At 59.4% G+C, this 57,671-nt stretch carries 51 protein-coding genes; 33 read left to right on the top strand and 18 right to left on the bottom strand.

Annotation, left to right across the window (positions count from 1 at the left end; genetic code table 11):
• Positions 1-468 precede the first annotated feature (468 nt).
• Both DNI29_RS21775 and DNI29_RS21770 read left to right on the top strand, forming a co-directional pair.
• Positions 469-2,256: a M14 family metallopeptidase gene (locus DNI29_RS21775; RefSeq protein ID WP_110980261.1), complete on the top strand. Its 1,788-nt coding sequence runs from the start codon at positions 469-471 to the stop codon at positions 2,254-2,256.
• 398 nt (positions 2,257-2,654) lie between these two features.
• Positions 2,655-4,601, top strand: coding sequence for a KUP/HAK/KT family potassium transporter (locus tag DNI29_RS21770; protein ID WP_110980260.1), 1,947 nt, complete (start codon positions 2,655-2,657; stop codon positions 4,599-4,601).
• 368 nt (positions 4,602-4,969) lie between these two features.
• Here the strand turns inward: DNI29_RS21770 and DNI29_RS21765 are convergent, their stop codons facing one another.
• On the bottom strand, positions 4,970-5,416 hold the full coding sequence (locus DNI29_RS21765) for a hypothetical protein (protein ID WP_110980259.1): 447 nt from the start codon (positions 5,414-5,416) through the stop codon (positions 4,970-4,972).
• Positions 5,417-5,787: 371 nt separating this feature from the next.
• Between DNI29_RS21765 and DNI29_RS24765 the strand changes: the two genes are divergently transcribed.
• Positions 5,788-6,018: a Kazal-type serine protease inhibitor family protein gene (locus tag DNI29_RS24765; RefSeq protein ID WP_202910561.1), complete on the top strand. Its 231-nt coding sequence runs from the start codon at positions 5,788-5,790 to the stop codon at positions 6,016-6,018.
• A gap of 333 nt (positions 6,019-6,351) precedes the next feature.
• On the opposite strand, the gene DNI29_RS24305 is transcribed toward DNI29_RS24765, so the two are convergent.
• The 5 genes from DNI29_RS24305 to DNI29_RS21740 form a co-directional block, all read right to left on the bottom strand.
• A complete protein-coding gene (locus tag DNI29_RS24305) occupies positions 6,352-6,627 on the bottom strand; it encodes a hypothetical protein (RefSeq protein ID WP_123823371.1) in 276 nt (91 codons plus the stop codon).
• 22 nt (positions 6,628-6,649) lie between these two features.
• Complete coding sequence (locus tag DNI29_RS21755; protein WP_123823370.1) at positions 6,650-7,270, bottom strand: hypothetical protein; 621 nt, start codon at positions 7,268-7,270, stop codon at positions 6,650-6,652.
• 3 nt (positions 7,271-7,273) lie between these two features.
• Complete coding sequence (locus DNI29_RS21750) at positions 7,274-7,819, bottom strand: RNA polymerase sigma factor (RefSeq protein WP_238388179.1); 546 nt, start codon at positions 7,817-7,819, stop codon at positions 7,274-7,276.
• A gap of 693 nt (positions 7,820-8,512) precedes the next feature.
• Complete coding sequence (locus DNI29_RS21745) at positions 8,513-9,610, bottom strand: glycoside hydrolase family 18 protein (protein WP_202910560.1); 1,098 nt, start codon at positions 9,608-9,610, stop codon at positions 8,513-8,515.
• Between the two features lie 103 nt (positions 9,611-9,713).
• Positions 9,714-10,103, bottom strand: a complete 390-nt coding sequence (locus DNI29_RS21740; protein ID WP_162303702.1) for a carboxypeptidase regulatory-like domain-containing protein — start codon at positions 10,101-10,103, stop codon at positions 9,714-9,716.
• A gap of 686 nt (positions 10,104-10,789) precedes the next feature.
• On the opposite strand from DNI29_RS21740, the gene DNI29_RS21735 reads away from it, so the two are divergent.
• Entirely contained in the window at positions 10,790-11,239 is a 450-nt protein-coding gene (locus tag DNI29_RS21735; protein ID WP_123823368.1) for a hypothetical protein, read from the top strand.
• 569 nt (positions 11,240-11,808) lie between these two features.
• Here DNI29_RS21735 and DNI29_RS21730 read toward each other — a convergent pair.
• The 4 genes from DNI29_RS21730 to DNI29_RS21715 all read right to left on the bottom strand — a co-directional run bounded on the left by DNI29_RS21730 (position 11,809) and on the right by DNI29_RS21715 (position 16,192).
• Positions 11,809-13,059 (bottom strand): 5-(carboxyamino)imidazole ribonucleotide synthase, encoded by a 1,251-nt coding sequence (locus tag DNI29_RS21730; protein WP_202910559.1) that lies wholly within the window; start codon positions 13,057-13,059, stop codon positions 11,809-11,811.
• The gene (purE, locus tag DNI29_RS21725; protein ID WP_110980255.1) at positions 13,056-13,589 is read right to left on the bottom strand and encodes a 5-(carboxyamino)imidazole ribonucleotide mutase; all 534 of its coding nucleotides are present in this window, start codon (positions 13,587-13,589) and stop codon (positions 13,056-13,058) included. The genes DNI29_RS21730 and purE overlap by 4 nt, the downstream gene beginning before the upstream one ends.
• A 249-nt stretch (positions 13,590-13,838) precedes the next feature.
• Positions 13,839-15,116 (bottom strand): dihydroorotase, encoded by a 1,278-nt coding sequence (locus DNI29_RS21720; RefSeq protein ID WP_110980254.1) that lies wholly within the window; start codon positions 15,114-15,116, stop codon positions 13,839-13,841.
• Between the two features lie 92 nt (positions 15,117-15,208).
• Entirely contained in the window at positions 15,209-16,192 is a 984-nt protein-coding gene (locus tag DNI29_RS21715; protein ID WP_110980253.1) for an aspartate carbamoyltransferase catalytic subunit, read from the bottom strand.
• A gap of 930 nt (positions 16,193-17,122) precedes the next feature.
• Between DNI29_RS21715 and DNI29_RS21710 the strand changes: the two genes are divergently transcribed.
• The 12 genes from DNI29_RS21710 (at position 17,123) to DNI29_RS21650 (ending at position 32,859) form a co-directional block, all read left to right on the top strand.
• On the top strand, positions 17,123-18,748 hold the full coding sequence (locus DNI29_RS21710; protein ID WP_110980252.1) for a MutS-related protein: 1,626 nt from the start codon (positions 17,123-17,125) through the stop codon (positions 18,746-18,748).
• Positions 18,749-19,011: 263 nt separating this feature from the next.
• Positions 19,012-19,341 carry a starch-binding protein gene (locus DNI29_RS21705; RefSeq protein ID WP_123823367.1) on the top strand — a complete coding sequence of 110 codons (330 nt, stop codon included), beginning with the start codon at positions 19,012-19,014 and terminating at the stop codon, positions 19,339-19,341.
• Positions 19,342-19,659: 318 nt separating this feature from the next.
• The gene (locus DNI29_RS21700) at positions 19,660-22,353 is read left to right on the top strand and encodes an MGH1-like glycoside hydrolase domain-containing protein (RefSeq protein ID WP_238388178.1); all 2,694 of its coding nucleotides are present in this window, start codon (positions 19,660-19,662) and stop codon (positions 22,351-22,353) included.
• Between the two features lie 1,078 nt (positions 22,354-23,431).
• Complete coding sequence (locus DNI29_RS21695) at positions 23,432-24,088, top strand: hypothetical protein (protein WP_123823366.1); 657 nt, start codon at positions 23,432-23,434, stop codon at positions 24,086-24,088.
• A 554-nt stretch (positions 24,089-24,642) separates the two neighbouring features.
• Entirely contained in the window at positions 24,643-25,275 is a 633-nt protein-coding gene (locus tag DNI29_RS21685; RefSeq protein WP_110980247.1) for a hypothetical protein, read from the top strand.
• A gap of 469 nt (positions 25,276-25,744) precedes the next feature.
• Positions 25,745-26,368 carry a hypothetical protein gene (locus DNI29_RS21680; protein WP_110980246.1) on the top strand — a complete coding sequence of 208 codons (624 nt, stop codon included), beginning with the start codon at positions 25,745-25,747 and terminating at the stop codon, positions 26,366-26,368.
• 287 nt (positions 26,369-26,655) lie between these two features.
• Positions 26,656-27,558 carry a helix-turn-helix domain-containing protein gene (locus DNI29_RS21675; RefSeq protein WP_110980245.1) on the top strand — a complete coding sequence of 301 codons (903 nt, stop codon included), beginning with the start codon at positions 26,656-26,658 and terminating at the stop codon, positions 27,556-27,558.
• A gap of 92 nt (positions 27,559-27,650) precedes the next feature.
• Entirely contained in the window at positions 27,651-28,472 is an 822-nt protein-coding gene (locus DNI29_RS21670) for an SDR family oxidoreductase (RefSeq protein ID WP_110980244.1), read from the top strand.
• A 476-nt stretch (positions 28,473-28,948) separates the two neighbouring features.
• Complete coding sequence (locus DNI29_RS21665) at positions 28,949-30,064, top strand: sensor histidine kinase (protein WP_110980243.1); 1,116 nt, start codon at positions 28,949-28,951, stop codon at positions 30,062-30,064.
• Complete coding sequence (locus DNI29_RS21660) at positions 30,061-30,858, top strand: LytR/AlgR family response regulator transcription factor (protein ID WP_110980242.1); 798 nt, start codon at positions 30,061-30,063, stop codon at positions 30,856-30,858. Before DNI29_RS21665 ends, DNI29_RS21660 begins: the two co-directional genes overlap by 4 nt.
• Positions 30,859-30,984: 126 nt before the next feature.
• Positions 30,985-31,440 (top strand): DUF305 domain-containing protein, encoded by a 456-nt coding sequence (locus DNI29_RS21655; protein ID WP_110980241.1) that lies wholly within the window; start codon positions 30,985-30,987, stop codon positions 31,438-31,440.
• A gap of 12 nt (positions 31,441-31,452) precedes the next feature.
• Positions 31,453-32,859 (top strand): YncE family protein, encoded by a 1,407-nt coding sequence (locus DNI29_RS21650; RefSeq protein WP_110980240.1) that lies wholly within the window; start codon positions 31,453-31,455, stop codon positions 32,857-32,859.
• 285 nt (positions 32,860-33,144) lie between these two features.
• Here DNI29_RS21650 and DNI29_RS21645 read toward each other — a convergent pair whose 3' ends face one another.
• A complete protein-coding gene (locus DNI29_RS21645) occupies positions 33,145-33,561 on the bottom strand; it encodes a winged helix-turn-helix transcriptional regulator (RefSeq protein ID WP_110980239.1) in 417 nt (138 codons plus the stop codon).
• A gap of 169 nt (positions 33,562-33,730) precedes the next feature.
• On the opposite strand from DNI29_RS21645, the gene DNI29_RS21640 reads away from it, so the two are divergent.
• From DNI29_RS21640 to DNI29_RS21630, 3 genes are all read left to right on the top strand, one after another.
• Complete coding sequence (locus DNI29_RS21640) at positions 33,731-34,594, top strand: SDR family oxidoreductase (RefSeq protein ID WP_110980238.1); 864 nt, start codon at positions 33,731-33,733, stop codon at positions 34,592-34,594.
• A 330-nt stretch (positions 34,595-34,924) separates the two neighbouring features.
• Entirely contained in the window at positions 34,925-35,479 is a 555-nt protein-coding gene (locus DNI29_RS21635) for a cupin domain-containing protein (RefSeq protein ID WP_110980237.1), read from the top strand.
• A gap of 23 nt (positions 35,480-35,502) precedes the next feature.
• Complete coding sequence (locus DNI29_RS21630; RefSeq protein ID WP_110980236.1) at positions 35,503-36,381, top strand: MBL fold metallo-hydrolase; 879 nt, start codon at positions 35,503-35,505, stop codon at positions 36,379-36,381.
• Positions 36,382-36,459: 78 nt separating this feature from the next.
• On the opposite strand, the gene nhaA is transcribed toward DNI29_RS21630, so the two are convergent.
• Positions 36,460-37,812 (bottom strand): Na+/H+ antiporter NhaA, encoded by a 1,353-nt coding sequence (gene nhaA / locus DNI29_RS21625; RefSeq protein WP_110980235.1) that lies wholly within the window; start codon positions 37,810-37,812, stop codon positions 36,460-36,462.
• 144 nt (positions 37,813-37,956) lie between these two features.
• Here nhaA and DNI29_RS21620 point away from each other — a divergent pair, with 144 nt between their 5' ends.
• Positions 37,957-39,426, top strand: a complete 1,470-nt coding sequence (locus DNI29_RS21620) for a chloride channel protein (protein WP_110980329.1) — start codon at positions 37,957-37,959, stop codon at positions 39,424-39,426.
• A gap of 8 nt (positions 39,427-39,434) precedes the next feature.
• Here DNI29_RS21620 and DNI29_RS21615 read toward each other — a convergent pair whose 3' ends face one another.
• Complete coding sequence (locus tag DNI29_RS21615) at positions 39,435-40,802, bottom strand: DUF389 domain-containing protein (RefSeq protein ID WP_162303701.1); 1,368 nt, start codon at positions 40,800-40,802, stop codon at positions 39,435-39,437.
• A gap of 242 nt (positions 40,803-41,044) precedes the next feature.
• Between DNI29_RS21615 and DNI29_RS24760 the strand changes: the two genes are divergently transcribed.
• The 4 genes from DNI29_RS24760 (at position 41,045) to DNI29_RS25010 (ending at position 43,498) form a co-directional block, all read left to right on the top strand.
• Positions 41,045-41,410: a hypothetical protein gene (locus DNI29_RS24760; RefSeq protein ID WP_110980233.1), complete on the top strand. Its 366-nt coding sequence runs from the start codon at positions 41,045-41,047 to the stop codon at positions 41,408-41,410.
• 163 nt (positions 41,411-41,573) lie between these two features.
• Positions 41,574-42,896, top strand: a complete 1,323-nt coding sequence (locus DNI29_RS21605) for a DUF2254 domain-containing protein (RefSeq protein WP_110980232.1) — start codon at positions 41,574-41,576, stop codon at positions 42,894-42,896.
• A gap of 72 nt (positions 42,897-42,968) precedes the next feature.
• The gene (locus DNI29_RS25015) at positions 42,969-43,199 is read left to right on the top strand and encodes a DUF421 domain-containing protein (protein WP_238388177.1); all 231 of its coding nucleotides are present in this window, start codon (positions 42,969-42,971) and stop codon (positions 43,197-43,199) included.
• On the top strand, positions 43,181-43,498 hold the full coding sequence (locus tag DNI29_RS25010; RefSeq protein WP_238388176.1) for a DUF421 domain-containing protein: 318 nt from the start codon (positions 43,181-43,183) through the stop codon (positions 43,496-43,498). The genes DNI29_RS25015 and DNI29_RS25010 overlap by 19 nt, the downstream gene beginning before the upstream one ends.
• A 58-nt stretch (positions 43,499-43,556) precedes the next feature.
• Here the strand turns inward: DNI29_RS25010 and DNI29_RS21595 are convergent, their stop codons facing one another.
• Positions 43,557-44,555, bottom strand: coding sequence for a mechanosensitive ion channel family protein (locus DNI29_RS21595; RefSeq protein ID WP_238388175.1), 999 nt, complete (start codon positions 44,553-44,555; stop codon positions 43,557-43,559).
• A gap of 450 nt (positions 44,556-45,005) precedes the next feature.
• Between DNI29_RS21595 and DNI29_RS21590 the strand changes: the two genes are divergently transcribed.
• The 4 genes from DNI29_RS21590 to DNI29_RS21575 all read left to right on the top strand — a co-directional run bounded on the left by DNI29_RS21590 (position 45,006) and on the right by DNI29_RS21575 (position 49,590).
• Positions 45,006-46,670, top strand: coding sequence for a BCCT family transporter (locus DNI29_RS21590; RefSeq protein ID WP_110980230.1), 1,665 nt, complete (start codon positions 45,006-45,008; stop codon positions 46,668-46,670).
• A complete protein-coding gene (locus DNI29_RS21585) occupies positions 46,667-47,542 on the top strand; it encodes a universal stress protein (protein WP_110980229.1) in 876 nt (291 codons plus the stop codon). Before DNI29_RS21590 ends, DNI29_RS21585 begins: the two co-directional genes overlap by 4 nt.
• 529 nt (positions 47,543-48,071) lie before the next feature.
• Positions 48,072-48,977, top strand: a complete 906-nt coding sequence (locus tag DNI29_RS21580; RefSeq protein WP_110980228.1) for an alpha/beta fold hydrolase — start codon at positions 48,072-48,074, stop codon at positions 48,975-48,977.
• 106 nt (positions 48,978-49,083) lie between these two features.
• Positions 49,084-49,590, top strand: a complete 507-nt coding sequence (locus DNI29_RS21575) for a YdeI/OmpD-associated family protein (RefSeq protein ID WP_110980227.1) — start codon at positions 49,084-49,086, stop codon at positions 49,588-49,590.
• A 73-nt stretch (positions 49,591-49,663) separates the two neighbouring features.
• On the opposite strand, the gene DNI29_RS21570 is transcribed toward DNI29_RS21575, so the two are convergent.
• Complete coding sequence (locus DNI29_RS21570) at positions 49,664-50,842, bottom strand: FAD-dependent oxidoreductase (RefSeq protein WP_110980226.1); 1,179 nt, start codon at positions 50,840-50,842, stop codon at positions 49,664-49,666.
• Between the two features lie 97 nt (positions 50,843-50,939).
• Between DNI29_RS21570 and DNI29_RS21565 the strand changes: the two genes are divergently transcribed.
• The 3 genes from DNI29_RS21565 (at position 50,940) to DNI29_RS21555 (ending at position 54,117) form a co-directional block, all read left to right on the top strand.
• On the top strand, positions 50,940-51,896 hold the full coding sequence (locus DNI29_RS21565; protein WP_110980225.1) for a helix-turn-helix transcriptional regulator: 957 nt from the start codon (positions 50,940-50,942) through the stop codon (positions 51,894-51,896).
• 1,204 nt (positions 51,897-53,100) lie between these two features.
• Entirely contained in the window at positions 53,101-53,346 is a 246-nt protein-coding gene (locus DNI29_RS21560) for a hypothetical protein (protein WP_123823365.1), read from the top strand.
• A 246-nt stretch (positions 53,347-53,592) separates the two neighbouring features.
• Positions 53,593-54,117, top strand: a complete 525-nt coding sequence (locus DNI29_RS21555) for a hypothetical protein (protein WP_238388174.1) — start codon at positions 53,593-53,595, stop codon at positions 54,115-54,117.
• A gap of 10 nt (positions 54,118-54,127) precedes the next feature.
• On the opposite strand, the gene DNI29_RS24300 is transcribed toward DNI29_RS21555, so the two are convergent.
• The gene (locus DNI29_RS24300) at positions 54,128-54,337 is read right to left on the bottom strand and encodes a hypothetical protein (protein ID WP_123823364.1); all 210 of its coding nucleotides are present in this window, start codon (positions 54,335-54,337) and stop codon (positions 54,128-54,130) included.
• A 57-nt stretch (positions 54,338-54,394) separates the two neighbouring features.
• Between DNI29_RS24300 and DNI29_RS24295 the strand changes: the two genes are divergently transcribed.
• The gene (locus DNI29_RS24295; protein WP_123823363.1) at positions 54,395-54,808 is read left to right on the top strand and encodes a hypothetical protein; all 414 of its coding nucleotides are present in this window, start codon (positions 54,395-54,397) and stop codon (positions 54,806-54,808) included.
• Between the two features lie 109 nt (positions 54,809-54,917).
• Here DNI29_RS24295 and DNI29_RS21545 read toward each other — a convergent pair whose 3' ends face one another.
• Both DNI29_RS21545 and DNI29_RS21540 read right to left on the bottom strand, forming a co-directional pair.
• Positions 54,918-56,030, bottom strand: coding sequence for a serine hydrolase domain-containing protein (locus DNI29_RS21545; protein ID WP_162303700.1), 1,113 nt, complete (start codon positions 56,028-56,030; stop codon positions 54,918-54,920).
• Positions 56,031-56,358: 328 nt separating this feature from the next.
• Positions 56,359-56,544: a hypothetical protein gene (locus DNI29_RS21540; RefSeq protein ID WP_110980220.1), complete on the bottom strand. Its 186-nt coding sequence runs from the start codon at positions 56,542-56,544 to the stop codon at positions 56,359-56,361.
• A 231-nt stretch (positions 56,545-56,775) separates the two neighbouring features.
• On the opposite strand from DNI29_RS21540, the gene DNI29_RS21535 reads away from it, so the two are divergent.
• Positions 56,776-57,318, top strand: a complete 543-nt coding sequence (locus tag DNI29_RS21535; RefSeq protein WP_110980219.1) for a hypothetical protein — start codon at positions 56,776-56,778, stop codon at positions 57,316-57,318.
• Positions 57,319-57,671: the final 353 nt, after the last annotated feature.

Genomic DNA, 57,671 nt, shown 5'->3' with positions numbered 1-57,671 from the left:
GCCTACCATCCAAGGTTTCCACGCGGCCCGGTACCATAGGCTTCTCCATAGACCAAGCAGGACTAATACGGCTACAATACATGGTGCTACGGAAGTATCAACTTAGTTTGTTAAATGCAACTATGATGCAAATTTCTTTGATCCTGGTTAGCTTTGCGAGTAGTTGACTAGTCTTATGGGCGTGCCGACTACCATTGGCTCCCGGTTGAGTAGTCGTGATGGTAGCATTAACAGTAGTACCTGGAAGTTGGGTAGCTAATCATCGCCTGTTGCACGCTGGATACCAAGGCAGTCAAATGCGCAAATAGCAATGCGCGCCGCTGTACTCCCCAGAGAGTTCTGTTTCAGTGGAGGCAATAACCACTTCAACAGTCCTCCGTCACGGAGGCTTATACTCGAAGTAGTCTACACCGGGTGACTACTCAACCATTCACTCGTAACCTTTTTCTTTTGTTTAGAAAGACCATAATGCCCAGTATCGTTTGTAGGGTAAGTATCGTGGCAGCACTGGTCTGCTCCGGTTCTACGAGCCTGAGGGCCCAGGATGTCCTTACGCTACCTCCTACCCTGCCGTGGTCCGGCAAGAGCGAACGATTGATTGTTAAGTCAGATCATGCCTGGATCACGCCGGCAGAAGCAGCTGGCTTTCAAACCACCCCACGCTACGCCGAGGTCCGGTCCTGGCTGGAACGGCTCGACGCGGCTTCCCCCCTTATCACCCTGCAGACCTTCGGCCGCACGGGGGAAGGCCGCGACCTGCTGTACGTGCGCGCTAGCAAGGGCGGCGCGTCCAAGCCGGTCGTGCTGGTGCAGGCGGGCATCCACTCGGGCGAGATTGATGGCAAGGATGCCGGGCTGATGCTGCTGCGCGACATAGCATTGCGCGGCAAGGATGACCTGCTGGACCGGGTTGATCTGGTGTTCGTGCCCATTTATAACATCGACGGTCACGAGCAGATGAGTCCGTGGAACTTTGTGCATGTGCGTGGCCCGGCCGAGAAAGGGCGGGATGCCAACGCCCGCAACATTGACCTGAACCGGGACTACGGAAAGGCGGATGCGCCGGAAACGCGCGCAATGATCGGGCTGCTCCGCGCGCTGGATCCCCTGCTCTATATTGATTGCCACGTCAGCGAAGGCTTCGATATGCAGTACGACGTGACCTTCACTTACGCGGGCTGGGGCACGTATGCGCGCCACCGGGCTACCGCCGACTGGCTGCAAGGTCGCTTTGGCCCGGCCGTCATGCAGGCGCTTACCAAGGCGGGGCATACGCCCACGATATACCCCAGCCCGATCGATACGCGCGAGCCAACTAAAGGTATTCGCTACAGCCCCGAAGGCCCGCGCTACTCCACCGGTTACGGCGATTTCATCAGTGTGCCGACCGTGCTGGTCGAGAACCACATGCTCAAGCCCTACCGCCAGCGGGTGCTGGGCACCTACGTACTGCTGGAAGCGGCCCTGAAACTTGCGGCGCAGGATGCCGGCCGTATTGCCGCGGCCAAGGCCGCGGATCGGGCGAGCCGTCCGGTGGAGCTGCTCACCCGCTGGACCCCGGCTCCTCAGCCCATCGGCTGGATCGAGCAGTTCAAGGGAATAGCCTTCGACACCTATCTGTCGCCGGCATCGGGTCGGCTGGAGCAGCACTGGCTTGGCCGGCCAATTACGTTTCGCATGCCCATCATCGGCCAGCAGCCTACCGAGACGGTGCGCTTACCCAAGGCCTGGTGGGTGCCCGCTGCGCAAACGGAGGTACTTGACCGCCTGCGCCTGCACGGCATCACGTTTGAGACGCTAGCGGCTCCGCGTACGCTGCAAGTGGATCAGGTGCGGCTGGTGGCACCCCGGCTGTTGCAGCCTAATGAAGGCCGCGTACCGATGACGGCCACCTTCCGGCACCAGCTGGCGGAGCAGACGATGCCGGCAGGCAGCGTGCGTGTGCCCGCCGATCAGCCCAATGGGCTGCTGGCCGCCGCGCTGCTGGAGCCGGAATGCCAGGACTCGTTCCTGGCCTGGGGATTCTTTCCCGAGATGCTGGCCCCCGCGCCCAGCACCGATGCCTTCGTGCTGGCCGCACTGGGCGAGCGCCTGCTGGCAACTGATCCGGCACTGAAGGCAGAATTTGAGGCCAAGCTCCGCGCCGATTCCGCCTTTGCCGCCGACCCGGACGCGCGGCTTGCCTGGCTCTACGAGCACGCCGGGCCAGGCCACCCCTACCCCTTGCGCTACCCCATTGCTCGCGAGCTGAATTAAAGAAGAGGGAGCGACCCAGTTGATCTTTACTGCTCCCGCCAGGCTAACCGGCGAAGCAGATGCGAATGTCTGGGACGCGAGTCTACACTAGATGAACTCACTGATCAGGCGGCGAGGGAAATCAGTGTCTGCTTCCGTACGATGCGTACACAGCGCCAACTACTTCTTTTGACGGTTCGGTTTCGCTCCCTTAGCTGAACATTAGGTTCAGCTAAGGGAGCGAATTCAGCTAAAGCAGCTTGCAGTTGCCCAAAAGCTGCATGATCAGGCTATTATGCGGCAATACCCAGCCAGCGCGGGTGGACCCGATAGCTCAACGCTAGGCGTCAACTCACCCTGGGCTATCAGGAAAGGCAATTGTCCGTAAACTGGGCCATTGTTCACTTTCGTTTGCCTGCATGTCTCATTCGCCTGCTTCAACTTTACATACCCACCTCACCGCCGCCGGCACGCTCGTCGCCCTGGGCATCGTCTACGGTGACATTGGCACTTCCCCGCTCTATACAGTCCGTGGGGTATTCGTAACGCAGCCCATCACCGAAACCGTGGTGCTGGGTACGATTAGCAGTATTATCTGGACGCTCACTTTGCTCACCACCGTGAAGTATGTGTTCATTGCGTTGCGCGCCGACAACCACGGCGAGGGCGGCATTCTGGCCCTGTACGCCCGGCTGCGACGGTTACCGGTGCGCTACCTCTACCTGCCAGCCATTATTGGGGCAGCAGCCCTGCTGGCCGACGGCATCATTACTCCGCCCATTTCGGTCGCTTCGGCCATTGAGGGGCTACGCATGGTATGGCCAGGACTGAACACGGTGCCCATCGTGCTGGCCATTCTGGCCGCCTTGTTCGCGTTTCAGCAGTTCGGCACCCAGGTTATCGGTCGGCTCTTCGGGCCGGTCATGCTGGTGTTTTTTTCCATGCTGGCCGTGCTGGGTGTTTCGCACCTGGTGCAGGAGCCGAGCATTCTGCGCGCTTTGAGCCCGCACTACGCCTTGGTGATGCTCACGCAGGTGCCGGGCGCGTTCTGGCTGTTGGGCTCCATCTTCCTGTGCAGCACCGGCGCGGAGGCCCTGTATGCTGACATGGGTCACGTAGGCCGCAAGAACATCTACCTGTCCTGGGGTTTCGTCAAGACCTGCCTTGTGCTCAATTACCTGGGTCAGGGGGCCTGGCTGCTGCAGCACCAGGGTGCCCCACTGGGCGAACAAAACCTGTTTTTCCTGCTCATCCCGAAGTGGGCCTTGCTGCCGGCTATCGGTCTGTGCACACTGGCTACCATAATTGCCTCGCAGGCGCTGATTTCGGGCTCCTTTACGCTGGTTATCGAGGCCCTGCGGCTGCGGTTCTGGCCCAAGGTGCTCGTCAACTACCCCACCGAGCTGCGCGGCCAAGCCTACGTGCCTTCCTTGAACTGGCTGCTGTGCGCCGGCTGCGTGGGCGTGGTGCTTTACTTCCGTGAGTCAGGCAACATGGAGGCGGCCTTCGGACTGGCCGTGACAGTAACGATGCTGATGACTACGGCCCTGCTGGCTTACTACCTGCGCATGCGGCGCGTCGGCTGGCTGTGGATCGTGGGACTGATTGGGCTGTACGTGGTGATTGAGGGCTCCTTCCTGACGGCCAACCTGGCCAAGTTCACCCACGGCGGCTGGCTGTCGGTACTGCTGGCGGGCGTGCTGCTGCTGGTGATGCTGAGCTGGATTGTGGGCCAGCGCATCCGCAACGAACTGACTGAGTTTACCCCGCTGGCCGACTACCTACCCCTGCTCAAGCAGCTCAGCAACGACGATTCCGTGCCGCGCTACGCCACCCACCTAGTGTATTTGACCAAATCAGAAAATCCGCGGCAGGTGGAAAACGGTATCATCCACAGCATCTTTAAGCGCCGCCCCAAGCGGGCCGACGTGTACTACCTCGTGCACGTGCACACCACCGACGACCCCTATACCCGTCGCTACCACGTGGAGCACATCCTGCCCGACGAGTTGGTGCGCATCGACTTCTACCTTGGCTTCCGCGTCGACCACGCCCTGAACTACATGTTCCGGCAGGTTGTCACGGAGCTGGTGCAGAACCAGGAAGTTGACATCACCTCGCGCTATGAAAGTCTACGCGGGCAGGAAATGGCCGGCGACTTTCAGTTTGTCATTCTCAACAAAACCCTTCCCTACGAATACCTGCTGCGCGGCTGGCAGCGGCTGGCTCTGCGCCTGCACGGGTGGCTGAAAGGACTCGGCGCTTCTGAAACGGAAAGCTTCGGTCTCGATAACAGCACGTACACCATTGAAAACGTGCCCCTGCATATGCCGCCGCGTCCTGAGCTGCATCTACAGCGCGATTAACACCTAAGGGCGGCGATTTTTTACTTGAAAAGGCATTGGCTGCTCTTTGGCTAGGGGCGCAAGCAGCAAAGCATTGCGGTTGCCCAGATTCAGCAAGCGGGCAGGGGCGCAGCTGTTCTTGGGCTTCAGGCAAGAATCTGCCGCTACCAGTGAAGCAACTTGTCCCATGGGCTCCATACGGAAGGCTTGCTAGTGAGTAGCTAAGTAAATTATTAACAAATCCTGCTACAACAGAGTCCTGCAACTTCAATTAAAAGCCCCGATACACAGCGTGTCGGGGCTTTTGGTTTATAAGTGCTCCTCCACAGCGCGCCCCGCCCCAACTATAGAGGTACCTGGCTATAAGAAATGCAGTCAAAGACGACTGCTTAACGGGTATAGGTCGCGTCGTACTCACTGTAGCCGGTACTGAAGCCGGGATTGATGGCGGCTTTGCCGGGATGATGCAGGACGAGGCGGCGGGTGGAAATCTCCTTGATGACCTCAGGCCGGCCGTAATTCACATAGCGGATGGTATCCCCCTGCAGGGAGTAGCGGCGCACCACCCACTGTCCTGGCGTGGGACCCGGACCCGGACCAATGCTGATGTCGCTGTAGTAGGCAATCGTACTGTCCGTTACGATCAGCTTATTGTTAGGGCCAGACGGACTCGTCTGCTCACCGCGCAGGCGGCCGTCCAGGTCGTAGTGATAAAACGTTACGCTTTGTTGGTACCAATCGCCCGGTAGCAGCGCAGCAGCAGTAGTAGGGGCGGCGTTATCTTTTTGGCAGCTTATCAGGCTACCTAAAATCAAGAGCAGGGATAGGGTCCGCATAGCCGAGGGTGAGGAAAGCCAGAAGCAGCTGCTTTTTAGATTCTTTCGGGTTTAAAATGGTTGCATGCCAGCAACAGCCTGGTACGGAATAAACTACACTCGCCGCCAAGGCAGTATCGTGGCGTCCGCGGCGCCCAGTCCACGCAGCCACGCATACCTCCCCGCATAAAAAGCCTCAACCATTCAACTGAGGCTTTTTGCTGTAGATAATCGGATGATGGACTATCCCTCTCAAGGCCACAGAGAAGTCAGGCTGCAGACCCTATAAGGAGTACTAACTCCTGTCACAAAAGGCGAAAGTATGTCCTAGACTTGCCTCCCCAGCTTAGCTAGTATTGGGGATTGTTCCACTTTCAATCCTTTCCACTGCTATGAAACAACTTGCTCTGTTTGCTCTCCTGTTGGTAACGGGAGCCTGCTCGAAGGACCAGGTTACCCCCGCACCGGTCACTGCCACCAGCCAGGCCGCTGCCGTGCGTCCACCCTATCAATGTCTGGATGTGTACGATCCGGTGTGTAGCAACGGTGTGACGTATTCCAATGCCTGCTATGCTCATCGGGCTGGCGTGACCACCTACACGAAAGGAGCATGCGGTAATTAGTCAGGAATAACTGGCCGTAAACAAGAAAGCCCCGACCATTTGGCCGAGGCTTTTTTGTTTGCTTCCCCTACTGCTGCAGTAACCCCTCGGGTAGTACAATCTCCTGGGAATTGCTAATCGAATCAGGCGCGTCTTTGTAGAAGCATATGTTGGTACACTTCCGCGTAGTAGGTAGGTAATCGCGTGGGCAACTCTAACGGGCAGGGTTGATAACGGCTCTTTCGATGCACTATCTACACGTTCCCCAAGGGGCTACTAGTACTGTCTGGCGCTGCCTTATTCCCCGTCTTCTCGCTCCACTATCCTTGTTTCCACGCATGCCGGTGGTTTACGCTAGGTCTTTCCGCGACTCGAAAGTCCCGCGTCGCGGTTATCGAAACCAATCACCAGATAGCCCCGACGGGCTAATGAATGGCAAAAGGAAGTGGGCCATGCTGTCAGTTTTCTGTTGGTCCCGGCAGTCAGTAAGATGGCTTCCTGGTTTGGGGCCAGGATGATGCCATTGGCATTGACGACTCCCTGTTGCGGCTGGGGCAGCCGATTCGTCTGCTGCCGGCTGCCGCAACCACACAGGCTTGCGGCCAGGCCCAGGAGGAGCCAGGTTTTCATGTCCGCAGACGGTGCTATAGGGTTATTGACTGAATTCCATCAACAGATCTTTCAACTCCTGCAGAGGTTGCTCGAAGTGGATGCGGTTTTCCCGCTGAATGGCCCATCCACATGCCAGCAGAACAAGTAGGTAGCTCAAGAGCCCCCCCGTTGGATGTTGCGGGATGGCTCCCGGCACGTAGAGTCGGAAAAGCAACCACACTCCTAGCGCGCTAGAAAGCGGAATCAGTAGGTATTCATAGCCGCGCTTGAACCGGTAGAAGGTCCGCAGGCTCTCATATTGCTGCTGGACACCTGCTCGTAGGGAAGCGCCTGCTGCCAGCCGGGCCGGGCTGGCCCGGGCAATTCGCTTGAATTGCCGCAACAGCACGATCGTGAAGGGTAGGTAGAGCAACGCTCCTCCTAAGCAAAGCACCTGTACCGCTAGCACGCCCCACAAGCGGACAAACACATGACTTAGCAGCCCGTACACGATAAGTTGGAGCGTTAGTGAGGCCCAGAAATAGCGCATGGCTCGGTTGACCTGCCGGGCACTCCTGGCTTTGGTAATAGATAGAAGTTGGACCTGCTCCATCCGCAGTCCTTCCGTTAGGCCCGGTATACCCATCGCCCAGGCGTGCTTCAATTCATCCATTGTTGACATTGGTTAGGGAGTGGTAGGGTTGACAGGTAGACGCGACTTCAATTCTTTTTTAATCCGGACCAGCCGGACACTCACGTTGGTTTGCGACAGGCCCGTGATGGTGGCAATTTCCTCGTAGCTCAAGTCATCCAGGTAGAGGAGCACAATGGCTTTGTTCAGGGGCGAGAGCATCGCAATGGCATCAAATAGCTGCCGGATAGCCTGCTCACGGTCATCGGGCGGCGGGGCAGGAATTTGTTCGTGCCAGCCCATCAGGGGTTCAGTTTCTCGTTTGCGCGCCGTGCGCCGGGCTATCAAGGCTGTGTTCAGGCATACGCGGTACATCCAGGTAGAAAACTTTGCCTGTCCCGTGAAAGACGGATACGACCGCCAGAGTTGATAAATCATCTCCTGCAGCAAATCGGCCCGCTCGTCCAACTCGGGCTGATAGGCCTGCGCTATCCTGTAGGCAATGCCCAGGTGCTGGTTGAGTTGGGCAAGAAAGAGTTGCTCGGTGGCCATGATGCTGGTTTGCAGGGGGCTTTTCTCAGTTAGTTGCCAACCAGACAAAAAAACTACAGCAGCCGGCATCGCCACCGCAAGAAAGGTGCGTCACTCTTTCTCCTATCCTTAGGTCTTGTTAGTGTCCTAGGCTATTTTTCATTGTACCCACGGCTACTGAGGGGGTATCTCTCGGGTGTGTCCCCGCGTTAGCGGCTGTCGGCGCAGGCTATCCGAAGCGGTTAAGCACCCGGGGACCGTCATGAAACCCTAGTACCAGGAGTCCTAAATAAGTAGCAAGAATGCTTACCTAGCCACAGTGTACTGTCGAAGTCACGCGTTACCAATACTTGTGTTGTCGAGGCATCGTCATCCGTCGTCGTCGACAAGCGGTATTTTTAAGCCACTAGCATCTTTTAGACAAGCGCCTACTCTCCAACCGACTAGCATGCTTTGCGTAACGGAATACTCCAGCTAGGTGAGTGCGCTAACACGTGCTTTAACGGGTGAACTGTGCTTTCTGCTCTCCTCGAACAAAGTGGGAGCCGCAAACCGTATCAACTCGTGCCCATCCGGTTCGGTTCGGTAAGCCTCCAGGTAACCAAGGCGATACCCTTGCGGGCGGCCTGCCTTTCTTTTGTTTCCTGCTGCCATAGCCTGATCCGGTGGTAAGCCAAGCATTTTCATGTTGCGTTTACCCCGGAACCAACGGGCCGCCCGGCAGCACCAGTCATCAGACAAAACGGGTCACCCTGGCGTAAGCTAGTGAGCCGCCTGGTGCAGGCTCTCCAGCAAACCCTGCCGGGGCTTATCCCCGGTCAGTTCCCAAAACATGATGCCGCCAAGCTGCTTTTTGCGGGCATACCGGGTCTTCAGCCGAATCGACTGTGCATCGTCGAACGTGGCGAACTCCTGCCGCTGCGCGCTGTAGGCATAGGGAGCCTGCGCTAGCTCATCCCAGTAGAAAGAGAAGCCCCGGGCTGCCGATAAACTGTCAGCAAAATCCTTGTAGTTGACGGCCTGCTTGAACGTCCCGGCTTGCTGCAAGCCCTGGTGGCGGCCGGCCACGCCGCGGAAGATTCGGGCGTAAAAGGCCGCGCCAATGACAATCTTTCCCGGGGCTACCCCTACCGAGTCAAGAAAACGCACCCCGTCGTCTACCGAAGGCACCTGCCGCGGGGTAGAATACAGCGGTGTGTGGTGACCCGTAGTGGTGCTGTAGCCGTTGACCAAGTCATAGCTCATCAGGTTCACGCGGTCGACCAGCGGCATCACGGCCTGCCACTCAACGGCCTGTTGCAGGTACTCGGGGAAGCCCCCGGCGGCAAAGCTAATCTCGTAGGCGCTGCCCAGCGTGGCGCGCAGCGCCTGTACCAGCAAAGTAAAGTTGTGGCGGTCTTCGGGGGCGAAGCGGTGACCGGGAGGGCCAGCTACGGCCGGGTACTCCCAGTCCAAGTCGATGCCGTCGGTGTGGGTGGCAGTCAGTATTTCTTTCACGGAGGTGGCAAAGGCACTGCGGCCCTGTGCCGTAGCAAACACCTGCGAGCAGGTCTCACAGCCGCCCCAGCCGCCCAGCGACAGCAGCACTTTCAGCTGCGGGTGCTGCTGCTTGAGGGCAACTAGTGCGGCTACCGTAGCTTGGTCCTGCGGAGTATCGAAGGCGAGCCTCGCGCCTTGCAGGTGCAGAAAGCTGTAGATAATGTGCGTAAGTTTTTCCGTCGGGTATTGCCGAAAACCGGTAGCGTTGCCTGCGTAGTACGCAATAATCGCCAGGCCGGGCTTCGGGGCTGGGCGGGCGGGTAGAATCGACCTGCTTCCGGTCATGACCAGCAGCAGTGCTACATACAGAATGGTTCGCATGGCAATGATACTCAATGCGTATGGGAAAGCTTTCCCAATGTACGGGGTCAGCTCCATCCACTCAACACCTGCTCCCAATAAGATGTGTGCCTACTCCCCCTGTTCAACGGCGCACCAGTGGGTAGAGCCTAATCAGTATCGGGCCTTGCCCATTTGTCACGGTTTCCGCCCGGACAAACCGCGCGGCTTCCACCTGCAAGGTGTACGGGCCAGGCGTAGTCGGCCGCAGTAAAAACTTGCCGTCAGCATTGGTGCTAGTTATCACGGAAGTACCCTTCAGCCACAGGGTTGCCCCGGCAATGGGCACCTGGCTCACGCTCACTACTTGGCCCGTGAGGACCAGATCCTGGGCGGGTCGTGTGGTACTGTCCGCCAGTTGGCCCTGCCCCTTTGCCAGACCCGCTAGCAGCAGCAGGCTACTACCCAGTCCGGCCCTTGCCCACCACCCCGCTGTTGCCTGGTACAAAAAGGCCTTGGGAGGTACCCTCTCCATCGTGGCTGCGGGCGAAGAAGGAGTGATTGAACTTTGCCGCAAGGGCTTGCGGTACGGAGCTAGCAATGAGAACAACAAGCCAGGCTTCATGAGCAACAGGGGACGGATGAGCAAGCAGAACCTGTAGGCAGCGGTGGATGTTGCCAGCAGTAAATTATCATTGTATTGCCCTTTCCGGTTTGCCCTGGCGATATGGACACCAGGCTAGAGAAGAACTGGCTCCCCGGCTTCTCGTGCGCTGGTGGTACCCCGGTAGGGTGAACCCTTTTTCTGAATCGTAGGCAAGCTGGGGTCAGGGCTTTAGTCTTCGACATCCACCTTATAGCAGGGTTAAACCCTGTGGCAGCGCGGAGGCCTTACAGTTAAGGGAACAAGGACGATCCATCTATTCCCTGATAAACTATTGCCTGCTGGAGCCAGAACCTGCCGTAAGCGAGAAACTCACGTTAGCAGGATCAAAGCAACTCGATTCGTAGTAGAAGCCCGCACTTCGCCGGCGTGCCACGACTGGCGTTTACTGGTATGACTGTACTATCGGGTTCCCTTAAGAAGGCCATGTGGGGTATTGTATAAGAGACTGCTTCCCTACTACAGTTAAAGTAAGGTAACCGTCCGCGCCCTGCGAGTGAATTTGCCAATATGATTAGCAGTCATTAATTTAGCTTAGATATTTAGCCTGCGTAGTAATGGTTACCAGAAGAAAAAGTGCTTCAACGGTACTGCTTGATCCAGCTCTGCTGGAAGAGGAGCAGAGCTTACGGGCCTTGGAGGAAACAGTATCCATTGTCTTCCAAGAAGAGGGAGGAGCAGCTGTGTGTGCGCACTGTGGGGAGTTGCTCGCTTGGCACGAAGAGGAGTGCAACGGGATTATTGTCTCCCAGCCCAAGTCCAACAAGCAGCACGCGCCTGTTGCCCTGCTCGATAACACCATGCCCGACCTAACGCCTGTTCCCTACGCCTTTGCAGTAGGTCAATCCGTGCAGCCCGAGCCCGGCGCGCAGGTGCGCACAATTATTTGGCGGGGGCAGGTAAAAGCACGTCACCCTGCCCTAGGGCTGGTGTATCGGCTGAACGTATACCGGTTGAACAACGGGTACTGGGACTGCTACTACGAGTCAGAGCTACAGGCCGCCTAGTTCAGAAAACGATAAAACCAAAAGCCCCGGCCTACCCAGGCCGGGGCTTTGGATTTGTCCTGACGCGCTGCTTACCGGAATTCAAGCCGCTCGTGCTGCCTGCGGCCCGAATCAGGTAGACCCAAGGAGCAAGTCTACAGAGTGGCAGCTACTGCTTGCTCGGACGCGTGCGTAAAACCCTCCTGGTTAGGGCTAGCGCTTGAGCGATTTCAGATAAGGGACCTCTTACCTGCACCTGCTCGTACGTGAAAGCTGGATCAGGACTCCTGCCGAGCCACTACCAGCGCTTAGCCTACGCTGACTACCACGACGCCGGAGTACATGGACCTAACGTTCCCATTACCCGCCTTTGTAAAGTAAAAAGGCTGGTGCAGGTCCGATTTGGTGAGCATAGAGGAGACTTGTGTTATTAGGCCCGGGCGTATCGAACTTTGTTAACCATAAGAAATGCGCATCCGCTTGAAAGCAAACCACGGGTAATGTTTCTGCTTAAAGAACACGTATCCCACTTGCTGCCATAAGAAGGTGCCTGCCCTTCGGTTGACTTGGTCACGTTCAGACAGGGGCATCTAGATGGCGTTCAGACCCGGCAAGTTGAGCAGATCAGCAGCTTGCCGCGCTACGGTTGTGACACTGGTGACATCCGGACCGGTGATGGTCAGGTGGCCCATCTTGCGGCCTGCGCGCGCCTCCACCTTGCCGTACAGGTGCAAATGAGTTCCGGGCAGGCTTAATACGGAATGCCAGTCCGGCTCCTGAAGTTGCCCACTGGCGTCAAACCACACGTCGCCCAGCAGGTTGAGCATGATGGCCGGGGAATGCTGGCGCGGCTGCGGCAAGGGCAAGCCCGCCATGGCATGCACCTGCAACTCAAACTGTGACACGTCACAGGCATCCAAGGTGTAATGGCCACTGTTGTGCGGGCGCGGAGCCATCTCGTTGACCACCAGGCCGCCGTGCACGCTGCCGTCTTCCACCACAAAAAACTCGACGCAGAGCACTCCGACATAGCCAATATGGTGCGCGATGGAAACGGCAGCGTCGCGGGCCCTATCAGCTAGGGATGACGGCATATTCCCTTCGTAGGCGTGGGTCACGGCCAGAATACCATTGACGTGCACGTTGCGCTGCGGGGCGAAACTAACGACTTGTCCGTCCCAGCCGCGCGCTACCAGCACCGAACACTCGGCGGTGAGCGGCAGCATTTTTTCCAGCACGCAGGCAACGCCACCCAACTCCGCCCAGGCGGCAGCCAGCTCACCGCTCGTCTTGACGCGGATCTGTCCTTTGCCGTCGTAGCCCATGCGTGCGGTTTTCAGGATGCCAGGCAGCAAATCAGCCTGGTCGCCCTGAATGGCCTGCAGGTGAGCCAGCGTTTCAATCACGGCATAGGGCGCGCAGGTCACCCCCGACAAGTTAGCGCAGGCCGCGAAGTGGGCTTTTTCCTCGATGCGATTTTGGGCAATACCTACCACGGCCGCGCTCGGCGCCACGGGTCGAGCCTGCGCCAGCGTTTGCAAAGCCTGGGCCGGCACGTTTTCGAACTCGGTGGTGATGGCCTGGCACAGCTGGGCCAGTTGCGCCAGCCCGGCCGGGTCGTCGTAGTCGGTCTGGATGTGGTGGTGACTCACCAGCCCGGCCGGGCTTTGCGCATCGGGCTCCAGCACGGCGGTGAAGTACCCCAGGCGCTGGGCGGCGTGCACAAACATTCGGCCCAACTGGCCGCCCCCTAAAACCCCTAAGGTGGCTCGCTGGCCGGCGGCGTCCACACTGCCCGGGAAAACCGGGGTCATAGCTGCAATGTGAGTATCGGCGTTCATACGGGCAGCGTCATGGCGCGAGCGGCCTCGGTTTGTTCAGCCCGAAACGCCTGCAGCTTGGTCGCCAGATCCGGGTTGTGCAGGGCCAGCAGGCTGACCGCGAACAAGGCTGCATTGGCCGCCCCGGCAGTGCCAATTGCAAACGTGGCCACGGGGACCCCTTTAGGCATTTGCACGATACTGTGTAGTGAATCTACCCCCTGCAGATGGCGGCTGGCCACCGGCACTCCCAGCACGGGCAGCGTGGTTTTGGCAGCCATCATGCCCGGCAGGTGGGCAGCCCCACCCGCGCCAGCGATGATGGCCTGCAAGCCGCGCGGGCCGGCTTGTTCAGCGTAGGCAAACAAGTCGTCGGGCATGCGGTGGGCCGACACCACGCGCGCTTCGTAGGCCACACCGAAGTCCGAGAGAATCTGCACGGCATGCTGCATGGTGTCCCAGTCGCTGCTGGAGCCCATGACAACGCCGATCAGGGGCGTGCCCAGGGTGGTGTTGGGGCTAGGGGTATCAGATGGAAGATGGGTACTCATGATGGGCCGTGTAGCGGGGATTGATAATCCCCAGGTAATCGAAAAAACGTGATTTTAGGCGTGGTTGCCCGCCCAAACCTGCGTTTGGGCAGCTTGCGGTTGAGTTGCGCCTTGCCTTGCTGGTGAAAAACGGAAAAGGGTATCCGGTTGGAAACCCTTTTCCGCGGCCACAAAGCTAGCGCTCCAGCACAAGTGGCAGCCGAAGTTTGGGGCCAAACTTAAAAAGGCTGGTCCCAGCGCAGCCAATGGCTAGCGCTCAAGCAGGATTTCTGTGCCTAAAATCACTAGGTCTACCCGGCCTTTCAGTGTCTGGTCTATGAAGGGCGTATTCTGGGATTTGGATTTCATGAATTCCTTCGTGAAGGTCGTTTCCGCCTCAGTATCGAACAAGACGCACTCAGCTTGTTGGCCGACTTCGATGGTGGGTACTGGCAGGCCCATCAGGCGGCGGGGCTCCGCCGAATAGCGCTTTACTACCAGGTCCCACCCAAACTTTCCGGGCTCAACGAAGAAGTGATAGAGCGACACCAGGGCCGTATCCAAGCCGGTGATGCCATTGGGCGCGCTGATGAAATCCTGGGCTTTTTCAAACGGCGTGTGCGGCGCGTGGTCGGTGGCAATGAGGTCGAAGACGCCTTCAATGAGCCCCTCTAACAGGGCATCACAATCAGCTTGCGTCCGCAGCGGCGGATTCATCTTATAGTTTGTGTCGTAGTCGCCGATGTGCTCGTCGGTGAACATGAGGTGGTGCGGGGCCACTTCCGCCGTCACCTTCACATCGCCGCGGGACTTCCACCAGCGGATGGTTTCCATTCCGAGCTTGCTGGACACGTGTTGGATGTGCACGTGCGCGCCTGCCGCCCGGGCCAGGCGAATGTCACGGTCAATAATAATTTCCTCGGCGCAGGCCGGCGAGCCCTTGATGCCCAGCCGGTAACTCATCACTCCTTCGTTCAGGGCACGCGGCCCGGCCAGCTCCGGCACCTCGCAGTGGCTGGCGAAAAACATCCCGAACTCGGTGGCGTACTGCATCGCCCGCAGCAACACTGCCGGGTCGCTGGTGGTATCTCCGTCGTCGGTAAGCATTTTTACCCCGAGCTCGCGCATGCCCTCGATTTCCGCCAGCTCCTTGCCCTCGCGGTTTTTGGTGACGCAGCCGGAGGTGTATACCGGAATGCGGGCCCGGTGCTTGGCATTTTCCAGCACGGTGGCCACCGCCGTTGCCGAATCGAGAGCCGGACGGGTGTTGGGCATCATGACCACGCCGGTCACGCCGCCGTTGATGGCTGCTTCGCTACCTGTGGTGATGGTTTCCTTGTTCTCAAAACCGGGGGCGCGGAAGTGGACGTGGGCGTCAAACATGGCCGGCATAAGAACCCGGCCGCGCGCGTCAATGACGCGGGCGCCCTCGGGAATAGCGAGGTTGCTGCCGATGTCCTGGATTTTTCCTTCGACAATCAGAACGTCGCCTTCGAGCAGTACAGGAGAATTTTCGGAGGCAATGCGGGTGTTTTGAAGGAGGAGCATGAATTTAGGAGAGCTGTAAACTGGCAAGAAGTGGGGGGATATTCGGGCGGTTAAAGATGAAAAACGCGGGCGGAACCAGCCGCTTCCGGCGGCTAAGGCACAATCACTGGCGAGCTAATCCGCTGCCGGGTGGCGTAAGTTGATTCCTGCCGCGGAAATTCCCCGCCCGGCGTGAGCCAGTCGAGCACGGCCATGCGGATGGAAATGCCGTTTTCGACCTGGTTGGTGATCAGGCTGCGCTCGTAGTCCATGACGGCGTCGCACAGCTCGACCCCCCGGTTGACGGGGCCGGGGTGCATGATGTAGAGGCCCCGGTCGCGGATTTCGGCCAGCCGGGCGGTAGTGATGCCGTAGACCCGGTGGTATTCGCGGACGCTGGGAAAAAACTGCACGTCCTGGCGCTCCATCTGCACGCGCAGCAGGTACACCACATCGGGCGCCCAGGCCATAGCAGCCTCGTAGTCGGTGAAGCGAGGGATGGTGGCCGGCACATACTTGGGCACCAGGGAGCCCGGTCCGAGGTAGGCGACTTCGACGCCCAGTTTCTGCAGCAGGGTGCTGGTGGAGCGCGCGACGCGGGAGTGGAGAATATCCCCGATGATGAGAACTTTTTTGCCTCTAGGGTCAGGAAATTTTTCCTTGATGGTGAAGGCGTCCAGCAGGGCCTGGGTGGGGTGTTCGTGGGCCCCGTCGCCGGCATTGATGACTGAGGCCGTAGTTTGGCGGGCAATCATGCCGGGCAGGCCAGGGTGACTGTGGCGGACGACAATGTAGTCGGTACGCATGGCCTGGAGCGTCTCAATTGTCTCGCGCACCGACTCGCCCTTGGTGATGGAGGAGTGGGCGACGTCAAAATTGGTTACCTCCGCCGAAAGGCGTTTGGCCGCGACCTCGAAGGAGGAGTGCGTCCGGGTGCTGGCCTCATAGAACAGCATGAGCACGGACTTGCCATCGAGGGCCGGGATTTTCTTCACCGACTGGGTGAACAGCTTTTTAAAGGACGTGGATTGGTCGAGCAGAAACTCGATTTCCTCACGGTGGAGGGAGGCGATGTCGAGCAGGTCTTTACGTGCCATACCGGAGTTGAGGAAAAGTGAGGTCGTCTAACTGAAACAAACAATGTGAATTCTTATCTGCCATTACCCATGACGGAAAATCTAGCCGCCGTTGTGGGCCGGAGTGCTGGTGGTAGCCGCCACAGTTGGCGGAATGGGTATTGGCGTCCGTGAGAGGAAGTAGCTGACTGCGGGGCGACAGCCGACAAACTCAATGGACATAAAAAAACCGTTTCGGAATCCGAAACGGTAGCGGGGCAATACCCAGAAAAAACAACGGAAATAGCGGAGGCAAAATCGGGAAAACCGATGGTGGCGAAGACCTGCCGGTCAACTCGCGGTTCCCAGCTGAGCAGGGCTCCACGCTTCATCAACAAGTTTTTGGGTTGAAGCATGATGCAAAGCTACGGCATTGTTACGTATCCTTTAAGCATGTTCAGCAAGAATTTGCGTTGAAGGGAATGTAAGTATTGCTAGTAAATGAGTAGAGAACCCGCGGCTTAATGCGCTATGCGGGAGCGTTTCAGACTGATTGGCGGCCTAGGCCTCCATTAAAGTTAAGGTCGTAAAGTCAAGCGATTCTCTTGAGTCTGAGCTCTTGAAAGGCGAAAAGCGAGTTATTGGGTGGACGTTTCCGCTGTTGCTGTTGAGTCGGCTATTGAAATCTCTGAAGTGCATTCTGATTTCGCCTAGCATTACTTACACCTGACTTACCCAGCGTGATACCAGACTTTTATGGCTGCGGGTCAGCCTCACGCCGACTACTACGTAGCATCAATCCCTGTCAAGGAAGCACCATGAAGATGCTTGCGGAAACGAGTTCGGGGGTGTTTGCCAGTAAGTTTAGGGAACCGTTCTGATCCGTGTCCCTTCGCTACCTTTCGCGTTACTTAATAAGTACTAGTGGCACGCCTTCACCGCCCACACCCGGTTCGCTACCCTTTGTTTCTCATGTGGACTTCTTCCCGCACGCGCTTACGCCGCCTGGAGGCGGCCTGGCACCAGCCGGCTTCGCGCTCCCCCCCTTTTCCCTTGGTGGCCCGCTACTACGATCAGGTGCAGCACGAGCCCACGTACCACCGCCTACCAGACCAAACCTGGGCGGACCTGAATGGCGATTTGCTTTTTGAACTGCTTGATGCCACAGTAAGTCGGGTAGGGCAGCAATGCCTGTACCACCGCCTGCGCAGCCCGCTCGCCGACGCGGCCGCCCTGCACGAGTTTGATGCCGCTGCGACCCTGCTGGCGCAGCAACCCGTGGCCCGCGGGCAAGCCTTGCTCGCCCTCGACCTATTGGCTGCCCACGAGGCATACTACCTGGTCGATTTGTGTAGTGGGGAGTCCCTGCCTACGCTGCCCGGCGCTCGATTTGCGCCGCTGCTCGTGCTGGGGCTGTTGACCACCTTGCTCGGTGGGTATTGGCTACCCGTGCTCTGGTGGGGCACGATTGGGTTTGCCCTTATAAATGCCATGTTTCACTTCTGGCAGCTCCAGCGGATCAAGCACTGTGTTCGCCCACTGCTGCAACTGGGCCGCTTGCACCGGACGGGGCAGGCGCTGCAGCGGGCGGCCTTGCCCCTGCAGCCGCTTCAGCCGCTGGCCGCGCCCCTGGCCCGGCTGGGGGCGCTCGTGCGACAAGTCGCATTCTTTCAGGTAGAAGACAACTGGCTGCTGGAACTGCTCAAGATGCTGCTGCTGCTCGACGTGCTGCTGTATGCCCGTTGCCGGGTGGCCGTGCAACAGCAAGCACCCGCGATTCGAACTGTCTTTGAGGCCGTGGGTTACGTCGATTGCGCCCTCGCGGTGGCCAGCTTCCGCCAGCGCCACGCCACCTGTGTGCCGCACTTTGGGCCGGCGGCCGAGGGTATCCAACTGCATGCCGGCTATCACCCATTGGTCCCGGGGTGTGTGCCCAATGACTTAACCCTGGCCGGGCCCGGCGTTCTGTTGACCGGTTCGAATATGGCGGGCAAAACCACCTTTATGCGCATGCTGGGCGTGAATGCCTTGCTGGCCCAGACGATAGCTACGTGCCCAGCCACTGCCTACCGCGCCCCGTTTTGTCGAGTACTCACCAGCCTTAGTCTGGCCGATAGCCTGCCCACGGGCAAAAGCTATTACCTGGTCGAAGCCGAAACCATGCGGCAGCTGCTGCTGGCCTGCGACGCGGATCCCGGCAGTTACCTGCTGCTGCTGGATGAGCTGTTTAAAGGCACGAATACGCAGGAGCGCATCGCTGCGAATAAAGCCGTGCTGGCCTACTTACAGCCACGCAGTTGGGTCGTGGCGGCTACCCATGATGGGGAGCTAGGCACGCTATTGCAGTCGTGCTTTGTCGAATACCACTTTTGCGAGACAGTCACGGCGGAAGACTGGTATTTCGACTACCGCCTCAAAGCCGGCCCGCTCACCACGCGCAATGCCATTCGGTTGTTGGCGCGCCTGCACTACCCGGCGCAGGTAATAGCCGCCGCGCAGGCGCTTAGTGCCACGCTGGCAAGGGGGACGCAATCAACCACGCCGGAAGAACATAATTCGTTAGCTGATTCGACCTGGGAGGAAAATTTAGTAGACTAAAGGCGCAGCCTAGCGATATTATCCAGCATCGAGCTCCATCACCCGCATCTGGACGGCCTTGCCCGATTTCAACCATGGCTTGCCTAAGCAGCTAACCTTCAGCCAGTCGGGCGGCGTAAGTAACGGTTGTTTTGCCCCGCATCAAGTACTGGAGCGTGCTGGTGGCTGAAACTGGCAGTACACCACCGTCCAACAATCCGCTGAACGTATACTTTCAAAAGCCCGCCACTTGGGCGAACGCCAAAATTCACTATTAGAACACTGTGCCAACGGGGACCAGCACCACTTGGCCCGGCATTGCCATGAGCACCGCGCCCAACATAGACACTGACTGGTACAGCTACACCTTCCCCAGCACCATCAGTAGCGCCAACTTGGTATTCAGCAACAACGGCGATAACACCACCAAAACAGTTGACCTTTACCGCAACCGTACAAGCTATTACACCTATGCGGGCAACATCTGGACTGATGCGCCGACCAGTGGGCGAGCGATGCTGTCCACCTCGAACACCTCCCCAGGGCCCGGCCTGGAGCTCGCTCAAAATGTGCCTAATTCCTTTAGTCAGGCTACTACCGTTTGCTTTGCCTAGTTAGCCTCGTGGTATATGATGTGCGGGGCTAGCACGCCGCCACGCTACTCAATGCGCGGGAATTACCCGCCGGTCAGCACGAAGTGGTCATGCCCGGCGCCACGCTTGCCCCTGGCCTGTACCTTTACCGCCTCAGCACAGCCGCCGGCACGCTCACGCGCCGGCTGGTCAAACTCAACTAACGGTGGAGCGCGGCTCGCTTACCTGTTTTATTTTTTCGCTGCAATCGGGGTTTCTCTTCGGAGGAACCTCAAACCGGCTCTCGCTTTAAACGTTATGAAGTATACTGGCCTGTTAGCTTCAGTTTCTCTCACTTTTATGCTAGGACCCGCTTGTCAGACGCCAAAGGCGACGGTGGCCAGTGCAGCTAATACCGTTGTTGCCTCAGCGCGCCCGGCCGTACCCATCTGGCAGTCGGCGGAGTACTCTTTATATGCTGACAGCATCATGCAGGGTCGCTACACCGCGCGGGCACTGTCGCCTACCGAGTTAGCCTCCAACTACCAGAGTCCGGCCAATGCCTTCCATTCCCCACGCATCACGTTTAAGTTCAGCCTCAATGGCAAGGACAACGAGATGCCTCCGGGCCAAGACAACGCGTTTCTGGTCTTGCCCACTGCGACGGGAGAAATCCTGGAAACACCCCTTATTCCGTTCGGCCAGCGCTACGTGGACCCGCGCCCCACCCCGGCTAATACTTACCTGGCGCCGAATACCCGGTTGAAGATTCGGCTGGATTTACGGCCCGTGTTGGCTGCGTTTAAAAAGGATGGCTTCTACACTACCTTCAAAGGCGAAAAACTCTACCAGCAGGACTTTAAGCACGTGTACGTGGCGGGCGACACCGCCCCGATGAGTTGGGATTTTGACAACTTGGTCAACAAGCCCGAGTTGGAAATGACCGATGCCGACGGTGACGGCATTTATGAGGTAACGCTGACGCTTAACCAGCCAGCTTCCGTCCAAACCACCGCTCAGCGCTGGGAAAAAACCGTGAATACCGCCGATTTTCCTCAGTACACCTCTGACTACCCACTGGCCGATGCCCTTTATAATCTGGCCCTGGAAGAAGCCCGCCGGGCCGTGGAGCCGGACAGCACCTTGCGCACGGGCAAAGAATGGGCCGGCGTCTGGACCCGCGACGTGAGCTACAGTATCATCCTGGCTCAGGCCAGCCTGCAGCCCAAGGTAGCCATGAACAGCCTGCTCCGTAAGGTAAGCCTCGAGGGCCGTATTATTCAGGACACGGGGACGGGTGGCGCTTACCCGTGCTCGACCGATCGCATCGTATGGGCCACGGCAGCCTGGGAAATTTACCAAGCCACCGGCGACGAGGCCTGGCTGCGCAAGGTGTACCCCATCATTCGCCAAAGCATCGCCGACGATGTGCAGAACGCCTACGACCCTGCCACGGGCCTGGTGCGCGGCGAGTCGTCGTTTCTGGATTGGCGCGAGCAAACCTACCCGCGCTGGATGCAGCCGGCAGACATTTACCAGAGTGAAAGCCTTGGCACCAACGCCGTGCATTATCAGGGTAACGTCGTGCTGGCCTATATGGCAGCCAAACTCGGCCAGCCTAACGTAGCTGCCCGGCACCAACGCCAAGCTGAGGCCATAAAATTAGCTATCAACCGGCACCTGTGGCAGGAGGACAAAGGCTATTACGGCCAGTGTCTCTACGGCCGCACCCATCTGGTACTCTCGCCCCGGGCCGAGGCACTAGGCGAGGCCCTTTGTGTGCTCTTCGGCATTGCCGAGGGCGAGCGGGCCCAGCAAGTGGTGAGCCAAACCCCAACCACACCTTACGGCATCTCCTGTATCTATCCGCAGATACCAGGCATCCCACCCTATCACAACGATGCGGTGTGGCCCTTCGTGCAGAGCTTCTGGGCCCTGGCCGCCGCCAAGGTGGGCAACGAAGCCTCACTCACAGAAAGCATAGCCGCCATCTACCGGCCCGCCGCCCTGTTTCTCACCAATAAGGAGAACTTTGTGTCCAGCAATGGCGACTTCGCGGGTACTCAAATCAATTCCTCCAACATGCTCTGGAGTCTCTCGGGTAGCTTAAGCCTGGTCTACAAGGCGCTATTCGGCATGCAGTACCACGATGACCGGCTGGTGTTCCGGCCCTTCGTGCCCCAGGCCTTTGCCGGCCAGCGACGGCTTAGCGGCTACCGCTACCGCCGGGCTGTGCTCGATGTGGAGATGGACGGTTTTGGCAACACCATCCAGAGCATCACCCTCGACGGCCAGCCCTTGCCCGAAGCTGCGATTTCAGCCAGCCTCACCGGCCGGCACACGATACGCATTGTGTTACAGAATCAAGCCCCGCCGATACAACCCATTAATCGAGTGGCTAATTCTTTTTCTCCGGAAACCCCAACTCCAGTCTATCAGCAGGGGCGGTTGCACTGGGCGCCCATTGTAGGGGCAACTGCTTACAAAGTACTGCGCGATGGCAAACTGATCAGCACAAGCACAACCACTGAAATAGCTGCTCCGGCGGCAGGGGCTGTCTACCAAGTAGTGGCCGTGGGTGCCGGGCAGCAAGAGTCCTTTGCTAGTGAGCCGATATTTGTAGGAACTGCTAAGCGGGTACAATTGGAAACCCTAGCGCCTAGGGCTCCGCTGGCCTATCAAGGGTTTACCGGTTCCGGTTTTGTGGAAATCAGCCCTGACCGCAATACCCAGTTAACCATTCCTGTTACCGTGACCGAACCCGGTCTATATGCGCTTGATTTTCGCTATGCAAACGGCAACGGCCCGATCAACACGCAGAATAAGTGCGCCATCCGGACGCTACGCCGAGGTAGCGAATTACTAGGTACCGTGGTGCTACCCCAGCGGGGGGTGGGCGAGTGGTCAAACTGGGGGTATTCGAACCCTATAATGGTGCACCTCTCTCCCGGCACCCATTCCCTGACCTTGGCCTACGAGCACGCTAACCAGAACATGAACGGTGAGGTCAACCAAGCTATGCTCGATTACCTGCGGCTACAGCGCGTGCAGTAATGGAACAACACCATAGCCTAGTTACTGTATCCGGCATGGGCTGGGCAGTTAAAGGCATTTCACACCAGCCTGGACTAGCCGCAGGGTTTGACGGGCTGACAGGCGCAATAACCCCAGGTGAGCAGCAGGAAGAGCAGCTGCGCGTTGCGTAGGGTGTGCAGAGGCGCGGTGTCAGCCAAGGGAGGCAGCAGGCCCGGATGATGGAGTACCTACCGGCTGGGCACGTAATGATACCAGACCGAGGCCACGAGCAGGAGCCAGTTGGCCCGCAGGCCGCCGTAGGTGCAAAAAAGGAGGAGAAAGACACGGCCATGATCAGAAGGTAGAACTACGCAAAAAGAAGTCGATGCCTTCCCATCCCTATGTTTCTGCCCCGCCTCTCTTCTTTGTAGCAGTATCTGCCGCTCGGCACTGTTCCCTAACCTGGCGCTCCCTTTGCCCTTTTGAGTTTGGTATACAGACCATTTTGCTGAACAAGAAGAGCCGTTTTGGCAAATGGCCCCTCCTTCAATGGCATTAACTTCAAGCGCACCGATTGACTTTTGGACTAAACATTTAACCGAGGGCCAGAAGCCGGCTTCTTACTGTAAGCCTGCTTGAATAAAACGGTCTGATAAGTGCCTAATATGTTAACAGATGAAACACAGTTAATTTCAAGAAGTGAATGACCTGTAATATTCTGTGACGGGCTATTTCGCACCGACAAAAAGGAGAATATGAACCTTTTGTCCGTCTTGTATTATACCGTTCTTTGACCACTCCTCTCTATCTAACGTGGTTCCCACTGGTGCTAGCTTTCTCTTTTCTTTCTCACCTGCTCTGGCATACTTTCTTCTGGTTGGCCCCTTATCACGCGGTGGTTGTGGATGCGACCACCAGCCGTCCTCTGGCAGGTGTTACTGTGCAGGACCTACAAGAATCAACTCGAAAGGTAACGACTTCGCAGGGACACTTTACCTTGCCGGGCCCCACGGCACATTTCCGCCTTCACTGCCTTGGCTATGCAACACTGGAAGCTACGCGTAGCGCATCTACGGGTCAGACCGATACCATTCGCCTTCTTCCACAAGCCCTGGTATTGCCGCCCGTCCTAGTCCGGCCCAACCCACCGGTGACGCTGGCCAGCATAGGCGTGAAAGCCTCCGCGCAAACAGGAACACTGGTCGCTCCCGGCTTGCAGTTTGGCATCCTGTTTCGCCCGGCACCCGAGTTGGCTCCCTCCTTGGTCGAGCAGTTGGTAGTTCGCTGGCGTCCGAATCATCCCACCGCAGGTCGGGTGCGCATTCGCTTGGTTGGGGTACAAGCCGATTCGCTGCGTAGTCCTAGCCCCTATGACTTGATTCCCTTCGCCGCTATCTATACAGCGGCTCAACTCGCTGCCTTATCCGACCAAGTGCTGCGCATAGATCTGAGTGCTTATGGGTTGCGCCTACCCCCGGAAGGAGTGTATATTCTCGTGGAAGGGTTGCCCACCGATCCGGCAGAAACGGCCGTAGTCATGCAGCGAGACGATCCGACGCCGTGGCAGCGCATTACGGCGACTGATCCGCTGAACCCGGCCACGTACCGGCGTACACCGGCCAGTGCCTTTCCTGCCTTGCGGACCGCCGAGTCAGTGACTACGGTCCAGACCCTGGTGCGCGAGTTCCCAACGAAACCATGGCGCACTCGGCAAACCAGCCGGCAAAAGAAGGTGGCGAATGTAGATTTATCCTTAGTTGTTCGAGCACAATAATTCCTCAGACCAAATCTCGGGCTGATAATAACTTTTATCAGGCGCTATCAGCCCGAGATTTGGTACTAATAGGCCAACCGTATCAGGATTAAGAGGGTTGCATTCTAGCAAATGAACCTGACTGGGCCAACTCTGCTTAGGTCCAATCGTACCGCCCACCATGGCGGGGCTGATAGGGAAAGTTCACGTGTCCCTCGTCGCAGCCCATCAGCATTTGGTGCAAGGCCTACCGAGTGCGGGCCCTATACTGATGCCATTTTTGGGTTTATTCATACAAACGAGTAGGTGGATACCTACCGCTCATGGGATGTGCCACGAAAACGCTTCTATGGATAAGGAATAGAAAGAAAGCAGTTAAAGCTACTTATCTGGCCTTATAGGGGTATCATCGTCTGAAGTGCCTCACCTGATTAATAATCGAGCAAGCTTGAAAAAAGCGCTTTACATAACAAGTGACCTGCCCACCACCTCGGGAAAATGGTAGATTATGGTCCTAGTGTCACGACCGGTAGAATGTGGTACTTTCCCCTATTATTCTACCTGCGTTTACGAACATGATGTCGCTCTTAGCTTGGAAACAAAAAATATGGCTGCAACTCGCCGTCATCTACACGCGCTATGTAATTGGAGGAGCTTTTGTGTTCGCCAGCCTGATTAAAATAAAAGGCGAACGTTTTACCATGGTGAAGGGAGAGGGGTCGCCTTTCCACAGCCCCGAACACTTCTTTGAAACACTCTATCAATCGGGACTTTACTGGCAGTTTTTAGGCGTAGCGCAACTGGTGGCATGGGTACTGCTCCTCACGCAACGCTATGCTTTACTCGGTGCCTTACTCTTCTTGCCTATTATCGCCAATATCTACGTGATCACGATTTCGTATGAATTTGGCTATACCCATGTCATCACGGGGGCTATGCTCCTGGCCACAGTAGGGCTATTGGCTTGGGACTGGAACAGATTGCGCATTGTCCTGAATCAACCTGTAGTTCTACTCCCCTCGCCGGCTTTTTATGAGCACAAATTGTGGGAAGGCCTTGGCCTTGTGCTTTTCGTATATACAGTTGGTTATCGCGGGCTGGTAGAGCGCTATAATCCATTGATCTGGTTTGGGGTCTGTGTGCTAGTAGGAGCGCTGGGCTTACTAATTTCTTGGGTGTTGTACCGCCGACTAAAAAGCACAACCTAACCAGCAATCCACCAGTTGCCGCTCAAAAGAAGCAAGCGCGACAAGGTCTGCTAAGTGCCAGACATTACTCCTTGTGGAGGATTCAAAAAAAGGGATGCCATCTTGGCCCCTGGAACGCAGGTCGGTAAACCTGTCTCAAAAGTGATAGCCAGGACCAATAAGTATAATCTTATAAAGAGATCGGCCTCTTTCTGCCTTCACTTACTGACTATTTTCTTTGCGTAGTTGCCCCGCCCCCCGTTTTAATCTGGATCCATGATATAGTGCGCCTCTTTTGGTGCTTAGAGCCCAGAATACAAACCGTTTTGCTGCACTCCCGTTGCAAGCGGCGGTAGACTACACACCTAAGGGACGGACCACCGGAGTAAGGAGAAGAGACAGGTACCCTTTCTTGAGGCGACGCAACCTTTTGCCCATGGAAGGTCTCCTCAGGGGAGATATCATATCGCTTTCCTTCTTGTTTCATGCTATGAGTCAATCCAATCGATTCAGAAGCGCCGGGCTACTCGCTACCTTATTCCCCCTAGCCGTAGCGGCGCAAACGCCCGCTACTACCACCCTCACCCCGCCTACCGGAAGCGCCAAGCCTGCCTACCTGCGCCTGGGAGTGGGCACGGCCTATGATAATGCTGGAGCCTATCGATGCACCCGCCTGGCTTTGGAGTACGCGCCTACGCTCACCCGCCACTTCGGCGTAGCCGGCCGACTGGTAGGCGTCTTCGGCAAGCCGAGTAGCTCGCTAGAGCGGCAGCTGCCGGATCAGCGCTATCGGGCCGGCTTTGTAGAGGTGGAAGGAATGCTCTACCCCTTCGGCACCGATAAGCGGGTGCTGCTGGGGCTCGGTGCCGGGGGCTTTGCCGGCTACTACCGCAAGGATACCTATGCCTTTCTCACGGCCACGGCGGGCCGGGTTGACTCCTACGCGCTGCGGACCTACAGCGGCCCGTATGCGGGCTATCTCTTGTCGCTGAATCTGGATGCGGCGGTTGATGCCCGGCAACGCTGGCGCATCGGGGTGAAAGCCACGGTGCAGAATGGCCTGAACGGGGGCCGGACCTCAACCTATAATCTTACCCTGGCCCGTCGCCTGTAAACGGTAGCGAGACCACCGCCAGAGGCTAACCGTTGCCATGAGAAATTACTAGGTTACTTCTTTAACAAGGGCGGCAGCCGATAAACACAATCTCAAACAGCATACCTCCCCCGTTTGCCTGAACTTCGTGGCGCTTTTGCTTACTTCCGCATCAAGCGGTTCCCACTGGGTAACAGGCGGCAAGCAGTACGCTTTTCCGAGGAAGGCGCGCCTAGTGCTCTGGCCGCAACCCCGTGGGGAAAGCGGCAACCGTAATCTTTCTAGGCGACTTGGGTGTTTAAGCTCGGATGATGGCCCCTACGCAGACCTTACCGGACTTTTACGCCCACAAGCTGCAACAGCCCCTGCCTGACCTGCGGCGAGGCGGCGGGCATTTTGCCGTGTTCCGGCTGGAAGATCTTCCCACCGTAACCGACCTGGCGGCGGTGTACGGGCGCAAGGATTTTTACAAAATCATGCTCGGCACCGGGCACGCCACCTATCACTACGGCGCGCAGCAGGCCTTGCTGGCCCCCGGACAGCACGCGCTGGTGTTTACCAACGCGCAGGTACCCTACCGTTGGGAGCTGCACGAGCTGCCCTACACCGGCTATTGCTGCGTGTTTACCGAAGACTTTTTGCCGGCCCATACCCGCCTGCGCCCCACCAACTTGGCAGTGTTTCACGCGCAGGGGCAGCCTTTTTTCTATCTCGATTCGGCGCAGGCCGCCGCGTTTGGGGCGCTCTTCGAGAAAATGCTGGCGGAGCAGGCCTCGGACTACGTCGGCAAGTACGAGCTCCTCTTTTACTATGTCATGGAGTGTGTACACGGGGCGATCAAGCTCGCCCCGGCAGCCCCAGCCGTCCTGGTCGGCAGTCGGTTGGTGGCCGCTTTTCAGACGCTGCTGGCCCAGCAGTTTCCCATCGTCTCGCCGAACCAGCGGCTGGAGCTGCACACGGCCCAGGCGTTTGCCGACCGGCTGGCCGTGCACGTCAACTCCCTCAACCGCACGCTCAAGGCTGCCACGGGCAACACCACCTCGCAGTTGCTGGCCCAGCGGCTGGTGCAGGAAGCGCGGGCCTTGCTGATGCATACCGATTGGCCCATCGGCCAGATTGGGTACTGCCTGGGGTTCAATGAGCAGACCCATTTCACGCATTTTTTTAAACGGCACGCGCAGTGCACCCCGACGCAGGCGCGCCAGGTTTGATTTTTGTCAATCGGGGTTTGAAAGTCGTTAAAAAGCCGGGAGGGGGGCCAGATACCTTTGTCGAAGTCGAATACGCCCTGACGTTCACTCCAATGGCTACTAACCCCACCAAAACAATCCTAATTACCGGCGCTTCCTCCGGCATTGGGCTGGCCACTGCCCGTTACTTCGCTCAGCGCGGTTGGCAGGTCGCCGCCACTATGCGCACCCCCCACAAGGCCCCCGCCGATCTGCACTCCCTGGCTAATGTGCTGGTGCTGCCGCTCGATGTGCTGGACGTGGCCAGCATTGAGGCCGCCGTGGCCGCTGCGCGGCACGCCTTCGGTCGCCTGGATGTGCTCTTTAACAATGCGGGCTATGCCCTGGCCGGCGCCTTTGAGGCCCTCAGCCCCGCTCAGGTGCAGCAGCAGTTTGACACGAATGTGTACGGGGTGATGAACGTGACGCGCGCCGTGCTGCCCCATTTTCGGGAACGCAGGCAGGGACTTGTTCTGACCACTACCTCCGTGGGAGGACATATGGCCTTCCCGCTCTACAGCGTCTACAACGCCACGAAATTCGCCGTGGAGGGCTTCATGGAAGGGTTGCAATACGAAGTGCAGCAGTTCAACATTCAGGTGCGCACCATCGTGCCGGGCACGGTGCGCACCGACTTCACGGCCGCCATCCAGTACGTACCGGCCCCAGCCTACGACCCCTATGCCCAGCGCGTGCACGAGCAAACGCTGGCCAGCTACGCCCACGCAGCCACGCCGGAGTCGGTGGCCCGCGTCGTGTTTGCGGCGGCTACCCGGGGCGGCAGGCAAGCCCGGGTACTAGCCGGCTCGCAGCCCAAACTGGTGTATTTCCTGCGGTGGCTGCTACCCCATCAGGTCTTCGCTGGCCTCATCAACCGCACCGCTGGCGGCAAGTAGCACCGGACAGAACGGTCTTTCCAGCCCGTGCCTTTTAGGAACGGGCACAATCGGGAAGTAGGCTGTAGTCGCTCACTGTACCCCTCGTTTGACTGAACTAATTGGTAACTGTAGTTGAGCTTCCGTAGGTTTTCTCCGGGACAAACCTGCAAACGAGGATGGCTGTTGCACAACTATCCGCAATCGGCCTAGTTGGTCATTGTATCACTTACCAGTGGTTCATGATATCCGCTTAGCGGATTTTATATAGATAATATCCGCTTGAAGACGCCGCTTCTATCGTTTTGCTACCCTTAAGCAACAGTCATAAGGGTGTACACTCACTAGGGAGGCCCCACACTACGCGTAGCAGGCGGAGTAACTGCCGCACGTAGCTTAAGCTGAATTAAGCCGCCAAAAAACCAGGTAGGCGCGGTGAAAGGCCACTTCAACGAGTCTTAACTCAGTAGCGCTTAAGTAGTCTTATATTTGAGGCTATGCCCACCCCACCGCCCCCTGCTCCGCCCCTACCCCGCCGGCCGCTGGTGCCGGGGCCGGTAATTGCGCTGGCCTGGCTGCTGTTCAGCGGGTTCATGGTGCTGCTGATCTTTGCGCAGAACCTTTCAGCGGGCACGCCCACCCATTGGGGGGAAACCCTGGGCGGACGGCTGCTGCACGGCCTGCTCTGGGGCCTGCTCACGCCGGTGGTGTTTGCCCTGGCTACGCGCTTCGACCTGACGGAGCGACGCCGCCTGCTGCCTCACCTGCTGGTGCACGCGGCCGCCAGCTATGGGCTCACGCTGGGGTACCGCCTGGCCTACGCCGGGCTAATGGCCGCTGGTGGGGTGTTGCCGGGAGGTTTCTCGCTGGCCACGGTGGTGGCCAATGCCAATACCTGGGTGCCCATTTACTGGATGCTGCTGTGCATGGCTTACGCCGTGCAGTACCGGGAGCGGTATCGTCAGGGGCAGGTGCAGGCGGCTCAGTTGGAAACCCAGCTCGTGCAGGCCCAGCTGCAGGCCCTGAAAATGCAGCTGCAGCCCCACTTTCTGTTTAATTCCTTAAATGCCGTCTCGGCCCTGATGGGCTCCGACGTGAAGGCGGCCCGGCGCATGCTCGCCCAGCTCAGCCAGTTTTTGCGCCTGGTACTTGAGGGCAGCGACACCCAGGAAGTGACCCTGGCCCAGGAGCTGCATTTAACCCGACTTTATCTAGAAATTGAGCAAACCCGCTTTCCCGACCGCCTGGCCGTGGCCTACCACATTGCTCCCGGCGCTGAGGCTGCTATCCTACCCGCTCTGCTCCTGCAGCCGGTAGTTGAAAACGCGGTGCGCCACGGCCTGGCCCCGCAGGCGGGGGTTGGTCAGCTGGCCATCAGCGCCCAGCAGGAAGCCGACCGGCTCATCGTGCAAGTGCACGACAACGGCCGGGGCAGCGCCGATACCGCCGTCCGTGGCATTGGACTGCGCAACCTCGAAAGCCGGCTGACCACCCGCTACGGCACCGACTACGCCGTGCGCGTCGACACCGCGCCCGGCCAGGGCTACTGCCTGCGCTTGTCGCTGCCCTTCCTGTCTGCCCCTGCGCCCAGCCCAGCCCCTCTCGCCGCGTGAGCACGCCGATCCGCACCCTGCTGGTAGACGATGAGCCCCTGGCCCGCAGCCTGGTCCGGGAGCTGCTGGCGGATTTTCCGCGCCTGACCATCGCGGGCGAGTGCCAGAACGGCACGGAGGCCCTCGCCGCCCTGCAAACCGGAGCGTACGACGTGGTGTTTCTGGATGTGCAGATGCCCGACCTGGATGGGGTGCAGGTGCTGCAACGCCTGCGAGCCGCGGGGCTCCCGCTGCCGCTGGTAGTGTTCACCACGGCCTACGACCAGTACGCTGTGGCGGCCTTTGCCCTGCACGCGGTGGACTACCTGCTCAAGCCCCTCGACCCCGACCGGTTTGCCGAGTGCGTGCGCCGGGTGCAGCAGCAGCTGGCCCAGCGCCAGACTCAGGCCCTCGGCGCGGACCTGGCGGCCCTGCTCCAGGCTTGGCCTAATCTGCCCAGTTCAGCCCCGCCGCCCGAGTACCAGGACCGGTTTGTGGTAAAGCAGCCCGAGCGACAGTTCTTCGTGCCCGTCGCCGACGTGTTTTACCTCGAGGCTACGGGCAGTGGCGTATTGCTGCACACGGCGCGCGCGGCCCACCCCGTGCGGGCCTCCCTAAGCCAGCTCGCCGAGCGGCTCAACCCCGCCCAGTTCCTGCGCATCCACCGCTCCTGTGTGATCAATACGAGCCACATAGTAGAGTTTAAGTCGTGGACCCACGGCGAGTACCTGTTTCGCATGACCAATGGGCAGCACGTCACTTCCTCGCGCAGTTACAACGCGGTCATTCAGCAGTTTTTGAAGCGCTTCGCTTAGCAGTCGGCGGCCAAAAAAGCCACATCAGGGCCGGAACAGGCCAGTTGGCCGCCGGACCCTGGCAGGGACTGACGGCTACTCGTACGTTTGGTTGTCAATCATTAAGCCATTGGCTGCCAGACAATCATGAGAATTCAATTCCTGTTAACCGGCCTGCTGCTCGGGACCGTATCGGCCGCGCAGGCACAGCATCAGCACCCGATGGCCGGCATGAGCCACGCAACCATGGCGAGCATGCCCATGGGACCCGCAGCGACGCCGGGTAGCCCAGTGGCCGCTTTCCAGCGCGGCATGGACTCGGTCATGGTGGTCATGGACGAGGGCATGCGCCGCATGGACGGGGCCAGCCCCACCGACATCGACGCCAGCTTCGCGGCCATGATGGTACCCCACCACCAGGGCGCCGTGGACATGGCCCGCCTGCAGCTGCTCTACGGTAAAGACCCCGCGCTGCGGCGGCTGGCCCAGAGCATTATCGCCGAGCAGCAGGTCGAGATTCAGCAGATTCAGGCCTGGCTGCGCCAGCATCCGGTGCCTACTACCAGCGCGGGGCCGGCCTCACCGGCTCATTCGCACCACTAAACCTTTCTTGTGATGAAGTACTTACTCGCTGGGGTACTGTTCAGCAGTGCCCTATCCAGCCACGCTCAGGCCGTAAGCCACCGCGACCGGGTGTACACGGCCGACCAGATTTCCAACACGGTGTCCGTCATCGACCCCGCCGACAATCAGCTGCTGGGCCAGGTGATCCTGGGCAAGCCCCAGCCCGACCTGGTATCTGCTCTCTACCGGGGTCAGGCGCTGGTGCACGGCCTGGGCGCCTCCCCTGACCATAAGACGCTGGCCGTGGTGTCGGTGGGCTCCAACAACGTAACCTTTCTGGAAACGGCCACCAACGCCATCACCGGCAGCGTGTACGTGGGCCGCGCCCCGCACGAGCCCACCTTCCGGCCCGATGGCAAGGAAGTCTGGGTGACGGTGCGGGGCGAGGACTATGTGTCGGTCATTGACGCGGCCACCCGGCGCGAAACCCGTCGCATTCCGGTCGCCAACGGGCCCGGCCAGGTGGCGTTTAGTCCGGACGGTCAGCGGGCGTTCGTGTGCTCCAGCTTTTCCCCGGAGCTGGCCGTCATCGATGTGGCCACCTACAAAATCATCAAGCGCATTCCGGTGGTCAGTCCCTTCTCGCCCAATATCTTCCCGACCAAGGATGGCCAGCAGATCTGGTTTACGCACAAGGATGTGGGCAAAGTCTCGGTGCTCGATACGAAGACACTCACCATCAGGGGGGTACTTGCTACGGGGCCCATCACCAACCACGTCGCGGCGGTGGACCTGCCCACCGGCAACGTGGCCTACGTCACGGTGGGCGGCGAAGACGTGGTCAAGGTGTACAGCCGCGAGCCGGGTTTTCGGCAGCTGGCGACCATTCCGGTGGGCGCCAACCCGCACGGGATCTGGCCCTCGGGTGATGCGAGCCGGGTGTACGTGGGGCTGGAAAACGGGGACTCGGCGGTGGCCATTAACACGGCTACCAACCGGGTGCTGGGCAAGATCAAAGTCGGCCAGGCCCCCATGGCCCTGATGTACGTGCCAAACGCCGTGCCCGCCGGCGTACGCAACACGGCCAACCTGGGCCAGCAACTGCTCGACAAACCCACGCTGGTGCGCAACTTGAGGCCGCCCATACCAGGTTCCGCCGCGGGTACCATGAACCTGCGGTCGGAAGGCCTAGTGGACTTGGCCACGTTTACCCTGCGCGCCCTTACCCCGAACACGGACTATGATATCTACCTGACCAGTTCAACGCAGGCCCCCTACGCCCGCGACTATGCCCTGACCACCGTGCGCACCGATGTTAAAGGCAACGCTATGGGCCAGGCCTTGGGTCCGGTGCAGCGCATCGCCAGTGGCGACCTGCACCCGGCCGGCCGAGCCTTTGACCACGTTGTCGTCGCCCCCAAAGCCGTCGGCAGTCCCCCTGCCTTGGTGAGCGAATAAGCCCCAAGTTCTTCTTCCTGCTATAAAGAAGAGGAAACTCAGCGGCCCACACGACGGCCATTCCTTCGCCTCTCCCGCTGCCCGTTCCTTCCTAAGCCGCGGCCGGGCCCCGACGCTAGGCGGGCAGACTCAGGTTTCCCCGCCGACTATTGTATCAGACCGGGGCCACCAGCCGCCCTGCTGGGCCCCGGCCGGTGGTACATCCGCCCTTAAGGAACCCGACCGTGATGGGGCGCGGCCGCAACCCCAATCCGGTGGCCCCCTAACCTTGCCCCGACTAGTGGTTTACGCCAGAGCCTGTTCGCGGGCCAGGCGTTGGTACTTCTCCACGGCCGCGTCTTTCCCGGCCTGGAGTTCTTCCAGCAAGCGAGGGTTGGCGATGGTGGGGCAGTGCTTGGCGCCCCACAGGGTGAGCTCGACCAGAAGGGGGACGATGTCCACGCCTTTGTCCGTGAGGCGGTAAGTGAACTTGGACTTCTTATCGGCGGCCACGGCCTTGGTTATGATGCCCTGCGCCTCCAAGACCGCCAGGCGGTCGGCCAGAATGTTGGTCGCCATCTTTTCCTCGGACTGCAGGAATTGCCCATAGGTCGACTTGCCGGCAAACACCAGGTCCCGCACAATCAGCAGGGTCCATTTGTCGCCGAGCACGTCGAGCGACGTGCTGATAGGGCAAGTAGAACGCTGTTTAAGCTCTTTCATAAAAAAACAGATTATTTCACTTGCAATTTACAAGTAAACATATTCATCTTTGCCCTTGCAAATTGCAAGCAAATATACGAGGATTTTTCCCCGGGGAAAATCACCCGGTTTATTCCTCATCTCAACCTTTTACCGACCACGCAGTGGTGGTCATTACATTCTGTTTCGCATGATCTTAGTAACGGGAGCCACCGGTGGCCTGGGCCACGAAACCATTGAATGCTTGCTCACACGCATGCCGGCCACGGAAGTCGCCGCCCTGGTGCGCGACGCGAGCAAAGCCACGGACCTGGCGCAGCGCGGCGTCGAGGTGCGGCAGGCCGACTACTTCGACTACCCCGCCCTGGTGCAGGCCTTGCGGGGCGTCGAGAAGGTGCTGCTCGTGTCGGCCGTGGCCTTTACCGACCGGCTGAGTCAGCACCGCAACGTCATCGATGCGGCGAAAGAAGCCGGGGTCAAGCACCTGTTCTACACCAGCATTCAGCGCAGCTCCGACTTTGTCATGCCCGAGGTCACGGAAAGCGACCTGGCCACGGAGGCCTACCTGAAAGCGTCGGGGCTGGTCTACACCATTCTCCACAACGGCTACTACTTCGAAGGCCTCTCGTACCTGATTGGCAGCGAAGTACCGGAATCGGAAATCCGCGTTCCGGCCGGCGAGGGCAAGATTGCCTTTGTCAAGCGCACCGAGCTGGCCGCCGCTACGGCCGCCCTGCTCACCAGCGCCGGCCATGACAACCGGGAGTATACCCTGACCGGAAGCGAAGCCTACTCGTTTCACGACGTCGCCCAGGAGCTCTCCCAGCTGGCGGGCCGGCCCATCACCTACCACAGCAGCGAGCCCGCGTCCTACATCGCGCAGAAAGTAGCCCATGGCTTCCCTGATTTCGTGGCCACCTTCCTGGCCCAGTGGGCCGCCGCCGCCCAGCACGGCCTGCTGGCGGGCACGCACGAGACGGTGGAGCGGCAGCTGGGCCGCAAGACGACTTCCCTGCGCCAGTACCTGAAAGCAGCGTATTTCCCGCAAGCCTAGCCGCTTGTAGCGGCTAGGCACCTAGGGCGGCAAGCCAATCGTGCCGCGCATCCGACTTCCCAAAGGAACTAGTCCGCTCAACCTAAGGGCTATTGGAAAGGGGGCGGTTCTAGCTAGCGGACAAGCGCCTGGCTGCCCTCCCACTGCTACTTAAGCAAGTTAGTAGTCCTTGACGGAAGGCAGGGCTAGGGCTATCAATTTTTTTCCAAGGGTAGCATCTACTTCATACTTTCCTCATAGCTGATTACCCAGTTTTCAGCGGGCAATCACTGAGGAATGAAGACACTTTGACCTATAAAACCTGATTTTCCCTTTTCATTCATAACTTTTATGAGTACCACTTCCTTGCAGATTCCGCCCACCGAGGGCGTGCGCAAAATAGGCGCTGGCGAAGGCGAGCACTTTGATATCGCCGACTCGCGCTTCACCTGGAAAGCCAAGGCAGCCGACACCGGCTATGCTTTTGCCATCTACGAGTTGCCACTCGACCCAGGCAAAGGTGTGCCCCTGCATAGCCACTCCTATGCAGAGGTATTTTACATCCTCGATGGGCGGGTCGATTTCATGCGCCTCACCGATGGCCAGCAGGATTGGGTAAGCTGCGAGCGGGGCGAAACGCTTATCGTCCCCCCAAATGCCTTCCATGGCTTTGCCAACCGCAGCGGTGCCCCCGCCCGGCTGCTGAGCACGGCCAACCTGCTGCACCAGGCCTTCTTCGACGAGGCGGCCCGCCCGGCCCTGGCCTCCGACCCGCTGCCAGACAGCCCACCCAATATGGCCGAGCTGCAGCGCGCCCTCAGTCTGGCCCCGAAGTACAACATGTTCTTCGCCCCGCCACCCGCCCACGAGCTTACCCCGTCAACCCAGGATCTCCGTGCTGACTAAGCACCTCTCCGCATGATTTGTATATGCTAGAGTTAAGCAAGCACCGCCCCGCGCCCGCCTATCCTGTTGCCGTGGGTGATGTTCATGGATGTATCCTCTCGGACGGGCCGCTGGACCTAGGATTGCCCGAGAAGGCTTTTCTGGGAGAAACCAAGCAGCACATGGAGCAGGCCCTGACCAGCCACTTTTTGCCAACAGACCGTATCGTGGTGGAGCAAAATGTCCTCTTCTTTTCGCTGGGTAACACAAACGTGCTGGTGGAAACAGGGGTGGGTTCCTTTCGTGGTTTTGGCGAAGGCGCCGGCCAGCTAGTCGACAATTTGCGCGCCGCCGGTATTGAGCCCGCGCGGATCGATGCCATTCTCTGCTCGCATCCTCATCCCGACCACGTGGGGGGACTGTGCAAGGCGGACGGCCAACCAACCTTCCCCAACGCATCGATTTACCTCGCGGAACATGACTTTGCCTACTGGACAGATGAGGCTCTGCTTGACAGTTGGGCCGCAGCCGCTATTCGCGTCGCGCGCGCCACACTGCTGCCCCTGCGCGAACGCCTGATTTTCATCCAAGATGGAGAGGAATTTTTACCCGGCGTAAAGGCGCATTTTACGCCAGGACACACGGCCGAACATATATGCTTTGAAGTAAGCTCTGGTAATGACTCTTTATTCTTGTTGGGTGACGTGGCGCACCATGCCGTGATGTCGCTTGAAAGCCCGCTCCTGAATTTTGCAGCTGATCTTGCCCCTTCTACGGCAGCGAGAACACGAACCCGGGTGTTTTCGACCTTGGCTGACGAGCGAACGCGCGTACTGGGGTATCATTTTCCCTGGCCTGGTTTAGGTCACCTAGCCAGACAGGGAGAAGGGTTTCGGTTGGTGCCCGATTCCATCCGCTGGTAGCCTGGTCTGCACATTAATGGCGACGGCCGGGTGATTAATTCACAAATCGTTGCTCGCTTTTGCTTCCTTGCTACCGACCTAGATGGCCTGTGATTCAGGTGTGACCGGTTCCGTTGTTGGTTCGCTCTGCGCCGGGGCCAAGCGCAGAAGCACGTAGCCCGTGACCCCGGCCAGCAGCGAGGAGAGCAGGATGGCCAGCTTAGCCACGGCTTCGCCGCCGGAATGCTCGCCCAGGGCCAGCAAGGTGATGAACAGCGACATCGTGAAGCCAATGCCACCCAGCACCCCGGCGCCCCATAGGTGGCGCCAGCGCACCCCGGCCGGCAACGTGGCCCAGCCCAGGCGCACAGCCCCCCAGGACAGCAGCCCGATGCCCAGGGGCTTGCCCAGCACCAGGCCGCACAGGATGCCCAACCCGAGCGGCGAGGACAGCTGCCCGACAACCGAAGTATCCAGCGCCAGGCTGGTGTTAGCAAAGGCAAAAAGCGGAATAATGCCGAAAGACACCACTGAGTGCAGCTTCTGCTCCAGCCGTTGCGCCGGCGAGCTGACGGCCTCGGCCAGGTATTCCAGCTCCTCGCTGATGGTGCGAGGATCGGCGTCGGCGCCGTGCACTTCGTGCTTGAGGTAGCCCAGCCGCTCGTCGAGCAGGCGCAGCAGCCCGGCGCGGTCGTGGCCGATGCGGGAGGGGATGGCCCCGGCCAGCAGCACCCCAGCCAACGTGGCGTGAATGCCCGATTCGAGGGTGAAAAACCAAAGCAGCAGGCCCAGGGGCAGAAACACCCACAGCGTGCGCGCACCCAGCCAATTCAGCCCCAGCAACACGGCCCACGTGCCCAACGCCAGATAGAGGTAGCTCAGGTGCAGCTCGCCGGTATAAAAGCCGGCAATGACCAGCACCGCGCCCAAATCGTCGACGATGGCCAGGGCCGTCAGAAACACTTTCAAGCCCAGGGGAATTCGCGGGCCCAGCAGCTGCAACACGGCTAGCGCAAAGGCAATGTCCGTGGCCATGGGAATGCCCCAGCCGCCGGCCGTGGGCGTGCCGTGGTTGAACAGGGCGAAAAGAAAGGCCGGCACCAGCATGCCGCCCACGGCCCCGGCAATGGGCAAGGACGCTTGCCGCCAGGAGGACAACTCGCCGTCGAGCACCTCGCGCTTGATTTCCAGGCCCACGATGAGGAAGAATACGGTCATCAGCCCGTCGTTAATCCAGTGCAGCAGGCTTTTGTCGAGCACCAAGTCGCCCAGCGATAAGCGCAGGTGCTCGTCCCAAACGGCGGGGAAATAGCGGGCAGGTCCCCACGTGGTATTTGCCAGCACCAGAGCCAACACGGCGCTCAGCATGAGCACAATGCCGCTGGCGGCTTCGCGGCGGAAGAATTCGGCAAACGGGCGCACCAGCGGACGGACAAGTTCGGCAACAGCCATGGGCAGTAGGTTAGCGAAAAGGATTGGCGTACCGCAAAGATGCCTATTGCTGCCTACATCTTCAGAAGTTCGATGTTCCAGCTCTTTTCCCGTACGCTGAATCAAGCCCCTTTTGTTTACATTATTCACGCTGTTTCCGTCTTCATGTCCGTTCCTTCTACACGCTATGCGCAGGTATTGGCCTGGCTGGATCAGCACCTGGTCCGCCGCTTGTACTCCGACCGGGTCCGCCGGCTGATTCTGCAAAGCTTCCCGTTCTGGTTTGCTTCCGTCGTGGTCGGCCTGGTGGCCGTGGGCTACGAAAAGCTGTTTGAATGGGCGGAGCACACGAGCTTTCGGTGGCTGGCCCACGAGCCGCTGCTGGCCTTTGCGGTGACGCCTCTGGCCTTCCTGGCTTCCTGGGCACTGGTACAGCGCTGGGCACCGGCGGCGCGCGGCAGCGGCATTCCGCAGGTGATGGCAGGCATCGAACTGTCGAACCCGGTGCACCACCATCGCACGGGCTACCTGCTGAGTTTGCGCGTGGCCGTGGTCAAGGTGCTGAGCAGCGTAGCGTTGTTGCTGGGTGGGGGCGTTATTGGCCGGGAAGGGCCGACCATTCAGATTGCGGCCGCCATCTTTCGGGCCATCAACCGCCTGCAGCCGGCCGGCTGGCCGCAGCTCTCCCGGCAGATTGCCCTGGTTACGGGCGGCGCGGCGGGGCTGGCGGCGGCGTTTAACACTCCCCTGGGCGGTATCGTGTTCGTGGTAGAGGAGCTGACGCAGCTGCACCTGGCGCGCTTTCGCATGGCCGTGTTTTCGGCCGTCATCGTGGCCGGGCTCACGGCGCAGTCCTTGCTGGGCTCCTACCTCTACCTGGGCTTTCCCAAGGTCACGGCGCACGCGGGCTGGTTTCTGGCTACGGTTGCCCTGGTCGCGGTGCTCTGCGGCCTGGCCGGGGCGCTCTTTGCCAAAACTTTGCTGTGGCTGAATGCCTACCGCCGGCGCTTCACCACCTTCGGCCAGCAGGCCGGCTGGGTGCTGGCCTGTGGTTTGGTACTGGCAGCGTTGGTCTACGCGGTGGGGCCCGAAGGCATGGGCACGGGCAAGCCCATCATCAACCGCCTGCTGTTCCAGAACGACGGGCAGACGCCTTGGTACCTGTTTCCGGTGCGATTCGCGGGCATGGCCCTGAGCTACAGCAGCGGCGGGGCGGGCGGCGTCTTCGCCACCTCGCTCAGCGCCGGGGCGGTACTCGGCGACGCGCTGTGCCGCCTGGGCAGCGTGCCCCTCGCCGACCGCAACCTGCTGGTGCTGGTGAGCATGGTAAGCTTTCTGACCGGCGTGGTCCGCTCGCCCTTCACGGCGGCCATCCTGGTGCTGGAAATGACGGACCGCCACTCGGCCATCTTCCAGCTGCTGCTCAGCGGCATGATGGCGCAGGCCGTGGCGTCGGTGGTAGACCCGCACTCGTTCTACGAGCACCTCAAGGCGAGCTTTCTGCGCGAAACGCTGGCGCAGGAAGCTCCGCTGGCGGCTGGGCCCGCTGCAAGGCCGGGCCGCATACAGCGAGGTGACCGGCCCACGCAGAGCCGTGCAGCTGGCGCAAGCTGCACCGCCACCGGGCTCCGATGAGCGGATGGCTACTGTGCTTCGGCTTCCACCAGCACCTGCACCGGGCGTTTGCCCCCGGCGCGCACGCCGAGCCACTGGCGCAGCCGCTGCTGCTCCCCGGCTGGCAGCGGACGGCTCGTGCGCAGGGACACGACCAGGGTTGTATCGGCACGGAGCGAGTCGGCGGCGGGGCGCACCAGTCGACTCAGCCCGAGCTGTCGCACGGTGGGGTGCTCGGCCTGCACTTCGTGCAGCAGGGCTGGCGCCGGCGGCAGGCCGGTCGGCTGCGAGTTATCCGTCTGCGTGAGCAGCTGCTGCAACTGGGCCAGGCGGGCATCGTAACCGGCCAGGGTTTGCTCGTTGCGGCTGCGCACGTCCTCAAGCAGGCTGCTGCGCAGCGTCTGGGCGTCGGCCGTGTCCAGTTGGGCCAGGCCCTGGCGCACCACCAGCGTGGCCTCTTCGAGACGGTAGCGGGGCAGCTGGGCCCGGGCGTCGCGCAATTGGGCGGGTGTAAGCGGCTCGCCCACCAGCAGCACGTTGATGGTGCGCGTGTTCGCCTCAATGCGGCGCGTGATTACGTATACACCGGGTGGGTTCAACTGCTCGTCGACGAACTGCTGGGCGTTGTGCTTGAAGGTGGTCGTGCGCACGATGCCCACGGCCAGGTACACGCTGGGGCCGGCCGCCACCAGTGCCAGCAGCCAGATGGTCCACTGCACCCGGCGGGCCTGGTGCAGGGTGACGAAGGAGTGCTGCGGCAGAGGCAGAATCCGGGCCACGAGGAAGGTGGCCAGGGCAATGAAGACCGAGTTGATGCAGAATAAGTAGAGCGCCCCGAATAAGTAGGCCCAGTGCATCGTGGCCAGGCCGTAGCCTGCCGTGCATAATGGCGGCATGAGTGCAGTGGCAATGGCTACGCCCGGAATGACGTTGCCGCGCGAGCGGCGCGTGATGCCCACGGCACCGGCCGCTCCGCCGAACAGGGCGATGAACACGTCCCAGGTGGTGGGCTGGGTGCGGGCCAGCAGCTCCGAGCCGGCGTCGGTGAGGGGCGTGAGGCGGAAGTACAGCGCCGACACAAGCAAGCTGATGCCCGCGGCCACCGCCAGGTTTTTCACGCCCCGCTGAATCAGCTCGACCTCCACCGTAGCGGCCCCGAAGCCGATGGCCACGATGGGGCCCATCAGCGGCGAGATGAGCATAGCCCCGATGATGACGGCTGTGGAATTGACATTGAGCCCCACCGACGCCACCAGAATGGCGAACATGAGCACCCAGAGGTTGGTGCCGCGAAACGCGACGCCCTCGTCGACGAGGGCCATGATGACGGCCGGATCGGCCATGTCGTAAATAAGATCGAAGCGCTGGCGCAGCCAGCGCAGGAGCGGGAACTTCATATGCGGGAAAGCAAGTGATACAGGCGCATACGGGTCAAGCTCAACAACGTCGGCATTTAGCACGCGTCCGGTGGTGTCAAAGCACGCGTTGGTTTCACCCGGAGGGCACTGAGCGGCGAGAGCCCGGCCGCCCCGTGCTGGGCGCCCGCGGCCGGTTGTCGGCGCAGAAATCGTACTATTGGTCATCCAGCCTTTTCGCATGGGGGCTGCTTTTGTGCCCGTGCTCCACCAACCTGCTGCCGATGCCCCGCACGCTTATCGTCTCCAACCGTCTGCCCTCCAGAGTACTGCGCACCGAAGACAGCCTCACGTTTCAGCCCAGCGAAGGCGGGCTGGAGACAGGGCTGGGGTCCATCTCCCGGACCAACAACAACGTGTGGGTGGGCTGGCCGGGGCTGTTTGTGCAGGACGAGGCGGAGCAGGCATACGTAACCGAGCAGCTGCAGGCCGACAGCATGGCCCCGGTGTTTACCCTGGCAGTGGGCGACGACTGCACCGACGAGGATACCTTCCAGGGGCTGCCCGCCGGGGCCTACACCGTGCGTGTGGACCTTGCACGGCACTTGGCGGCCCGCTACCACGTCGACTCGCCCGCCGAGGTACGGTAGTTGCTGCGCTGAGCCGAGGTTTACGCGACAGCAGCCGGGGCGGAGGCATTGCCAACGACGGCGCCGGTGGGCGCCAACGGACCGCGCGGCTGGTCCTCACCAGCGCGGCGCGGATTCCCGGTTCCGGCCGAACCCAGCAGCGCGTTGCCCAGTAGTTCTACAGATGAACCGACTTCGCGCCCTGTGGCAGAACCTGAACGCCAGCCTCTGGTTTGTGCCGACGCTGATGGTGGCCGGCGCCATCCTGCTGGCCTTTGGCCTAGTGCTGCTCGATGCCCGCGTGCCGCACGACGGGCTGCGGGAGTACCCATTGCTGTTCGGGGCCGGGGCCGACGGCGCCCGCGGCATGCTCACGGCCATTGCGGGCTCCATGGTCACGGTGGCCGGCCTGATCTTTTCGCTGACCTTGAGCACCCTGGCGCAGGTATCGAGCCAGTACACCCCGCGGGTGCTGCGCAACTTTATGCGCGACCGGGTTAATCAGCTCGTGCTAGGCTGCTTCGTCAGCATTTTCGTCTACTGCCTGATCGTGCTACGTACCATCCGCGGCGGCGACGAAGGCCGCTTCATTCCCTCCTTGGCCGTGGGCATGGGCCTAGTGCTGGCACTGATCAGCATCGGGGTGCTGATCTTTTTCATTCACCATATGGCTTCCTCCATCCAGGCCGCCAACATCGTGCGCAACGCCACCGAGGAAACGGAAGCCGCTATCCGCCGCCTGTTTCCCGACGAGCTGGGCCAGCGGGCCGACGAAGCCGAAATGCAGGAGCTGCTGCGGCAGGCTGGCCAGCTGCACTGGCAGCCGATATCGGCCCGCGCTACCGGCTACGTGCAACACGTAGACGAAGACGGCCTGCTGGCGCTGGCCCGCACACTGGATGGCATAGTGCGCATGGAGCATGGTATCGGCGGCTTCGTGGCCCGCGGGGCGGCCCTGGTGTCGGTGGCGCACTACGAAAGCGGTGAACTGGCCGTGACGGACGAGCTGACGCGGCAAGCCAACGCCTTATTCAGTCTTGGCAGCCAGCGCACCATCGAGCAGGACGCGGGTTTCGGCCTGCGCCAGATTGTGGACATTGCCCTCAAGGCCCTCTCGCCGGGCATCAACGACACCACTACGGCCATCATCGGCATCGACCACCTGGGCGACCTGCTCGCGCAGCTGGCCGACCGCCGCTTGGCCGAGCCGCTGCGCGCCGACGCGAACCGGGTGCGCGTGGTAGCCGTGCGCCCGTCCTTTGCGCAGTTCGTGGCCACGGCCTTCGACCAGGTGCGCAGCAACGCCGACGGCAACGCGGCCGTGTTCCTGCGTCTGCTCACGGCCCTGGCTACCATCGCCCAACGTACGCAGGACCCGAGCCGGCTCCGGGTCTTGCGCCAGCAAGCCGAGTTGCTGGAAGAAGCCGCCGAGCGTACGCTGTCTACGGACTACGAGCGCGCCCAAGTACACGAACGACTCAGCGAGTTGCTGCCCCGCTTGCGCTAGGCACTGGTTGCTTCCCATCGTTGGGGGCTACTGCCCCCTCGCCTACGTTCACTCATTTACCCTCACCGTGGTATGGAACAAGCCTTCTTTTCTTCCTGGACGAGCATTGCCCGCACCCTCATCGTGGGCGTGGCCGCGTACGCCGGGCTGATCATCCTGCTGCGGGCATCGGGCAAGCGTACGCTGACCAAGATGAACGCCTTCGACCTGGTGGTAACCGTGGCGCTGGGCTCCACGCTGGCCACGGTGCTGCTCACCAAAAGCGTGGCCCTGGCCGCGGGCTGGTGGCCTTTGCGCTGCTGATCCTGCTGCAATTCAACATCACCTGGCTGTCGGTGCGCTCCCGGGTGGTCAGCCGGCTGGTAAAGTCCGAACCGACTTTGCTAGTGTACCAGGGCCGGTTCCTTCCGGCGGCTCTACGCGCCGAGCGCCTCACGGAAGACGAAATACTAGCCGAACTGCGGGCCCAGGGGCTGAGCAGCGTGACCGAAGCGGCCGCCGTGGTGCTGGAAACGGGCGGCGACTTGAGTGTGCTTCAGCAAACCACTTCCAGTCCCGACTCCGTGCTGCGGGACGTACGAGGAACAGATCCTACGCCTTAAAGCCCGACTGTACTGACCGCGTATCCTTTCTTGCAGCACATCAGCACCCGGAGTTTCGTCAGCATGGGGGTTCTGGAGCCGCCGCGGGGGGCGTAGCCGCACGTGCATGGGGCACGTTCCCTGTGCCGGGAGGCCACCCTTCGCGCTGGCGGCGTCGGTCACCGTCCGTGGCTTCGGTTTGATCGTGGAAGAGCAGCTGCTGCGTCGGGAAGGGCAGGTCAATGCCGTGTTCGGTGAGCTTATTCTTGATTGCTTCGAGTACTTTGTCCTGAGCGTCAAGGATATCGGCTTGCCGCGGCGGGTTTACCCACCAGCGCGCCCGGATGTTGACGGTGCTTTCCGCCAGATCCATGACCAAAGCTTCCGGCGCGGGTTCAGCCAGCACACCGTCGACTTCGCGCATGGCGTCCAGTATGAGTTGCCGGGACCGGGCAATGTCGTCGCCGTAGCCAATGCCCACATCGTACTGTAGGCGGCGCTTGTCGTAAGCGGTATTCACGGTCACGGCGTTGGTAAATAGCTCCGCGTTGGGAATAACTACGCGCCGGCCGTCGTACGTTTTAATAGTTGTAGCGCGGGTCTGGATGGATTCCACCGTACCCTCAAAGTCTTTGTACTTGATCTGATCTTCGAGTTTGAACGGCTCGGTAAGCAGGAGCAGGATACCAGCCAAAAAGTTCTGAAAGATATCCTTGAAGGCAAAGCCGATGGCGATACCGCCCACGCCCAGGGCACTGATCAAGCTGGAGGGGGTGAAGCCCGGCAGCACGATAGTAGCTACCACCAGTACACCTACTATGAGCACGGCCACGTAAGTCAGTCGGCTCAGCAGCAGCGATAGGCTCTGGCTGCCCTTCCGGCGGTGCGTTACCCGACCAACCACGGCGCGTATGCCCCGGGCCAGCAGCACAAACACGATGAAAACAACCAGGCCAATGGCCATGGTGGGCAGGGCTGCCATCAGTTCCCGGCCAATCTGGTGTAGCTTCTGCCACGCAATCGAAAAATCCATCGCCTCTCCCGACCTGGTGGCCGGAGCTACTACACACGCAAGCATACGCCTTAGGGTTTTCAGCATCCCGTGTCGGGTGTACTTCTGACGCTCCCGTACAGCTTCCCAGGCTAGCCTGCATGAGGCAACGTAACAGCTTCAGTGATTCCGGCAACGAGCTGAATACCAACTAAAAAAGCGGCATCCTTGTAATTCCTATCAGTGTGCCACAAGCAGGGTAAAGATAACAAGTGCTCTACCGCCACCGTAACTGGTTGAGGAATGGGGCGCGTTGTACAGGCTCATGTAGCGGCCCAATGAGTGGGGATGAACGCACGCGCATTTGAACATGCCGCAGACATGTTTCCCCAGACCGATGCGCAGCTGCACCGCCGCGTTCGGTCCGTACCTAGCTGGGGCGGCTGGTGTCTGTTTACTGGCTCTCTGGGAGGAATGACAAGCCGGTATGCTCCCATGAGGAAAGAGGCTTACTTCTGAACAATAACCACACGATGCATGAGTAAAACAGGAACTGATACCAATAAATCATTCGGGTTGGAGGTAAACGGACCGGTGTTCTGGCCGTCCATTGTCATTCTCGTGCTCAGCATCGCGCTTGTGCTGATCTTCCGACAGGACGCCGAGGCATTCTTTGCCCGGATTCAAACTTCAGTCACCTCTAACATGGGGTGGCTGTTCATTCTGAGCGTGAACATCTTCGTAGCCTACTGCCTGTTTCTGGCGTTTGGTCGGTTTGGTGACATCCGGCTGGGCGGCAAGGATGCCAGGCCGGAGTTCAGCACCAGCTCCTGGTTTGCCATGCTGTTCAGCGCGGGCATGGGCATAGGGTTGCTGTTCTGGAGCGTGGCAGAGCCCATTACCCACTTCCAGACGCCCCCGCTCGGGGAGCCGGGCACGCCGGCGGCCGCCCGGCAGGCCATGAACTTTACCTTCCTGCACTGGGGCCTGCACGCCTGGGCCATTTACGCGCTGGTGGCCCTGGCCCTAGCCTTTTTCACCTACAACCGCCAGCTGCCCCTCACGGTACGCTCCGCCTTTTACCCTTTCCTGGGCGAGCGGATTCACGGCATCAGCGGCGACGTGATTGATATCCTGGCAGTTATTGCGACCCTCTTCGGCCTGGCTACTTCCCTGGGCCTGGGGGTAAAGCAGGTGGCGGCGGGGCTGCACCACGTGTTCCCGGTCATCATCAACGACGTCACGACCCAGGTTATTCTCATTGCCGTCATTACCGGCATTGCCACCGTGTCGGTGATGACCGGGGTTGACAAGGGTGTACGCATCCTGAGCGAGTGGAACGTGCGCATTGCGCTGCTGGTGCTGGTGGCCGTGCTGGTGCTGGGACCGACTGTGTTTATTCTGGGCTCCTTTGTGCAGAATACAGGCTATTACATTGGCAACTTTATGCAACTGGCCTTCTGGAATGAGGCTTTTAGCAATACCAACTGGCAGGGCACCTGGACGGTATTCTACTGGGCTTGGTGGATTTCGTGGGCACCGTTCGTGGGCATTTTTATTGCGCGCGTATCGAAGGGGCGCACCATCAAGGAATTTGTGCTGGGGGTGCTGATTGTGCCGTCCTTGCTTTCGTTTCTGTGGATGACGGTGTTCGGCAGCACCGCCCTGCGCGAGGTATTGGCCGGCAATACGGCAGTGGCTAAAGCTGTGGCCACCGACGTGTCCACGGCGCTCTTCGTCTTCTTCGAGCAGCTGCCGTTTCCCACGGCGCTTTCGGTTATCGGCATCCTGCTGATCACTGGGTTCTTTGTCACCTCCTCCGATTCCGGGTCGTTGGTAGTAGTCAGCCTCACCTCCGGCGGCAACCCCGACCCTTCAGTGGCTACCCGCGTATTCTGGGCGCTGTCGGGTGGAGGCATTGCGGCAGTGCTGCTACTGGGGGGTGGGCTACAGGCCCTGCAAACGGCCGTTATCATCACGGGGCTGCCCTTTGCCATTATTCTGCTGCTCATGTGCTACAGCCTCTACCAGGGGCTGAGCGAGGAGTTGGAGGAAGAAACCCGCCTGCAAAGTACCCGCCAGCGCAAGGCCTACCAGCAACTGGTAGCCGAGATGCTAGCCAGGCGGGCCCAGAAACAGGAGGCGCAAGCTCCTCAACCCAACACCGGCCCTCCCGTACCGCCAACTGCCCCGACGCTATGATTACAATTGACGCCATGATGGTTTGCTTGGACCTGAGTGAATTAGATGAAAAACTGGTAGCCTTCGCCCGCTCCCTCTGTGAGCGGCTATTGGTGGGCAAGGTGTACTTCGTGCATAACATCAAGGTGGCCGAGCTGAGCGACGACTTCCACGAGTGGTTCGGCGACGTGGATCTGGCTAGCGAGGTAGAAGGCAACCTGCACGACATTGTGACCGAGCAGTTCGGCAACGCCACCGCCCACGAAATACTAGTCAGTGAGGAACCCAACACGGAGGCCATATTGGTTCAGCTGGTCAAGCGCTACCACATAAACCTGACTCTGCTCGGCAAGAAAAGGAGTGACAAAAGCACCGGCACCCTGGGCACCAAGCTACTGCAGTTGATGCCATGCAGTATACTGATATTCCCGGAAACGGCCGCCAGCAGTATCCGTAAGGCGCTGGTGCCTATAGACTTTTCCCCCAGTTCGGTACACGCCCTGCGGCTAAGCCAGAACCTCTCGGAGCAACTAGGTCTGCAGTTAGAGCTACTGCATGTGTACCGGCTGCCCACCCAGTACTTCCCGCTTATCTCGGAGGAAAAGGCCATCAGGAAGGCGGAAGAAATTGTGCAGGGGCGCTTTGCCGCCTTGCAGCGCAAGCACCCGGAAATTGCCCGCGTGCCTTACACCCTAGTACGGGCCGCCAACAAAAGCGTCGCCGAGCGCATTCGCCTTCACTTAGCTAAAGGCAAGCATGACCTGCTGGTACTCGGGCTAAAAGAAATTAATCCGTTGCCTTCCCTGAGCTTTGGGAGTGTGCCAAAAGAGGTCTACCACATGGACCTGCCCCTTCCGCTGTGGTTGGCGTACTCGGAGGAAGTAGCCAAGTAAGCTATTCTTCCCGTTTAGCTGAACATTATGTTCAGCTAAACGAGAGGTTTGTTTTCAATCCGTTCGCATTACTGAGTAAGGTCATCCGCCCAAGGCCGTCCGATTAACCCTATAATCAACGTCTACCGGTTGCCTAGAAATAAAGCAGTTACAAGGCCACTCTCCCACCGTGCGCGGTAGGTGGTCAGTGGAGCGCACGAGTCAAGCCGGACTTGACATAGGTGACATATACTTTGAGAAGGGTATAGATCTACGCCTGCCATACCTCGTGGCCTACCATCTCTCGCTGCTTGATGCGGCTCAACTCGGTTTCTTCCGACAGCCCCTACCAGCGGCCACCCGACCCCGGCCCGGACCGAGGCCAGTCCCGCATGGGTACGCTCCTTCATCAACTCGCGCTCAACGCCGCGTAGTTCAGCTTAATTTTTTGCTCGAAATAGTAACCGAGGTCATCTGTACTGACATAGGGCTGTCACTGGTCCCCTGCACCTTCGTGCATCACCTGACAATAATACCTGTTCGCTCCTATATGGCTCCTCAGTCCTCTTCGCTGCACCATTCCGGTCTGGTACCCGGTTGGCTTGATCGCCGCCTCTTTCCTTTTGAGAGCCACTGGCTCCAACTGGCTGGTCACACCATTCATTACCTCGATGAGGGTCACGGCCCCACCCTGTTGCTGCTGCATGGCAACCTAACCTGGTCTTTCTTATATCGACACTTGGTGCCGAAGCTGGCCCCACATTTTCGCTGCATCGCCTTGGACTACCCTGGCTTCGGACTTAGTACTGCCGGGCCGGGGTATGGCTTCACGCCGCGCGAGCACTCGCAGGTCGTGGAGCAGGTAGTCGAGCATCTGGGTCTGTGCGACCTGCGTGTCATGGTGCAAGATTGGGGCGGTCCAATTGGATTGGGTTTTGCCGGCCGCCGCCCAGACCTGATTCACTCCCTTATCATAGGCAACACTTTTGCCTGGCCCGCTCAAGGCGGTATGGTAGCCTTCTCTAAACTCTTCGGCAGTTCTCTTTCCCGCTGGCTGAACAGGCACTACAACTTAATAGCCCGGCTGCTCATCCCAGCCGGCATGAATCGCCAGCTTACCGAGGCGGAATTAGCCGCTTATCTGGGGCCTTTCGCCACACCGGCTTCCCGCCTTCCCACATGGATACTGCCCAAAGAGATTACGCATAGCCACGCGTATTTGGCGGAGGTAGAAGCTGGGCTGGCGAAGCTACGGGAAAAGCCGGCCCTACTTATTTGGGGCGAGGCAGATGGAGCATTTCGGGAGCCAGACCGCCGCCGGCTACAACAGCATTTGCCCGCGCACCAGGTATTGCTGCTGCCACAGGTCAAACACTTTATTCAGGAAAACGCTCCGCAGGAAATCAGCACGGCGATTCTGGCTCACGAGCGGAGGACGGCAATTCCAGTGGCGTAAGCGAGTCGTCGCTTGCCTTTTTCTTTATGCAGGTAAACCGTTCCTTATCTTATGAATAAGGAACAAGTGCCTTAATCTGCCCACAGAACCAGCATCAGTGGCGGCAATGGCTGCAGCTCCACCACGACCACCTATCGGGGGCTGGCTGGTGTATCATAAGAAAATTGCTGGCATCTCTACCCTGCGGTGGAGTGAAGTCATAGATGAGGCGCTATGCTTCGACTGGATAGACAGCCAAGCGAAGCCCATGGATGAGCATACCTATCGGCAATACTTTAGTCCACGCAAAGCCACCAGCGGTTGGTCTAAGGTCAACAAGGAGAAAAATTCAGCGCCTGTTGGCGGCGGGACAGATGATCCTGCCGGACTGGCCCGGGTAGCAGCAGCGCAACAAAACGGCTCCTGGACGCTGCTGGATGAGGTGGAGATGCTGCACCTACCGGCCAACCTCGCTCAGGCTTTCGCCCACCAACCCGCTGCACAGGCGGCCTTCCTACACTTGGGTCGGACGGCTAGGCGTGCGCTCCTGCTGGGACTGGTGCTAGCCAAACGACCGGCTACTCCGCCAGCAGCGCCTGGCGGCCATCCTAACCGCTTGTGCCCCACAACTTAACTTTTTGCTGCATGCATTCCGGCACGTATGCTACCAAGGGCTGGCTAGGGACACAGCCTTACTAAAATCCTCGCTACGCGTTGGGGGCCACGTCGGGGTTCCCGGAAAAGATGCGTAGAAAGACCTCCTGGTTGTTGTCGGCGTGCATGAGGTCCAAAAGCTCCCGCGTATCCGCTTCGACGCCCACCATGCGCTGGCGCATCTTCTCCTCATATGCGGCAATGGCTTGTCCAATCGTTTCCAAGTGCGCACTGCCCAGCGCCTCGGCCAAGTCCAAGGCATCGACCATCGCCTGGTTAACCCCTTCCCCGTTGGGTGGCATTTGATGTGCTGCGTCGCCGAGCAGGGTGAGATTGGGCTGCGATGGCCAGGGCTGGTCTAGCGGAAAGTAATAGCTCGGACGGGGCACCACGGTCAGGACCTCGTTGGCAAATACTTCCTGCCAGGTGGGGCTCCACGTGCTGAATTCGTGGGTAAACCACGCGGCGACCGCGGCCCGGTCGGTCCAGGTGATGCCCGAGGTGGCCAACCAGTTTTCGGGCTTTTTCACCCAGACCCAAAAATTTAGCGTGCCATCGCCCTTGGTCATGAAGCTGATGGTTTGGCCATTTTCCAGTGCCGTAAGACTACCTCCCTGCAGCAGCTGCCATAGCGCGGGTACCCGCTGCGCCGCGTCGGGAAGGGAGCCTTCCAACAGGACAAAGCCGGAATAAACCGGCCGCACTTCGGTAGCGTAGGGGCGCACCTTGGAATTGGCTCCATCGGCCGCCACCACCACGTCGGCGTAGGCGTGGGTTCCATTTTTAAAGTGGAGGTCCCAGCCCGCACCGGCTGGCTGCATCGCCTTGAAGTGAGCATCCCAAATCATGGTTCCCTCCTGCAAGGAGGCTAGGAGCAGATCCCGGAGCGGCCCCCGGTCAATTTCCGGGCGGAAGCCCTCGTCCCCGAAATCCTGGGCGACCTTGTCAGTATGTTGATCGAGCAGGACTTCCAGCTGGCCGTTGACAACGACCATGGCGTCCGCGCCCGGGCGGTAGGTCTGCTTGAATTTCTCTAGTAAGCCCGCTGCGGTCAAGGCTTTTAGCCCCGAGTCGTGGTGCAGGTCCAGGGCCGAGCCCTGCAGCCGAACATGCGGCGAGGCATCGCGTTCGTAGACCTGCACGCTCACGCCCTGCTGCTGCAACAGCCGGGCCAGGGTCAGGCCGCCCGGGCCCCCGCCGATAATAGCCACTTTCTTATTGTGTAAGAGCATCGAAGCTGCATTTAAGATCAACGTTGGTGTTGACCATGCAAAAGTGAGCTTACTTTCAGGGGCGAAATAGCCCTTATTGCTCTAAAAATAGTCGCGAATGAAAATAGCTGTGACAGATACCGGCGCTGGTATTGTCTTGCAATTAGCCCAAGCCCTCGGGGCCACCGTGCGGGGGCGTTTCATCGATATTCCGGCCAGCAAGGGCGGCGGGTACATTACCGGTTTTGCCTGGGGCAGCGAGTTGCGCATGATGGTGCGGCACTACTACCTGCACGAGGCGGTGCTGGTGGAAACCACCGACCTAGCCGAACGGCCGGAGGAGGTGGTGTTTCTGCTGCGGGGTATTTTCCCCCCGGTCGCCCAGCCGGCACCCGATGTACTTACGGAGCCCGCCAGCGTTCTGATCTGCCAGCACGCGGCCTCTTCGGTTATCGATATGCCGGCTAACACGCTGTTTAACAGCGTGACCATTGCTGTTTCCCGGCCCTACCTGCGGCGACTGTTTGGGGAACTAGATCACCCGCTGGTGGCCAGCCTGCTGGCCACCAGCGCCACCTTCGCCGTTGAAACGGGTACTTCCCCCGCCATCCTCCACACCGCCAGTGACCTGCTGCTGCTGCCGGTGCCAGAGATGCTGGCCAGCCCCTACTGCAAGCTCAAGTGCGAAGAACTGCTTTGTCATACGGTGGCCTTGTTGCTGCAGCGCGAGGCCATTGCGCCGGGCAAAATGCACTTGGCCGACCTCCAGGCGATTTATGCCATCAAACGGCGTTTGCAGTCGTCTTTGGGGGAAGCCCCCCACATTGCAGCCCTCGCCAAAGAGGCTAACATGAGCGAGCCGAAGCTGCGAAAGCTGTTCCGGCAGACCTTTGGCAAAAGCGTGTTTGACTATTATCAGACGCTACGCATGCAGGAAGCCGCCCGCCTACTGAGAGAGCAGCGCCTGACGGTTTCGGAGGTGGGCTATCAGTTGGGGTTTACCAACCTGAGCCATTTTTCGCGGGTATTTGAGCAGTATATCGGCCTGAAGCCGAAGAAGTATTCGGCACTATAGCGGGAGGACAGCACGGGGTAGAGGGGACGTTTGCTTCTAAAAAAGAGCGTAAAAGATATCACTCAATGTGTAGCATACTTTTTCGCCCCGTTGTGACCAAAACCCCGGAACTGAGGCTTATACATGCGTTCGGTAGACTCTCGAATTCCTTAGCGTGGTTTTTTGTTCTAGCTCTAGTGCGCCCCCTGTCAGTATGCGTCAGAAAATAGTACCTGCCGCCGAAGCAGGCCACCGGCTGTGACTGCTCAAAACGCAGGGCACGAGTGGGTTCTCTTTTCCTCGCCTCTACCCGCCTTCTTATCCGTACCGCTACTCGCTCACCGTTACCGCTACGGATAGCTGGGCGGGTAGCGGCGAGCAGGAGCTCCTATAAGAGGCGCGACTACACCTGTACAAAAGCAGGGGTTCAGCGCGAATAGTATTGTCGGTGTACTGTATAACAGGGACTCGGGCTGCAATTTGGATCCACCACCCCGGAACTGTCGCGTATCGTCAGGTGGGTAGGCGTCAGCTGTATTAGATCAAAGGTGTCCTGGAAGAGGACGTGACCGATCTTCTCTGGTGAAATATAGCCCTGCTCCACTAGCTGGCGGGTGCCGATGCGACGGATCACAAGCGTAGGTCCCTCGCGCGTGTAGGTGTGCACTACGTGTAATGTCCCCGAGTACACCCATCGGCCCGCGTCAATGGTTAGCACTTCGCCGGCTGGCTGGGGCTGGCGGCTTCCACCCAATGGCTGACGAGTGGCGTCATACACCTACACTCCCGCCGAGTCGTAGTGCCACTCCCCCTGCAAGCCCACGGACTGGGGCTGCAGCGACCAGTCTGGCCTGTTGACCGGCTCACAGGCCTCGAAAAGCAGAGATAATCCACTCCAAGAGAGCAGCAAAATGGGGAGCCTCATACAGCAGCTAGAAGAACTAGATGGGACCCCACTTCTTGGCCCCGCTTTTCGCAAAGAAACTGGATCGTCCCCGAACCGCGTTCTGTGGGGGCCAACATGGTACACCTTAATGGTCCTTCAGCTACGAATCTATATGCGGCCTTTTGTATAGTAGCTTTAAGCGTCATGAAGCCCCTAGTTATGTCACTATGGAAAACGCTTAAACGAATTGATAGACTTGCTGGCTATATGGTAGTCGTGCTACTGATAATTGGCCTCGCTTATGGTTGTGGCAATATCTTTTTTAGCCTGCCTCCTTTCATGAGTGAGCTCAGCAAGGAGCTGGAAAAAAATGACAAGCTCATGCAGTTCATCGGCTCTCCCACGGGGCAAACCTTGCAGCTCAGCAAGGAAGTGCTGGTCGAGGGTGACTCTTCTACTTTTAAAGTGGTCATTTGGGGGGAGTGTGATAGTGCGTATGTGAGCCTACGGGGCATTTATTACAAAAAGAATAAGCAGCTAGTATACCGGGTAACGGATACCACGCAAGTAAACTCTTGCAACTGATCGCCAAATACTGTTCAAAAAGGGGCACGAAAAACGGCTCCGAAAAACTGCCTTTTTGGGCCGTTTTGGCAGATGATAAAACCATCCAGAAACCGGCCGTTTCTTGGATGGGTCATTTCTATAGGACTGATAATACGGGCTTATCAGTCCTTAAAATCCTAAGGTGAATTGATAACCTGAAGAGCTCCCGGGTGTGAATATTGATTATCAATTTGCAAATTGCAAACCAAAAATTGGCTAATTGTGATGCGACAACACAATGGGATGCGCCCGCAGGATGTAGTGGTTCTGCTTAAGGTGCTGTTGCTGGAACAAACTTCCTGGCAAGGCAAGGAGGTAGCGCATGCTTTGTTCTTAAGCCCGACCGAAATATCGTTCAGCCTGAAGCGATGCCAGTACGCTCGGCTGCTGGAGGGAACCGACCGGCGCGTGGCCCGGCGAACCTTTCTGGAGTTTCTGCTCTACGGCTTACCGGTGGTGTTTCCCACGCAGCCGGGTGCCCAGGTACGGGGACTACCTACCGCGCACAGCGCCGCCCCCTTGCGGGAGCAGCTGGTAGCCGAGCAGCTGTACGTTTGGCCCGACGCAGAAAGCGACTACTGGGGCAGCGCCATCGAGCCCTTATACCCGCGCGTGCCGCAGGCAGCCAAAGCCGACGCCCACCTCTATGAACTGCTGGCGCTGGTTGACGCATTGCGGGTGGGCCGTCCTCGGGAGCGAAAACTGGCGGGGGATTTATTGAAAGCCTTCTTGTTGCCGGCCCATGTCTAATGCGGCCAACTTAGCCGCGCTGCAGGCCGTGGCCCGGGCGCTGGGTCCCCTGCGGGAACGGGTCGTTTTCGTCGGTGGCAGCACCGCCGGCCTGTACAGTACTGCCGCCCGTGCCGCCGAGTCCCGCCCGACTATGGATGTGGATTGCATTATCGAGGTGGTGCCGCGCATGGCCTACTACGTGCTGGAGGAAGAGTTGCGTGCCCTCGGGTTCCGGCATGACCAAGAGTCAAAGGTCATCTGCCGCTGGCGGGTCGCGGGGCTGGTGGTCGATGTAATGCCGGTCGGGGAAGACAACATCCTGGGGTTCTCGAACCCGTGGTATCCGGAAGGCTTTGCCCACGCCATCCCCTATACGCTGCCCGACGAGACCACTATCCAGATTATGCCTGCGGTTTACTTTGTCGCCACGAAGCTGGCGGCGCTGCGCAGCCGCGGCATGAGCGACATCCGCCTGAGCAATGACCTGGAGGATATCGTGTACGTGCTGGATAACCGCCCGGCACTAGGGGCGGAAGTAGCAGCTGCTTCCCCGGCCGTACGCTCCTACATCGCTACGGAAATTCGCCAACTGTTGCGTCATCCGGAATTGCGAGAAGCGATTGATTGCCAGTTGCCGTACGGATATGGTGACGAACGAAAATTTATCATTGAGCGGCGGCTTCACTCCCTGACCTCTGATGGGCGGTAGTGAACGAGTGCCAGAACCTGTGGGGGCCTCAAGGTATAATAAGGAGTGCTTGCCCAAGTATTCATTGCTCGCTAATGGGGTTCTTCTTCCAATGAGGCGGATTTACACGCTAAGGCTTCGGCGGTTGGGGCTCCGGCTCGGGGCCGATGACGGGCTGGTTGTAGAGCACCCGCAGCAGCATGGTGCTAATTTTAGGCGTGTACTCATTGCTCTCATTGTCCAAGGCGATGACGAGGTTGTGGTCCTTCGGGGCGCGGAGCAGGAAGGCGCGAAACCCGTTAATCACGCCGCCATGGCGCAGCACCGCCACCGTATCGGCGCCCATCAGGAACTGGGCCGTGTTCCACCCGTAGGCGTGGTCGTTTTTGACGGGCGTGAACAGCTGCGCTTTGCCCGCCTCGGAGAGCAGTTGGGTGGTGTACAGCGCCTGCTCCCACTTGTAGAGGTCGCGCACGGTGGAATAGAGCGCGCCCGCCGCGTAGGGGCCCGTCATGTCGAGGTAGGGGGCGTTGACCAGGCCCGCGGCGGTTTTTTCGTAGCCCGCCGCCCGCTTGGGTAGAATGGTGCTGGGCAGGTCGTAGCCGGTATCCTGCATGTGCAGGGGTTGCAGAATGTTCTCGGCCAACACCTGGGCGTAGGGCCTGCCCGTCACCTGCTCCAAGATGGCCCCGAGCAAAATGTAGCCGGAATTGCTGTAGCGGTAGGTGCTGCCGGGCTCAAACTCGAGCGGCAGGGCCGAGAAGCCGCGCACCGCCGCCTGGGGCGTGGTCGGCAACCGACTGGCGGCTTCGCTAGCCGCCGAGGCCGCCACGTTGGGGATCCCCGAGGTGTGCGACAACAAGTGGTGCAGCGTGATCTTGGTGCCGTTGGCCTTGGGGTAGTCGGGCAGGTAGTCGCTTACATGGCCCTCGAGCCGGAGCCGTCCTTTTTCCACTAGCTGCATCACCAGCATCGCCGTGAACTGCTTGGTGAGCGAGCCGACGCGGAATTTGGTGTCGGCGGCGTTGGGCTGGTTCCACTCGCGGTTGGCCAAGCCGTAGCCTTTGGTGAAGATTACCTTGCCGTGGTGAGCCACGAGCACGGTGCCGTTAAACTGCCCGGCCTTGGCGTACGCCGTAACCAAGGCATCGAGTTGTTTAGGGATTTTCGGAGTTTGGCCGAAAGAAGGCAAGGGCAGCAGATATACGGCCCCGAGAAAAGAGCAGAAAAGACGTTTTTGCACAGAATGGGGAAGGGCTGACACAAACGAGCACCCGAAAGTAGAGGGTTGATAAACAGGGTAATCTGAGGTGCCTCTACTCGCCTCCTTGGCAGGTAAAACCGCCCCGTTGGCAGAAGAACCCATAATGAGCTCATAAAGGGCTCATCGGTATAGCCATGCTCTGTGCAAAATACGGAATGAGGCTTAATAGACGCCGTTTTTTGCGCGTGCTGCAGTGACAGCAATGGGCTCACCAACGGCTCATGATTACGACCAAGGCAATGCGCATAGCGTGAGATAGGCAGAATGATTGAGGCAAGGTTATATACTGTACAAGCACTCAGGAGCGCTAGTCGAAGTACTTCTCGCGGCGAGTTAGCGGGGAGTGACGCAACAACAAGTACAGCCCCGTTTCGGAAAGCTGTTGCACCACCGATTCTGAAAAGCCTTGCCAATAGACCACTACGCGGGCCTGGGCGGCCAAGCGCTCAATCTGCAGAATGGCCGCCTGTCCACACCGGTCCAGGACCTGCACCTGCTAACAATCGATCCAGAGCGTGGAGACGTAGCGCCGCAGAAGCTGCTCAGCCCTATTGACCAAGTAGGCGGCATCCGTGGGGGTGCAGCCTGGTTGGGGTCTGCTGCCCCTCATCGTTGTGGTGCCCGATAAAACCATAGGCTGGCAGGCTCCGGGTTCGTTACCCTTCGCGAAAGGGCTGCATCTTTACGCGGCCCCGGCTTCCTCAACCGGCTGAGGGCAACTAGCATGTGGGATTACTCTCGGCCGTTGCGCTGGCTGCTGTGTTTGGTTTCCCTTGGTGGGCTTAGCGCCACGGCGCGGGCGCAGCGCTGGCAGCGCGATGCCGTGCTGAGCCAGGTACTGGTCAAGCACCTGGCTCGCGATACGGCGGGGTTTCTATGGGTGGGCACTGACGAGGGAGTGGCGCGCTACGATGGGGTGGAGCTAGTGCCCCTCAATAACTTGCGCCAGCCTTTGTCGCCCCGACTGCCGCGCGGGTCCGTGCAGGGGCTGGTCACGGATACCGCCGGCACGCTGTGGATCGGCAGCACGGCCGGCTTGTTCCGGTTTCTACCCACGACAGACAAGCTTACACGGGTTCCCCTGCCGGCGGCCACTACGGGTGAGGCTTTGGAAGTACACCTGCTCTGGCAGCACCCCCGCACCAATGGCGAGACGTGGCATCCGCTGGCTAAGCAGGCTGTCCGCAAATTGCACCCTACACCTCAGGGTGTCACGTGGCTACAGGAAAAAAACCAATTAGTCTTCTATCCAATCCCTGGAAAATAGTAAGATAAACGACCCTGCTAGAATATTTTACATACTGTAAACAATCGTTCAACAAATGTCCAAGGGCAGCAGAACCTCCTGCTGGGGCAACCCAACCACGTGGTATGCCCGCCTGCTGGCACTCGCCAAACCAGAGGGGCCGCAGTTGCGCCTGGATTGCGGAAAAGGCTAACAGGTTGTTGGTTTAGATTCTCCTGTGGCGTTGGAATCCTTGCTACGGATTAGAGAAGCCCATACTGAGAGCAACCCCTTTTGCTATGCCTATCAACTGTCGAGTTAGGTAGACGATGATACGTCCCATATTCTTAGCTGCTGAAGTTAGGTAGAAACAGTCAAGCGCAATAGTACCAAAT

This window comes from Hymenobacter sediminis (assembly GCF_003231285.1).
GTDB lineage: Bacteria > Bacteroidota > Bacteroidia > Cytophagales > Hymenobacteraceae > Hymenobacter > Hymenobacter sediminis.
The sequence above is the reverse complement of the archived record's forward strand: the minus strand, read 5'-3'. Positions and strand labels throughout refer to the sequence as shown.

Coding starts and splice junctions, on each gene's coding strand:
- DNI29_RS21560 (WP_123823365.1), top strand. CDS start 53,101: ATGAGTGAGCTCAGCAAGGAGCTGGAAAAAAATGACAAGCTCATGCAG.
- DNI29_RS21720 (WP_110980254.1), bottom strand. CDS start 15,116: ATGCTCCTCCTTCAAAACACCCGCATTGCCTCCGAAAATTCTCCTGTA.
- purE (WP_110980255.1), bottom strand. CDS start 13,589: ATGAGTACCCATCTTCCATCTGATACCCCTAGCCCCAACACCACCCTG.
- DNI29_RS25015 (WP_238388177.1), top strand. CDS start 42,969: ATGGAACAAGCCTTCTTTTCTTCCTGGACGAGCATTGCCCGCACCCTC.
- DNI29_RS24295 (WP_123823363.1), top strand. CDS start 54,395: ATGCCGGTCGGGGAAGACAACATCCTGGGGTTCTCGAACCCGTGGTAT.
- DNI29_RS21605 (WP_110980232.1), top strand. CDS start 41,574: ATGAACCGACTTCGCGCCCTGTGGCAGAACCTGAACGCCAGCCTCTGG.
- DNI29_RS21635 (WP_110980237.1), top strand. CDS start 34,925: ATGAGTACCACTTCCTTGCAGATTCCGCCCACCGAGGGCGTGCGCAAA.
- DNI29_RS21735 (WP_123823368.1), top strand. CDS start 10,790: ATGGTTACCAGAAGAAAAAGTGCTTCAACGGTACTGCTTGATCCAGCT.
- DNI29_RS21755 (WP_123823370.1), bottom strand. CDS start 7,270: ATGTCAACAATGGATGAATTGAAGCACGCCTGGGCGATGGGTATACCG.
- DNI29_RS21730 (WP_202910559.1), bottom strand. CDS start 13,059: ATGAACGCCGATACTCACATTGCAGCTATGACCCCGGTTTTCCCGGGC.
- DNI29_RS21640 (WP_110980238.1), top strand. CDS start 33,731: ATGATCTTAGTAACGGGAGCCACCGGTGGCCTGGGCCACGAAACCATT.
- DNI29_RS21585 (WP_110980229.1), top strand. CDS start 46,667: ATGATTACAATTGACGCCATGATGGTTTGCTTGGACCTGAGTGAATTA.
- DNI29_RS21740 (WP_162303702.1), bottom strand. CDS start 10,103: ATGGAGAGGGTACCTCCCAAGGCCTTTTTGTACCAGGCAACAGCGGGG.
- DNI29_RS21680 (WP_110980246.1), top strand. CDS start 25,745: ATGAGTCAATCCAATCGATTCAGAAGCGCCGGGCTACTCGCTACCTTA.
- DNI29_RS21700 (WP_238388178.1), top strand. CDS start 19,660: ATGCTAGGACCCGCTTGTCAGACGCCAAAGGCGACGGTGGCCAGTGCA.
- DNI29_RS21765 (WP_110980259.1), bottom strand. CDS start 5,416: ATGCGGACCCTATCCCTGCTCTTGATTTTAGGTAGCCTGATAAGCTGC.
- DNI29_RS21590 (WP_110980230.1), top strand. CDS start 45,006: ATGAGTAAAACAGGAACTGATACCAATAAATCATTCGGGTTGGAGGTA.
- DNI29_RS21620 (WP_110980329.1), top strand. CDS start 37,957: ATGTCCGTTCCTTCTACACGCTATGCGCAGGTATTGGCCTGGCTGGAT.
- DNI29_RS21535 (WP_110980219.1), top strand. CDS start 56,776: ATGTGGGATTACTCTCGGCCGTTGCGCTGGCTGCTGTGTTTGGTTTCC.
- DNI29_RS21615 (WP_162303701.1), bottom strand. CDS start 40,802: ATGAAGTTCCCGCTCCTGCGCTGGCTGCGCCAGCGCTTCGATCTTATT.
- nhaA (WP_110980235.1), bottom strand. CDS start 37,812: ATGGCTGTTGCCGAACTTGTCCGTCCGCTGGTGCGCCCGTTTGCCGAA.
- DNI29_RS21710 (WP_110980252.1), top strand. CDS start 17,123: ATGTGGACTTCTTCCCGCACGCGCTTACGCCGCCTGGAGGCGGCCTGG.
- DNI29_RS21655 (WP_110980241.1), top strand. CDS start 30,985: ATGAGAATTCAATTCCTGTTAACCGGCCTGCTGCTCGGGACCGTATCG.
- DNI29_RS21685 (WP_110980247.1), top strand. CDS start 24,643: ATGATGTCGCTCTTAGCTTGGAAACAAAAAATATGGCTGCAACTCGCC.
- DNI29_RS21570 (WP_110980226.1), bottom strand. CDS start 50,842: ATGCTCTTACACAATAAGAAAGTGGCTATTATCGGCGGGGGCCCGGGC.
- DNI29_RS21595 (WP_238388175.1), bottom strand. CDS start 44,555: ATGCTTGCGTGTGTAGTAGCTCCGGCCACCAGGTCGGGAGAGGCGATG.
- DNI29_RS21580 (WP_110980228.1), top strand. CDS start 48,072: ATGGCTCCTCAGTCCTCTTCGCTGCACCATTCCGGTCTGGTACCCGGT.
- DNI29_RS21770 (WP_110980260.1), top strand. CDS start 2,655: ATGTCTCATTCGCCTGCTTCAACTTTACATACCCACCTCACCGCCGCC.
- DNI29_RS24760 (WP_110980233.1), top strand. CDS start 41,045: ATGCCCCGCACGCTTATCGTCTCCAACCGTCTGCCCTCCAGAGTACTG.
- DNI29_RS21645 (WP_110980239.1), bottom strand. CDS start 33,561: ATGAAAGAGCTTAAACAGCGTTCTACTTGCCCTATCAGCACGTCGCTC.
- DNI29_RS21565 (WP_110980225.1), top strand. CDS start 50,940: ATGAAAATAGCTGTGACAGATACCGGCGCTGGTATTGTCTTGCAATTA.
- DNI29_RS21630 (WP_110980236.1), top strand. CDS start 35,503: ATGCTAGAGTTAAGCAAGCACCGCCCCGCGCCCGCCTATCCTGTTGCC.
- DNI29_RS24300 (WP_123823364.1), bottom strand. CDS start 54,337: ATGCCGGAACCCGAGGGCACGCAACTCTTCCTCCAGCACGTAGTAGGC.
- DNI29_RS21715 (WP_110980253.1), bottom strand. CDS start 16,192: ATGGCACGTAAAGACCTGCTCGACATCGCCTCCCTCCACCGTGAGGAA.
- DNI29_RS21775 (WP_110980261.1), top strand. CDS start 469: ATGCCCAGTATCGTTTGTAGGGTAAGTATCGTGGCAGCACTGGTCTGC.
- DNI29_RS21650 (WP_110980240.1), top strand. CDS start 31,453: ATGAAGTACTTACTCGCTGGGGTACTGTTCAGCAGTGCCCTATCCAGC.
- DNI29_RS21665 (WP_110980243.1), top strand. CDS start 28,949: ATGCCCACCCCACCGCCCCCTGCTCCGCCCCTACCCCGCCGGCCGCTG.
- DNI29_RS21555 (WP_238388174.1), top strand. CDS start 53,593: ATGCGACAACACAATGGGATGCGCCCGCAGGATGTAGTGGTTCTGCTT.
- DNI29_RS21745 (WP_202910560.1), bottom strand. CDS start 9,610: ATGCGAACCATTCTGTATGTAGCACTGCTGCTGGTCATGACCGGAAGC.
- DNI29_RS21670 (WP_110980244.1), top strand. CDS start 27,651: ATGGCTACTAACCCCACCAAAACAATCCTAATTACCGGCGCTTCCTCC.
- DNI29_RS24765 (WP_202910561.1), top strand. CDS start 5,788: ATGAAACAACTTGCTCTGTTTGCTCTCCTGTTGGTAACGGGAGCCTGC.
- DNI29_RS21575 (WP_110980227.1), top strand. CDS start 49,084: ATGGCTGCAGCTCCACCACGACCACCTATCGGGGGCTGGCTGGTGTAT.
- DNI29_RS24305 (WP_123823371.1), bottom strand. CDS start 6,627: ATGAAAACCTGGCTCCTCCTGGGCCTGGCCGCAAGCCTGTGTGGTTGC.
- DNI29_RS21675 (WP_110980245.1), top strand. CDS start 26,656: ATGATGGCCCCTACGCAGACCTTACCGGACTTTTACGCCCACAAGCTG.